The following is a 56,741-nucleotide window of genomic DNA, read 5'->3' as shown; positions in this document are numbered from 1 at the left end:
CGTCGATGCCGTGGCCCTCGCCGGGCCGCATGCACTGGCCAAGGCGCTCAACCTGGCGCTCGCCGAATGCGACGGGGCGATCCGGCCACTGATCCCCTACGCGCTGCAGGCCCATACCGGCGGTGCGCCAGGCTGCCCGCTCGCCGGTAGCCCGGCCTACCTGCACCGCTTCGTACTGGAGCGTGCGGTGAGCATCGATACCACCGCTTCGGGCGGCAACGCCTCGCTGTTCACCATGGAGTAGTCGCAGCGCCTGGCGCGTAGTCTGGAAGCAATCCGGCCGCGGTTGGTCAGGCGCCAGACCTCTCCAGACTGCATCCGGGCTACAAAAGCATGGCGCCCACGTGGGATCACGTGAGCGGCATTACCCCCCCCCCCAGGGGGCTGTTCTGCTCATGGGCGGCATGGGAGTCGGCGCCCACGCACGCCGGCAAACAAGGCTTACGCGGGGAGCGTAGGCCTTTCTGCTTTTGCCGTGGCTGCAGCGCCGCGGGCTACCAGTCGAGCGAGTAGGCGAGGCTGAGGGTGCGGCCCTCGGCACTGGGGAGGGGCGCGCGGGCATTGGCCTGGGTGAACAGGTTCTGGTAGTGGCGGTTGCTCAGGTTGTAGATGCCGCCCTGCAGGCGCCCGGTCGGCAGCTCGACCTCACCGAGCAGGTCGACCAGGCTATAGCCGTCGATCTGCCGGCCATTGGCGTCCTTGGCGGCGGCATCGTAGTCGGCCAGTTGCACGGCCTGCAGGCGCAGGTTGTAGCGCTCGCGCTGGTAGCCGAGGAACAGCAGGGTCTTGGCCGGCGCTACGCGGGTGGCCGGCAGGTCGATCCACTGGCCGTCCTGGCGGGTCTCGCCCTTGGTCCAGGCGTAGCTGCCGCCGACCGTCCAGCGTTCGCTCAGGTCGTAGCTCAGGCGGCTCTCCAGGCCGCGGACCCGCTCCTTCTGGTCGATCAGGCGCAATACCCGCGCGCTGGCGTCGTAGAACTGGGTCACGTCCGAGCGGTTCTCGTAGAGGGTGACGTCGGCCTGCCAGCGGCTCCAGTTGCCGCGCCAGCCCAGCTCGTAGCTGTCGACCTCGATGGCCTGGGCATTGAGGGTGTGGATGTCGAAGTGGCTGTCGACGTCGCGCAGGAAGCGCTGGATGTCCGGCAGGGAGAAGCCCTGGCTGAAGTTGACGAACAGGTCCTGGTTGTCGTCGAGGTGGTAGACCGCGCCCAGATTGTAGAGGGTGGCGGCGTATTTCAGGGTGCCGCCGGGCAGGGTGGCGCGGTTGCCGGTCTGCCAGATCTCGCCGTAGGCGATGCTGTCCTGCACCTCGCTGTCGATCCACTGGCGGCGCACGCCGCCGCGCAGGGTCCAGTCGGCGATATCCCAGGACATCTGGGCGAACAGCGCCCGGGTGGCGGTCTCGATATCCGGGCCCAGTTCAAAGGTTTCGCCCGTCTTGCGGTAGACCAGGCCGTTGATGGCGTAGCGGTCGCCGCGCTGGCGGGTGCGCTCGTGCTCGTAGTCGGCGCCCCAGACCAGGCTGCCGCGGGCCGCGCCGATCATCGGTAGGGCGCTTTCCACGGCGGCGCGCAGGCCATAGACGTCCTGCTGGCTGTTGTTGTCGGAGACGCCGGCCAGGCCGCGCGGGCGATCCGGGAAGAACAGCGCATCGGCGCGGCGCCAGTAGCTTTCCAGCAGCAGGCTCTGGCCCAGCAGGTCGCTGTCGCTGTAGTTGAGGTTGACCGCCTGGTTGTGGGTGTAGGGCTGGTCCTCGAGGTCCAGGCCCTGCACCGCCACCGCCTGGCCATCGATGGCGCGCTGGGTATAGCCGCTGTCCTGTTCGTCGCGGTAGTCCTGCAGGGCCAGGCTCAGGCGTTTGTCGGCGTCCAGGGCATAGCCGAAGCGGCCATGCAGGTCGTAGGTCTCGGTGTCCATGGCGCTGCCCTGGGAGGTGTCCTGGGGAATGCGCTTGCCATTGGCGTCGAACTGGTCGTTGCGCTGGGTCCAGTCGGCCGACAGGTACCAGTCCAGCGGCCCTTGGCGCGCGCCGGCGCTCTGGAACAGCTCGTAGGCGAAGCCCTTGGGGTTGAGGTTGTTGCCGCTGCTCAGGCCCACGCGGCTGCTCAGGGCCAGTGCTTCGCCTTGGTTGCGCTTGGTGATGATGTTGATGATGCCGCCCGAGGCGCCGGCGCCGTAGAGGCTGCTGGCACCGGAGATCACCTCGATGCGCTCGATGCTGGCCGGGGCGATGCTGTTGAGCTGGCGGTAGTTGTCGCGGCTGGCGTTCTGCGAGACGCCGTCGATCAGCACCAGCATGTTGCGCCCGCGCAGGCTCTGGCTGAAGTTGCTCATGCCGCCGGTGGCCGGGGCGAGGCCGGGCACCAGGGTGCCGAGGATGTCGGCGACCTTGCGCCCGGCACCACTCTGCTGGCGGATCTGCGCCGCGTCTATGACCTGCACCGAGCCGGGGATGGAGGCGATGCTGGCCTGGCTGCGGGTGGCCGTGACCACGCTGTTGGCCAGTTGCACGGCCGCGCTACTCGAGACGACTGCCTCGGCGGCCATGGCCAGGGGCGTGGCAGCGGCGCCGAGGGAGCCGAGCAGCGGGATCAGCAGGGAAAGTGGAGTTCTGTTCATTGCGTCATCTTCTGGGTATGGGCAGAAAGGACCGGGGCTGGCCGGCAGTGGCGAGGTGCTGCGAATCAGGCGGATGCCCAGGGCGGCGACGGCATAGGTCAGCGCCACCAGCCAGAAGCCGCTGGCCAGGCCGAGCAGGCCCATGCCGGCGGCGCCGAGCAGGGCGCCGAGCAGCGCGCCGGCCTTGGCCGCGCTGTTGCCCAGGCCGAGGGCGAAGCCCTGGCGACTGGTCGGCACTGTGTTGACGATCAAGGCGTAGGCCACCGGCAGTAGTGCCCCTTGCCAGATGCCCCAGAGCAGGCGGCTGGCAATGAAGCCGAGCCAGTCGCTGGCCAGGGCGGTCAGGGCCAGGGTCAGGGCGCAGAGCCAGGCCACGCCCTCGACCACGGCCAGGGTACGGGCCGGGTTCCAGCGATCGAACAGGCGCCCCCACAGCGGCGCGCTGAGGGCCAGGGTGGCGGCGCTGGCGGCATAGCTGGCGCCGATCAGCCAGCCGGGGGCCTGCAGAACCTGCGCGACATAGAGGGCGAAGAAGGGTTGCGGCATCATCTTCGCCGCCTGCACCAGGACGATGATCGCCAGCACACCGCCGAGCCAGGCACCGGGCAGCTGCGCTTCGGGCTGGGTCCTGCCTGGTCGCGGACTGGGCGAGTCGGCCGGCAGGGCCATCGCCGCCAGTGCACACAGCAGGCAGGTCAGCGCCGCCGCGTTGCACAATGCGGCGAAGCCTGCGACATCCATCAGCCAGCCGCCGAACACCGGCCCGGCCAGCGAACCGACCGCGGTCGCCGCCTGCAGGCGGGCCAGCACCTGACCGCGCTGGCCACTGGCGCAACGGGCGACGGCATAGGCCTGGGCCGCGGCGATGAAACCGGCCAGCGCCCCCTGCAGCACGCGGATCAGCACCAGCAGCCAGGGGTCGCTGGCCAGTGCCGCGAGGGCCTGGCACAGCGCCAGGGCCAGCAGGGCGCGCAGGATCATGGGCTTGTGTCCGCTGCGATCGCCCAGGCGGCCCCACAGCGGGGTCAGCAGCATCGCCGCGAGCATCGGCCCGGCGTAGACCAGGGCCGAGAGCGTGGCGAGGTAGGGCTGCTGGGCCGGGTCGAGCAGCGCCTGGAGGCGCAGCGGCCAGAAGGGTCCGCTCATCTCCATGGCGCCCATGGAGATGCACTGGATGGCGATCAGCAGGGTCAGCTGCGCCGGCTCAACGCGCATGCTGGTCTTGGCTCAGCGGGTTGCGCAGGCGACCGACTATGTCGCTCTGGCTGTTTTCCAGGCGCATGCGCATGAACGACTTGGCCGGCCAGTCCTGTTCCAGCAGGGCCCGGCGTTCGCCTTGCCAGCGCGCCTCGTCGACCCGGCCGCGCAGTGCGGCGAAGCACTGGCCGACCTGGTCGGCCAGCATCGCCCACAGTGGCCGTTCAGGCACCTGCCAGTGGCGCGCACAGAGCAGGACCAGTTCGCCCAGGTGGCACATGAAGCAGGTGTGCAGCAGCTTGTCGCGGACGATGTCGGGATCGTCGAACAGGGTCAGCTGCGGGTCGTGCAGCTCGAGGTCCAAACTCTGGGCGTGCAGGCTGGGGCGATGGATGCGGATGTCGCCGAAGTCGCGCAGCAACAGGCGTCGCGGCTGAGCGTCGCGGTCCATCAGCATGAAGCTGTTCTGCTGGTGCGCCTCGAAGGCGACGCCGTAGACCAGGTAGAGGCCGAGCAGGCCCGGCAGCGCCACCGCCAGGTAGTCGCGCAACCAGGCCTGCATCGCCTGGCTGTCGTCGCGGCCCTGGGCCAGGCGTACCCACTGGCGCAGCAGGGGCTGGCCGCGGTCATCCTCGGCGAACAGGCTGCCCACCGGCACGGCCAGCTCGCCAGGACCGATCAGGCTCAGGGGATTGTCGCGGTAGAGCACCGCCAGGTGGCGGGCGTGCTCGTCATCGGCCGGCTCGGGGTTGAAGTGCAGGCCGACGCGCTCGGGGATCACGCTCAGGTGCCGGGCCAGTTCAGGCTCCTGGCCGAGTATCGCCAGGAGCAGGCGACTGACCCGCGGGCCCATGCGCGCCGAGCGCGGCGACAGGGTGCGTTGCACGCTGGTCAGGCGCAAGCCCACCGGCAGCTTGACCATGGGCAGCGTGCGGCTGGCGCCGGGCAGCACCGTGCGGAAGGACATGCTCGGGTGGCCCTGGAAGGCCTCAATAGCGGTGAGAATCAGGCGCTGCTCGGCGATTTCCCGGGCGAACTCCCGGGGCAGCACCTGCTCGGCCTGCCAGGGGTGGACCGGCAGCGGCAGGTAGTCGTCGGGCTCCAGGCTCTGGCGACGCAGTTCCGCGTCCAGCTGGCGGCTCGCCTGGGGAAACTGCGAGTGCCACCAGTGCCGGTAGTCGAGGTCCGCGTCGAGGCTCTCGCTATGGGCGCAGCTGCGCCGGAGTGCCGCCAAACGAATCGGCAGGCGTGCCTCGAACTCCGGAGACAGCTCGATGACCTGGGCGGCGCTCAGGCCCAGCTTGGTCTTGTAGTTCGGGTGCCAGGGGTGGCCAAGGGTTCCCCATTGCTCCAGCAGCAGGGTCGGGTTGTCCGGGCAGGCGCTGGCCTGGAGCCAGGCCAGCAGGCCATCGACGCTGTCCTGCTCGTGTCGCAATTGGCGGTTCCAGCTCTGGTGATACGCCAGGCAGAGGCTGTCGTTGCGCAGGCTGTCATCCAGCTCTCGCGCCAGCCGCGTCAGGGTCGCCGATGTGACGCAGCAAGTGAGCCGGTCGCTCAGCAGCTGGAGCAGTTCCGAGGGGTATTGCAGCAGGTACGGCAACGCCTGGGCTCGGCACAGGGCGACGCTGCCGTGCAGTTGCCAACTGCCCATGCCGGCGGGTTGCAGGTGGTCGAAGCGCAGCCGCGTACCGGGATCGCCAAGGGCCAGCCAGCAGTGGTTGTGCTCGTCGCGGCCGAGTGTGGCCGGATCAAGCAGCCCCTCGCGCAGGAGGGCCTGGATCAGGCGCTGGAAGCTACGCTCGCGCGCCGCCGGCAGCGCCTCGATCAGCTGGTCGAGGGTCACATGGCGCGAACGAAACGCGGGACTGGCCAGGGCTTCGCTCCAGTGGCTGAGCAGGAGTTGCATGGTTTCGGGCAGGGCGACCGTCATCTGGAGGGTCCTTGGGCAAGAGAGGTGGAAACCAGGCATTCCATTGCTGCCTGTGAGGGTGCGCGCCGCAAGATGGTATTGCCTCTCTACAGCTAATGCAAATCATTTGCATTAAAGGCTCGTGAGATCCTGTTCGATGGTGGGTGGGGTGCGACGACAGGTCGGGTGAGAGGGGCAGGAGCAAGCGTGCGCTCGCGTCAGGCGCGGCGCTGGCGGGCGGTGATCGTCGGGTTGGAGGGGCTGGCCGCGACCTGTTCTGGCCGTCGGCAGGCGCACGGACAGGGACGTCCATGCAAAAAAGGCCTGCGCGGTGCGCAAGCCTCTTGGGTCAGCGAATGGCGCCGGGGATCAGTGCGCGGGGGCGGCCAGCGGGCTTGCCAGCCGATCCTCGGCCAGGCAGGCCGCCGCGGTGAACAGCGCATCGGTCGAGGAGTTCAGCGCGGTTTCCGCCGAATCCTGAACGATGCCGATGATGAAGCCGACGGCGACCACCTGCATGGCCACCTCGTTGGGGATGCCGAACAGGCTGCACGCCAGCGGAATCAGCAGCAGCGAGCCGCCGGCCACCCCGGAGGCGCCGCAGGCGCTGACCGAGGCCAGCAGGCTCAGCAGCAGGGCGGTCGGCAGGTCGACGGCGATGCCCAGGGTGTGCACCGCGGCCAGGGTCAGCACGCTGATGGTGATCGCCGCGCCGGCCATGTTGATGGTGGCGCCCAGCGGGATCGACACCGAATAGGTTTCTTCATGCAGGCCCAGGCGCTGGCACAGCTGCAGGTTGACCGGGATGTTGGCCGCCGAACTGCGGGTGAAGAAGGCGGTCAGGCCGCTTTCGCGCAGGCAGGTGAACACCAGCGGGTAGGGGTTGCGGCGAATCTTGCAAAAGACGATCAGCGGATTGACCAGCAGGGCGACGAACAGCATGCAGCCGACCAGTACCAGCAGCAGGTGCAGGTAGTCGAGCAGGGCGCCCATGCCCGACTCGGCCAGGGTGGCGGCGACCAGGCCGAAGATCCCCAGCGGCGCCAGGCGGATCACCAGCCGAACGATTGAGGTCACACCATCGGAGAGGTCGGCCAGCATCTGCTTGCTGCCCGGGGCGGCGTGGCGCAGGGCCAGGCCCAGGCCGACAGCCCAGGCCAGGATGCCGATGAAGTTGCCCTTGAGCAGGGCATTGACCGGGTTGTCGACCAGGTTCAGCAGCAGGGTGTTGAGCACCTCGCCGATCCCGCCAGGGGGGCTCAACTGCGCGGCGTTGCTGACCAGGGTCAGGCTGGAGGGAAAGGCGAAGCTGGCGAGCACGGCGATCAGCGCTGCACTGAAGGTGCCGAGCAGATAGAGCTGCAGGATCGGCCGGATGTGGGTCTGCTGGCCATGCCGGTGGTTGGCGATCGAAGCCGTGACCAGGACGAATACCAGTACTGGCGCCACTGCCTTCAGTGCCGAGACGAAGACCGTGCCCAGCAGGCTGACCGACAGCGCGGCTTGTGGCGCCAGCAGCGCCAGTGCGATTCCGGCAACCAGGCCGATGGCGATCTGCACCACCAGGCTGGTGCGGCTGTATAGATGGATGAGCGGGTGTGGAGCGTTGGTCATTGCGTGCGTCTCATGATCTGCCGGCCGCCCGCCGCTGCGCAACATGGTCAGCCCCGGGGCAAGTTGCCTTGCTCTGGCTGAGCAGATGAGCGAATGGGCGAGGCGGCGGCGGGCGAAATGTCAGGATCTGGCGATGGGCCGGATCCTGAGTGGAAAAAACAGCGCGCGACTCTAGCACAGCGCCCGGCACGTGGTCCCTGGCGATGCCGGGTCGCCGCTCAATGGCAGCTGCGTCAGGGAAAGGTGCCAAGTCAGCATCAGGCAGGCTAGGCTAGCGGCATATTGGAGTCTGAGAGAACCTGCCATGACCAGCGACAACCCGAGTGTCTTCAGCGACGCGCCCCTGAGCGCCATCGAGGCCCGTATTCTCGGCTGCCTGATCGAGAAGCAGGCCACCACGCCCGAGGCCTATCCGTTGACCCTGAATGCCGTGGTGCTGGCCTGTAACCAGAAGACCAGTCGCGAACCCTTGATGAACCTCACCTCCGGCCAGGTCGGCCAGAGTTTGCGCAGTCTGGAGGGGCGAGGCTTGGCGCGTCTGGTGATGGGCAGTCGCGCCGATCGCTGGGAGCATCGCACGGAGAAGGCATTGGAATTGGTGGCGGCCCAGGTCGTCTTGATCGGCCTGCTGCTGTTGCGTGGGCCGCAAACGGTCAACGAGTTGCTGACGCGCAGCAGCCGCATGTATGCCTTCGAGGATGCCGAGCAGTTACAGCACAATCTGGAGCGCTTGATTACCCGTGGTTTGCTCTGCCAATTGCCGCGCCAGACCGGGCAGCGCGAGGACCGTTATATGCACCTGCTGGGTGATCCCGGCGATCTCCAGGCCATCATGGACGCCCGTGCGAGCCACGCCGAACGCCCGGCTGTCAGTGCCTACGAGGAGAGTCGCCTGGATGCCCTGGAAGCACGAGTCGCAGAATTGGAACAACGTCTGGCGCGCCTGGAGTAGGCAGTCGGGGGAGACTATAAACAGCAAAGGCGCCAGGGTAGGGCGCCTTTGGTTTCTTGCTTGCGCGGGCGGAGATGGTCGGCCCGTTCAGCGTGTGGTCCTTAGCCTAAGCGGTTGACCCCGGTCCGGTCGAAGCCGTCTTCTGCGATGCGATTGCTGCCAGTCCGGTCGAAGCCGTCTTCTGCGATGCGATTGCTGCCAGTCCGGTCGAAGCCGTCTTCCGCGATGCGATTGCTGCCAGTCCGGTCGAAGCCGTCTTCCGCGATGCGATTGCTGCCAGTCCGGTCGAAGCCGTCTTCCGCGACGCGATTGCTGCCAGTCCGGTCGAAGCCGTCTTCCGCGATGCGATTGCTGCCAGTCCGGTCGAAGCCGTCTTCCGCGACGCGATTACTGCCAGTCCGCTCGAAGCCGTCTTCAGCGACGCGATTGCTGCCAGTCCGCTCGAAGCCGTCCTCGACGATAGTCATGTCAGCGTTGCTGCCGTCGATCTGGGAGTGCGGAGCGCTCTGTGGCAGGGCGAAGGCGCTAACGGACAAGCTGGCCAGGATCAGGCTGGTAAGGATTTGCTTTTTCATCTTCAGGCTCCTCGTGGGGGCGGTAAGTGGCTACGGGGCCCATATTACTGATGAAAAATAGATGAAGAAGTGCAGTTCAAGCATGGTAATAATCAGCGCTGTCGATAGTAGTCGCCAGGCTCTCTATTCAGGTCGTTCTATGGGTTTTGTCGGGTTCTTGTGCGGGCTTGTTTGGGTGATATTCTATTGATTTATATTATCGAAATATTAGATGTTTTGTCTGTGGGCGTGCTTTGTACGGAATGACAGGTGAGGGGCTGCTTGAAATTATGAACGGGCGATGCGTATTTTGTACGCCCCGCTGTTTCACGACGGTTCTGCACGCAAGGATAGGAACAGATGACCACCGCGAGTCGCACTGCACTGGAAGAACTATTGCGCGGCGTCGATGAAGTCGCATGCGTGACCCCGGACCTCAATGGCGTGCCGCGCGGCAAGGTGATGACCGCTGAAGGTTTCCTCGAAGGCCGGCGCTTGCAGATGGCTCGTGGGGTGCTCTTGCAATGCATCATGGGCGGCTACCCTGCGCCACGGTTTTACGGTGGCGATGATGGCGATCTGGCGCTGAATGCCGTTCCGACCCAGATCCATCGCCTGCCCTGGAGCGATACGCCCTGCGCCCTGGCCATCTGTGATGCGGATGAGCTGGATGGCCGCAGTTCAGGGCTGTCCACCCGCGGCTTGCTAAAGCGGGTGGTGGAGAACTATGCCGCTCATGGTTGGCAGCCGGTAGTGGCTACCGAGTTGGAGTTCTTCGTATTTGCGCCGAACCCCGACCCACAGCGAGCGTTTCAGCCGCCGGCAGGTCTGGATGGACGGCGCGAGCATGGTGGCAGTGCCTTCGGCGTCAGCTCGAACAATGGTCTGCGGCCGTTCTTCAGCGAGGTGTATCGGTGCATGGCCGCGCTAGGGTTGCCGCGCGATACCGTTATGCATGAGATGGGTGTCAGTCAGTTCGAGATCAATCTGCTGCATGGCGACCCTTTGTTGCTGGCCGACCAAACTTTCTTGTTCAAGCACCTGCTCAAGGAGGTCGCACTCAAGCATGGGCTGACCGTGGTGTGCATGGCCAAGCCATTGGCGCATACCCCCGGCAGTTCCATGCACATCCACCAGAGCGTGGTCGAGCAGGGGAGCGGCAGTAATATTTTCAGCGCTGAGGATGGCCAGGCGACGCCAGCCTTTTATCACTTCATCGCTGGTCAGCAAGCAGCTCTTGCGGACTTCACCCTGCTGTTCGCCCCCTACGTGAACTCCTATCAGCGGCTCTGTCATCCCTTTGCGTCGCCGAACAATGCCTGCTGGTCGCAAGACAATCGCGCCGCGGGCCTGCGCATTCCGGCCAGTACGCCGGAGGCACGGCGAGTGGAAAATCGCCTGCCAGGCGCTGATGCCAACCCCTATCTGGCGCTGGCGGCCAGTCTGGCTGCCGGCCTGTACGGTCTTGAACAGCAGTTGCAGCCGAGCGCGCCGATTCAGGGCGAATTCGAGGTGCCGAATAAATTAACCCTGCCCTGTACCCTGCATGCGGCCATCGAGCGTCTGAAAAACAGTCGATTGGCCGTAGAACTGTTCGGCACGGAATTCATCGAAGGCTACATCGCCAGCAAAACCATGGAGTTGAGCAGTTACCTCGACGAAATCACGCCCTGGGAGCGTCATATTCTCGCCGGCCCTGCATAACAGGTGGCAGTTTTTGGGCTCCGCCGCCACACGACTCAGGTTATGCGATCCGGCCCGGCCTATGGCTGATCCATTGATGCGGGCCAAGCGCATGCTAACGTGCAGTACGCTTCGGCTTCACCCCTGTGCTTTATGCTTCACTCATTTATCCATTTGTGCATTTGTTTATTGCGGCCATCGCGGCCGCGCCGCTTGTATTGAGCGGTTCAGTCGTCAATCAAGGAGTCATTCACAGAGTCATGCGCATTATCTTTAGGTCTTTCCGTTCACTGTATTTCGCCACCCTGCTGATGTTTCTGGGATCGGGTTTGTTGAGTACCTACCTGGCTCTGCGTCTGGCGGATACGGTGGATGGTCTATGGGTGGGTGCCCTGATGGCGGCCAACTATCTCGGGCTGGTACTGGGCGGCAAGCTGGGGCACCGGCTGATCGGCCGGGTCGGGCACATTCGCGCTTATGTCGCCTGTGCCGGGGTTGTCACTGCAGCGGTGCTGGGCCACGGCCTGACCGACTGGTTGCCGGCCTGGTTGCTACTGCGATTGCTGGTAGGCCTGGCCATGATGTGCCAATACATGGTGATCGAGAGCTGGCTCAACGAGCAGGCGGAAACCAGCCAACGCGGCCAAGTGTTCTCCGGGTATATGGCCGCCTCCTACCTGGGGTTGATTCTCGGTCAGTTGGCGTTGGTGACGCATCCGGCCCTTGGGCTCGAGTTGCTGATGCTGGTGGCGTTGTGCTTTGCCCTGTGCCTGGTGCCGGTGGCATTGACTCATCGGCTGCATCCGGCGCCCATGCATCCAGCGCCGCTGGAGCTGCACTTCTTCATCAAGCGGGTGCCCTTGTCGCTGATCACCATTGGCGTGGCTGGTCTCATTGTCGGCGCATTCTACGGTTTGGCTCCTCTGTATGCGGCTCGTATGGGCTTGTCGACCGAGCAGATCGGTATGTTCATGGGCAGCTGCATTTTTGCCGGCCTGCTGGTGCAGTGGCCGCTCGGCTGGTTGTCGGATCGTTATGATCGGGCCAAGTTGATCCGTAACTGTGCGGCATTGTTGATCTTGGCGGCGCTGCCATTGGCGTTGATGCCCGCGGCCGGTTTGTGGGTATTGCTCGGCGTCGGGTTCATCGTCGGCTTGTTGCAGTTCAGTCTCTACCCCCTGGCAGTGGCTTTTGCCAATGACCACGTCGAGGGCGAACGGCGCGTCTCATTGACCGCCATGCTGCTGGTCACCTTCGGTGTCGGAGCCAGTATCGGCCCGCTGCTGGCTGGTGTGCTGATGCGCTTTCTGGGCGCCAACATGCTCTATGCCTTCGTCTGTTGCTCGGCTTTGATCCTGGTCTGGCGGGTGCGTCCGGCCAATATCACTCACCTGCATCAGGTCGATGATGCTCCGCTGCATCACATCCCAATGCCGAGCAACATGAGCAGTTCCCCCTTGGTTGCGGCCCTCGACCCGCGAGTCGACGAGCAGGTCGTGCAGGATCAGATGCTCGATGGTAATGCCGCCGATATGGCTGCTGCCGGAGCGGTTGAGCCCGTCGATCCGCCTGAGCAGATGCCGCGGCCGTGACGCCTTTGCTCAGCGTGATCATCCCGGCTCGCAATGAGGCAGTGGCCCTACCCTTGCTGCTGGCGGATTTGGCACCGTTGCGCGCGGCTGGAGCGGAGCTGATTGTGGTGGATGGCGGCAGCAGTGACGCGACAAACACGTTGGCGGCTGCGCAGGCCGATAAGGTGCTCGAGACGAGCGCGGGGCGCGCCCTGCAACTGAATGCCGGCGCCGCGGCCGCGGGGGGGGATTATCTGTGGTTCGTGCATGCCGATACCCGGGTCGGTGCTGCGTCCATCCAGCGCTTGCTTGCCGTGTTGGCCGAGCGGCCGATCTGGGGGCGGTTCGATGTGCGTTTGTCGGGCAGTGGTCTGGCTCTGCGTTTGATCGGTACGATGATCAATCTACGCTCGCGGTTGACCGGTGTGGCAACGGGCGACCAGGGAATCTTCGTCGCCCGCGAATCGTTTGAGGCGCTCGGTGGCTACGCAGATATCCCCTTGATGGAAGACATCGAGCTCTGTGGACGCCTGAAAAAACGCGCACGACCGCGTTGCCTGCGTCCTCCGCTGACAACTTCAAGCAGACGCTGGGAGCGCGATGGCATTTGGCGTACTGTGTTGTTCATGTGGCGTTTGCGGCTGGCCTACTATTGTGGCGCCAGCCCGGATCAGTTGGCGCGGCAGTATCACCGAGGGCCACCGCTATGAATCTGTCTATCTCTTTGCACATGCTGGCGCGTGCGCCTGTGCCTGGGCGGGTGAAAACCCGGCTGATCCCTGTTCTGGGTGAAGAGGGCGCGTGTGACCTGCAGCGGTTATTGCTCGAGCGAGCCTTGCGGCTTCCGTCGGAAGGTTTCAGTCAGCGTTTCTTGTGGCTTGACGACAGCCCGGATGCACAGCTGCAGGTGCTCGCCGATCAGTTGAACTGGACGCTGGTTGAGCAGCCCGCTGGCGACCTGGGTGAGCGCATGCGACGCATTGCGACCTTGGGGCTGGCGGGAAGCGATGCCGTGGTCTTGATCGGCAACGATTGCCCGGCGCTGGATGGCGAATACCTCAGCGGTGCTTGTGAGGCATTGCACGGACAGCCAGTAGTGCTGGGGCCGGCCGAGGATGGAGGTTATGTCCTGCTCGGCTTGCGCCGCGTCGATCCCTTGCTGTTCCAAGCCATGCCCTGGGGAACTGACCAGGTCTTGAGTATGACCTGCGAGCGCCTGCAGCAGTTGGACTGGCACCATCAGTTATTGCCGGCGTTGTGGGATGTCGATCGCCCGGAAGACCTGCCGCGCCTGGCAACGCTGGGCATTCGGGTCGACCTCTGATCGCTTGCCGACGACTTTCTGCTCAGCTTGGTCATTGGTAGCAGTGGTTTTGAGCGCGAACCCGGCGACCTGGGGTTTGTCGCGTGACGAGGCGTCGGCAAAGATGGTGGGTAATTCCCGATAAGATCTTGGCAACCTTTCCGGGCTTAGCGGATTTTTTGCTTGGTCCGAGCCTCACCGGCCGGGCCGCGCAGATCGAGTTCCGCTAAGCCTGGCAGTTCGTTTCTCGGCACAACCTGCGGCTCAGTTGCGCTTGCCCTGCAGGCTGTTAGAACAAACCATCGCTGTCGAAACGACGTGCCTCGCGCTGCACTTGGTAGACGAAACGTTCAACCTGGCGTTGCTCAAGACCGCTCATGCGATGAAAGCGCACACCGGCAAAAGTCGTGTCGAGTTTCTCTTCATACTGCACATGGCGCAGTTCCACGGCAGTGGTCATGGCGCCGAAGGGCAGTTGCGCGGTAAAGCGTTCATAGACCTGGCCGGAGTGCAGGCTGCTGGCGACATTGCCCGGCAAGCGTACTTTGCAACCTGTGGCGGAAATATCCAGCAGTAGTCCCGTTAGAGGGGTGCGCAACTTGGCCCCGGCCAGTTCGATCTTGATCTGTTCGGTTTGCTTGAGCGGCGCTCTGTATGCATTGCGTCGCTGGTGGTAATGCACTTCTTCAGGCATCGGGCTGATGTAGCAGCGTGCCCCCTGGTGCTGGTCTATCTGTACCGGCTGCAGGCACTCCCAGGCTACGCGCACGCCTTCATGGAAGGCTTCGATGCGAAAAGGCTCGCCATTCTGCAGAAAGCGCTCGGCATCATTGGGGATCATTTCATCGAGAATCAGGCGATTATTGTCGCGATCGACTTCGATCAGGTAGCTCTGGAAGCGTTGGTTGCGCTCGTGGAAGGTGATAACCAGCGGGTCGTGGTGCTGTTGCAGTTGACGCAGATTGGCCACGATTTCCACGGGGGCTTTGAGAACCATCGGTGGTTGTGGGCCATCGTCCTCGATAAAGGGATTGGACACGGTCCAGAACTCTCCAGGCAGATACAGTGACACTAGAATGCTGTCATTATGCCAGCATTTTTCCTGTGTCTTATAATAGTTGGTCAGGCCTGACTGAGCGGGCGCTGCTGGCCGATTCTAGCGGTACTGCCGCGGCTGTCATAGAGGCTGGGGGGTTCGCCGCCCCGGAGAATGCCGAGGATGCTGCTTGTCGATACCTGGCTGGAGCGAATCAAGCGGCCGTTGCGTAGATTGGCGGCTTGGCAGCGTTCGAGCAGTGCGTGCAGTTGGTCGCCGCGCTCAAGTAGTTCAGCGCCTTGGCTAGAGCGTTCAGCAAGGGCTTGCAGTCCCGCGTTGTCGGCGCTCAACTGCAGGCTGAGCAGCAGCTGGCTGCGCGCCTGACCGTGCTGATCGAGCAGCGCCAGCAGTGGTTGCTTATTTTCCAGAATGCTTTGCAAACGAACCAGGTCGCGCTCGCCGAGGGCCTGGAATTCGTTATCGATCAGTTCGAGCAGTTGCTCGGCGCAGTCGATATCGTCGTTGAACAGCTTAAGCAGGGTCGTATCGTGCATCGCAGGCTCTCAGATGTTTACGGGCCGTAGCAGCGTCACTGCGCTGTAAGCCTAACATCCCGGCGCTGCCCTGGGACTAGCGCTGGGATTCGAAGTCAAGCAGTTTGCTGGCAACGCGCTGGCTGTCGACTTGGTAACTGCCGTCAAGGATCGCTTGTTTGAGCTGGGCAACGCGCTCTTTATTGACGGTGGGCTGTTCAGCCAGTTTTTCGCTGATCTTTTGCAGCTGTTGTGCTTCGCGACTGAATTGCACCGACTCGCCACTCTTGCTGGCGTCCGCCGGCTGGGTCTGAGCTGCTGAGGGGGTGGTCGATTTGTCGCTGATGGCTTCATTCCGGCCACCAGACTGAGCACCGCCCACGCGCCCTGAATTGGCAGGAGTGGCGGCATTGTTTAGCCGGTTGAAGTCGATGACCATGATGAAAAACCTCGAACAGTATTGGGACGCTTGCCTAGTTTCTCGGCCGTCCCGGGCATAACTTTAGAGAAAAAAGCGGTGTTTCAAGCAACAGTTTAAACGCTGTGTGAAAAATCGTCAGCACAACCCCTGTGACTAGAGCCGTTCTGGAAGACGCGAGAATCGTGCCTACATGGCTACTTCAACTTGACCGGGTCCTATTACCCGCGCCTTGACTATACGTTTCGAGCGTTGGTTGCGCACATTGATCTGTTTGCCGATGACCCCGTCGGATAGGGCTTCTCCTGGCGTGCGCACGCTCATGCTGCCGCTGCGTGCGCTGATCACCACCTGGTCGCCTTTGCGAATGGCCTCGGCTTGCTCGACATTCACCGGCGCCACTACCTGATCGGTTTGCATTGGGCGCGTCAGTTTTTTGCCGACAGCTTGCCTGAGGCTGGTCAGATAACCTTGGTTGAGTAGACCGACTTCGCGCTCCGCCAGGCTCACGTCCATATCTGTCAGGACGGCCTCGCGCTTGAGTGGGCGGATGGCGGTCACCACGTCGCGGTAGAGCCTGACCTCGCCGGGAACGAAAACCGTCCAGGGTGAACTGCCATCACAGCGTACCCGCAGGGTGACGCGTCCGATGGGCTGGGCAGGGCTTTCCAGGCTAATCGCCAATTCCTTGTCACACAGGGGCAGGCGTAAGCGTGGGTCTATACGGTTGATTTCAACCTCATGTCGCCCTTGAATGTCGCTGCGCTGCAGGTAGTCGACCACTGTCAGCTCAAGAAAATCCTGGGTTGCGCCGATAAGCTGTTCAGGCAAGGTTGTCGCGGCGGGTGCCACGGAGCTGTAGCCGAGCGCGAGCAAAGCAGGTAAAACTGCCAGCCAATGGCGGCCTTTTGCCGGCAGGTATCGATACCTGCTCCGGTAGAAGTGTCGAAAAGTTGTCGTTTCTGCGTTCATGCAGAGTGATTAGCAAGGCGCGTGCCGCCTGCTACGCTAAGCACAATGTGCGCTACTCAAATACAGGGGTTGGGGCATGGCCGGTGTAATGGATTCGGTTAACCAGCGCACGCAGTTGGTTGGGCAGAATCGTTTGGAACTGCTGCTGTTTCGTCTCGATGGCGGCCAGCTTTATGGCATCAACGTATTCAAGGTGAAGGAGGTGCTGCAATGCCCCAAGCTCACCATCATGCCTAAGTCCAGCCCGGTCGTGCGGGGGGTGGCGAGTATTCGGGGGGGCACCATCCCTATTCTCGATCTGTCCATGGCTACCGGGCGGCCGCCGCTGGAGGATCTGAAGAACAGCTTCGTCATCATCACCGAATACAACACCAAGGTTCAGGGCTTTCTGGTGCATTCGGTCGAGCGCATTGTCAACATGAACTGGGAGGAGATCCATCCACCACCCAAGGGGGCAGGGCGTGATCACTACCTCACTGCGGTGACCCGCCTGGACAAGGAGTTGGTGGAGATCCTCGACGTGGAGAAAATCCTCGCCGAAGTGGCCCCAACCTCCGAGGTGATTTCTGTCGGCGTTGTTGATGCCCAAACCCAAAGCAAGGCGCTCAGCAAGCGTGTACTGATCGTCGATGACTCATCGGTGGCTCGCAAGCAGGTGACTCGCTGTCTGCAAACCGTTGGGGTGGAGGTCACGGCGCTGAACGATGGCCGGCAAGCTCTGGAGTATCTGCGCAACATGGCGGAGGAGGGCAGGCATGTCGATGAAGAACTGCTGATGCTGATTTCCGACATCGAGATGCCGGAAATGGACGGCTATACCCTGACCGCAGAGATCCGCAGCGATGTGCGTATGCAGAAGTTGCACATCCTCCTGCATACTTCACTTTCCGGGGTGTTCAATCAGGCCATGGTAAAGAAGGTTGGTGCCAATGACTTTCTTGCCAAGTTTCGTCCTGATGACCTGGCATCGCGGGTGGTTGCACGCATCAATGAGGTCGATCGGACCGAGTGAACGCTGGGCGAACGCCTGCAGGGGGGTGTCTCGCGCACGCAGAACCGCAGGCTGTTCCCGCTGCCGGGCTTGGCTTTTTCACGCGTAAATGAGTTGTTGAGCCTGTTTTAATCGCCATATCTCCGAATGCAGCAGTTCTGCTTAGGTCTGAAGATAGGGCAGCGGGTGCATCTTTCAGTGCAATACTTTGATTGGCGAGGCCTGGCTAGTGTCTTCAGGTAATTTGGATTTTGAGCAGTTCCGGACGTTCCTGGAAAAGGCCTGTGGCATTTTGCTGGGTAGCAATAAGCAGTATCTGGTATCCAGCCGATTGAACAAGTTGCAGGAGCAACACGGGATCAAGACCCTGGGGGAGTTGGTGCAGCGTATGCAAAGCCAGCCGCGTAGCGGTTTGCGTGAGCAGGTAGTGGATGCCATGACCACCAATGAAACGCTGTGGTTTCGTGACACCTATCCCTTCGAGGTACTGAAGAAGCGGGTCTTGCCCGAAATGATCAAGGCGGCTCCAGGCCAGCGTCTGCGCATTTGGTCTGCGGCCTGTTCTTCGGGGCAGGAGCCTTACTCCCTGTCGATGAGCATCGACGAGTTTGAGAAAACCAATATCGGCCAGCTCAAGGCAGGCGTGCAGATTGTTGCCACCGATCTGTCGCCGTCGATGTTGGCTAATTGCAAATCCGGTGAATACGACAGCCTGGCAATGGGGCGTGGCCTGTCGCAAGAGCGCTTGCAGCGCTATTTCGATCCGAAAACGCCTGGGCGGTGGGTGGTCAAACCGGCGATCAAGAGTCGCGTCGAGTTTCGTCCGCTCAATCTGATGGACAGTTATGCCAGCCTGGGCAAGTTCGACATCGTGTTTTGCCGCAACGTGCTGATCTATTTTTCCGCCGACATGAAGAAAGACATCCTCACGCGTATTCATGCCATGTTGAAGCCGGGTGGCTACTTGTTCCTGGGCGCGTCTGAGGCGCTCAACGGACTGCCGGATCGTTATCAGATGGTGCAATGCAGTCCGGGGATCATCTACAAGGTGAAGTGAGCCGGTTGCACAGGCGTGCACTGATATAGAAGCGGGAGGCCAGTGGCCTCCCGTTTTTGTTTACTGCTTGGGTGTCAATTTCGCCGATTGTCCTCGCCGCAGGCGTCCCCCCCCCCCCCCGCCGGTCTAAATTGCGCCCTGGCTTATCCGTATATGGCGCCGCTTCCGTTGGTGACTCATGGTTCGTGGTTGAACGAAGCACACGATCGGCTGTGACCATGCGCAGCGGCAAAACCTTGACCGGCCTGTCGAATTGTTTGCCATGAGGCGGAAAAGTCTTGCCGCTTGACCGATCAAGGCAGCTTAAATATTTAATAAGTTGTTGAAATATAAGGGGTAAATTAAATGGCACGACCTTTGCTAAATGTCTTGTACGCAAAACAGGCAAGCCCAACGGCAAAGGTTCCTGACCATGAGCATCAGCTTCGACAGCGCACTAGGCATCCACGAGCGGGCACTCAGCTTTCGCGCCGATCGTGCCGAGGTGTTGGCCAATAACATCGCCAACGCCGATACGCCCAACTACAAGGCGCGTGATCTGGATTTCGCTACGGTGCTGGCCGAGCAGAGTGCCAGTGCCCCGCGTGGTTCGGCCGGTCTGGCCCGCACCAACAGTCGGCACATTGCCGCCGAGGGCATGGCCATGGGCAGTGCCAACTTGGCCTACCGCATCCCCTCGCATCCATCGATCGATCAGAACACCGTTGATGTGCAGGTCGAGCAGACCACTTACGCGGAAAATGCGGTGAACTTCCAAGCCAGTTTCACCTTTCTAAACAGCAAATTCAAAGGGCTGGTCAGCGCCCTGCGCGGCGATTAAAGGAGCCTGATGCCATGTCACTCGCCAGTGTTTTCAATATCGCCGGAACCGGCATGAGTGCCCAGAGCACTCGTCTGAATACCATTTCCAGCAACATCGCCAACGCCGAGTCGGTGTCGTCGAGCGTCGATCAGACCTATCGCGCACGCCATCCGGTATTTGCCACCATGTTCCAGCAGTCCATGGGCGATGGCAGTGGCAGTGGCTCGTTGTTCGCCGAGCAGGACCAGGCCGGCAGCGGCGTGCAGGTGCTGGGTATCGTCGAGGATCAGAGCAGTCTGAAACCTCGCTACGAGCCGAACCATCCGGCGGCGGATGAGGGCGGCTATGTGTACTACCCCAATGTCAATGTGGTCGAGGAAATGGCCGACATGATTTCCGCCAGCCGGGCGTTCCAGACCAACGTCGAGATGATGAACACGGCCAAACAAATGTTGCAGCGCGTACTGACCCTGGGTCAGTAAACCGCAGGAAGGGGATAAGGCATGAGCACTGTAAATGGCGTCAGTTCGGCACTCGACCAATACCAGATCAAGAGTGACACCTCGGCCAATAAAGAACTGGGCAAGAACGAATTTCTCAACTTGCTGGTGGCGCAACTGAACAACCAGAATCCCCTGGAGCCCCAGGGCAACGGCGAGTTCATCGCCCAGTTGGCGCAGTTCAGCCAGGTCGAAGGTATCGAGAAACTCAACACCAGCATGGGTTCGCTGCTCTCGGGCTACCAGTCGTCCCAGGCGCTGCAGGCCTCATCCCTGGTCGGCAGCAAGGTGATCATCCCGACCGACAAGGCGCTGGTGGACACCAGTGAGAGCTTCAAGGCCAGCATGGTCCTGCCGACCAGCAGCAGCAATGTCTACGTCAACGTCTACGACAACGCGGGCACGGTGGTGAGCCGGATCAACATGGGCGAACAGGCCGCCGGCAACGTCAGCTTCATCTGGGACGGCAAAGATGCCAGCGGCAAGGTATTGCCGCCCGGCACCTACAAGTTCGAGGCGCAGGCCACCTATGAAGGCGAGACCAAGGGGCTTTACACCATGCTCCCGGCCAACGTCGACAGTGTGGTGCTGGGCGGCAGCGAGTTGATGCTCAACCTGGCGGGGCTTGGCAGTGTGCCGCTCTCCCAGGTGCAGGTCATCGGTGAGTAATTTCAGGATTTTAACCGCCGGCCAAACCGGCAAAGGAGACTTCCATGGCGTTCAATATCGGTCTTAGCGGCCTGCGCGCTGCGACCAGCGATCTCAACGTGACCGGCAACAACATCGCCAACGCCGGTACGGCTGGCTTCAAGCAGTCGCGTGCGGAGTTTTCCGATGTCTATGCGGCTTCGGTGAACGGCTCCGGCAAGAATGCGGTGGGTAGCGGTGTGCTCCTGAGCAACGTCTCGCAGCTGTTCAACCAGGGCAATGTCAACTACACGCAAAATGCCCTGGACCTGGCGATCAACGGCAACGGTTTCTTTCAGACCAGCAACAACGGCGAGGTCAGCTACACCCGTGCCGGCTATTTTGGGACCGATCGCGATGGCTTCATGGTCAATAACTTCGGCTTCAAGCTGCAGGGCTATGCCGTCGATGGCAACGGCAACCTGCAGAATGGCGTGATCAGCGATCTGCGCATCGAAACCGCGAGCCAGGCGCCGAAAGCGACCACGACGCTGGATCAGGCATTCAACCTGAACTCGACCAATACCGTGCCGACATCCTGGCAGAGCACTTACGACGCATCGATCGCCAGTGCCGTAGATCCGCTGAACCCGACTGCCGCGGAAGTCACCGCTGCCGAGGCGGCGGGCAACGCCACCTTCGATCCGGCCGATCCAACCACCTACAACTCCTCCACTTCGACCAACGTCTACGACACCCAGGGCAATGCCCATGTACTCAGTCAGTACTTCGTCAAGACCGGTGCCAACGAGTGGCAGATGAATGTGTTGGTCGATGGGCGCAATCCGGCTACGCCGACATCCACCACGCCCTACTCGATGGCCGTCGGCTTTACTGCCAGTGGCCAACTGGATACCAGTAGCCTGACCTCCAGTGCAGCCTTCACCGTCGATGCCACCGGGCGCTTTACCATGAATGGCTGGGTACCCGCAGCGTCGGATGGCGGCGTACCGCCGGTATGGTCGAGCAATGGCGCGAATGCCAGCCCCACCGGCATTCTGGTCGATATGCGCAATTCCACCCAGTTCTCCAGTTCCTTTGCAGTCAACAGCGTCAGTCAGGACGGCTACACCACCGGGCAACTGGCGGGTCTTGAGATCGACGACACCGGAGTGATCTTCGCCCGCTACACCAACGGTCAATCCAATGTGCAAGGACAGGTGATCCTGGCCAGCTTCGCCAATGTGCAGGGCCTGACTCCGGTAGGCAAGACCGCCTGGGTGCAGTCCTTTGCCTCGGGTGAGCCGGTGGTCGGTACGCCGCGCAGCGGTACCCTGGGCGCCTTGCAGTCCGGTGCCCTGGAAGACTCCAACGTCGAACTGTCCGATCAACTTGTCAACCTGATCGTCGCCCAGCGCAACTACCAGGCCAACGCCAAGACCATCGAGACCGAAAGCTCGATTACCCAGACCATCATCAACCTGCGCTGATAAGGCGCGGTAGTAGGGTGCCATCGATTGACGCCACCGATTGATGGGTATCGCTGCGCTCAACGCCATCCTACGGTTCACCGCTCCATCAGCGTGATCAGGGCTTTTGTAGGATGTGGCGGGCCGCGTAGGCTTGAGCGCAGCGATAGCCATCGGCGTTCATGCGGATCGCTGCTTAATCCACCTGATTGGGTCGACGGCAGCGTCTCTTCACGGCAGGCAACGGCTTTGCCGCTGGCGGCAATAATCCGCCGACTCAATCACGAAAGGCTCCTCGCGGAGCCTTTCTGTATTTTAAATGCTCATATATTTCAATATCTTGCAGGTTATTCCAGGAGGGTGGCACGACGTTTGCTCAATTACCTTGTATAGAGCAGCGGGCGTCACGCCCAACTCGGAGGATAACCATGGACAAGATGCTGTACGTCTCCATGACTGGAGCCCACAACAACAGCCTGGCCCAGAGTGCCCACGCCAACAACCTGGCGAATATCTCGACCAACGGCTTTCGCCGCGACTTCGAGCAGGCGCGCTCGATGCAGGTCTTTGGCGACACGCTGCCGGCGCGGGTCTATGCCATGACCGAGCGCCCCGGTACCGATTTCACCCCAGGCTCAATGCAGGAAACCGGTCGCGACCTGGATGTGGCGATTGGCGGGCGCGGTTGGCTGGCCGTGCAGGCCGCCGACGGCAGCGAGGCTTATGTGCGCACTGCCAGCCTGAATATTGACGCTCTGGGGGTGTTGCGTACCGGCAACGGTTTGCCGGTGATGGGCAACAGTGGGCCGATTGCCGTGCCGCCGGAGCAGAAAATCGAGATCGGCCAGGACGGCACCATCAGCATTCGCGCCCTCGGCGAAGGCCCCAGCGTGCTGGCCGAGGTCGACCGGCTGAAGCTGGTCAATCCCGATCTCAAGCAGATGGAGAAGGGCAGCGACGGCCTGATTCGCTTCAAGGGGACCGGGCCGGTGCAGGCGGATGCCGCGGTGCAGGTGACCTCCGGCTTTCTCGAGTCGAGCAACGTCAATGCGGTGGAAGAGATGACGGCCATCCTCTCGCTGTCCCGCCAGTTCGAACTGCAAGTCAAGATGATGCGCACCGCCGAAGACAATGCGGCCGCTGTGGCGCGGGTTTTGCAAATTAGCTAATTACCAGCACGCAGCGCCTTGATAATGGCGCTCGAGGAGAATGTATATGCTTCCGGCACTGTGGGTCAGCAAGACCGGTCTGTCCGCTCAGGACATGAACCTGACCACCATTTCCAACAACCTGGCCAACGTCTCGACCACGGGCTTCAAGCGCGACCGGGCCGAGTTCGAGGATCTGCTGTATCAGATCCGTCGCCAGCCAGGTGGCCAGTCCAGCCAGGACAGCCAGCTGCCGTCCGGTTTGCAGCTGGGTACCGGTGTGCGGGTGGTCGGCACGCAGAAGATCTTCACCGCCGGCAGCCTGCAAACCACCGAGCAGCCGCTGGACATGGCGGTCAACGGTCGCGGTTTCTTCCAGGTGTTGATGCCCGATGGCACGGTGTCCTATACCCGTGACGGCAGCTTTCACCTCAATTCGGACGGCCAGGTTGTCACCTCCAACGGTTATGCCCTGGAGCCGGCGATCGTTCTGCCCAACGAAGTGCGCACCTTCACCGTTGGCGAAGACGGTACGGTTTCGGTGACCACCGACGGCAGTCCGCAGCCGCAGATCGTCGGCAATTTGCAGACCGCCGACTTCATCAATCCGGCCGGCCTGGAAGCGATCGGCAACAACCTGTTCCTGGAAACCGCCGCCAGCGGGGCACCGCAGGTCGGCACGCCGGGCCTCAATGGCCTGGGCACCACCCTGCAGAACACCCTGGAAAACTCCAACGTCAGCGTGGTCGAGGAGTTGGTGAACATGATCACCACCCAGCGCGCCTACGAGATGAACTCGAAAGTCATCTCCACCGCTGATCAGATGCTGGCCTTCGTTTCGCAGAATCTTTAACGCCTGATGCTGGGCGACAGCCCGGTCCTGGCTCGATATAAAACGCGGTGAGGTAGTGGTTATGAACCGGCTGGTAATAGTGCTCTCGATGCTGGGTCTTGCGCTTCTGGGTGGCTGCGTCTCACCGCCAGCGAAGCCCAACGACCCGTACTACGCGCCGGTCCTGCCGCGCACGCCGTTACCGGCGGAGCAGAACAATGGCTCGATCTATCAGGCCGGCTTCGAGAACAACCTGTTCGGTGACCGCAAGGCCTATCGCGTCGGCGACATCATCACCATCACCCTCAACGAGCGCACCCAGGCCAGCAAGAATGCCGGCTCGCAGATCCAGAAGGACAGCAGTGCCGACATCGGCCTGACCTCGCTGTTCGGTGGCGCGGTATCGGCGGCCAATCCGTTCTCCGACAATAAGTTGTCGCTCGGTGCCGAATACAACGCTAGCCGCGACACCCAGGGCAGCAGCAAGGCGGCACAGAGCAACAGCCTGAGTGGTTCGATCACGGTCACCGTGGCCGAGGTGCTGCCTAATGGGATTCTGGCCGTACGTGGCGAGAAGTGGATGACCCTCAACACCGGCGATGAGCTGGTGCGCATTGCCGGCCTGGTTCGCGCCGACGATATCTCCACGGACAACACGGTGGCCTCGACCCGTATCGCCGACGCCCGCATCACGTATTCCGGTACCGGCTCCTTCGCCGAAGCCAGTCAGCCGGGTTGGCTCGATCGGTTCTTCATCAGCCCGCTGTGGCCGTTTTGAGGCTGGAAAACATGAGTATGTCGAAGTGGATGATTATCTTGGCCGCCTTGCTGCTGACACCTGTCGCGCAAGCTGAGCGGCTCAAGGACCTGGCCAGCATCCAGGGCGTGCGCAGTAACCAGCTGATCGGTTACGGCCTGGTGGTCGGCCTCAATGGCAGTGGCGACCAGACCACCCAGACGCCCTTCACCGTGCAGACCTTCAACAACATGATGGCGCAGTTCGGCATCAAGGTGCCGCAAGGTGGCAACGTCCAGCTGAAGAACGTCGCGGCGGTGTCCATCCATGCCGACTTGCCCGCGTTCGCCAGGCCGGGGCAGACCATCGATATCACCGTTTCCTCTATCGGCAACGCCAAGAGCCTGCGCGGTGGCAGCTTGTTGATGGCGCCGCTCAAGGGTATCGACGGTAATGTCTACGCCATTGCCCAGGGCAATTTGGTCGTCGGCGGTTTCGATGCCGAAGGCGGCGACGGTTCGCGGATTACCGTCAATGTACCCTCGGCGGGGCGTATTCCAGGCGGCGCATCGGTCGAGCGCTCGGTGCCCAGCGGTTTCAATCAGGGCAATACCCTGACGCTCAACCTCAATCGCCCGGACTACACCACCGCAAAGAATATCGTCGACCAGATCAACGACCTGCTGGGCCCCGGCGTCGCCCAGGCGCTCGACGGCGGTTCGATCCGCGTCAGTGCGCCGCTGGATGCGAATCAGCGCGTGGATTACCTGTCGATCCTGGAAAACCTCGAAGTGGAAGTCGGCCAGGCAGTGGCCAAGATCATCATCAATTCACGCACCGGCACCATCGTCATTGGCCAGAACGTGCGCGTGCAGCCGGCCGCCGTCACCCACGGCAGCCTTACGGTAACCATTACCGAAGACCCTATCGTCAGTCAGCCGGAAGCCTTATCCGGTGGGCAGACCGCGGTAGTGCCACGCTCGCGGGTGGGTGCCCAGCAGGAAGCCAAGCCGATGTTCAAATTCGGCCCCGGAACCACCCTGGATGAAATCGTCCGGGCGGTTAACCAGGTGGGCGCATCGCCCTCCGACCTGATGGCCATCCTGGAGGCGCTCAAGCAAGCCGGCGCCTTGCAGGCCGACCTGATTGTCATTTGAGGTATAGGTTATGGATTCTCGACTCTCGGCCGGTTTGCTCGGCAGCGTCAACACCAACAGCCCGCTGGACAGCGGCGCTTTCACCGACCTGAACCGCCTCAACCAGTTCAAGCTCGGTGGTGACAGCGAAAAGAACATTCGCAAGGTGGCGCAAGAGTTCGAATCGCTGTTTCTCAATGAAATGCTCAAAGCCATGCGTTCGGCCAACGAAGTGTTCGCCGAAGGCAATTTCATGAACAGCAACGAGAGCAAGACCTACCAAGACATGCACGACCAGCAATTGTCGGTGACCCTGTCGAACAACCAGAACGGCATCGGCCTGGCCGACGTGCTGGTGCGGCAGATGTCGCAGCTCAAGGACGCCGGCAGTCGGCCCAATCCTTTCGCCCAGGTCGATCAGCCGGTGCCGAGTGCGCCGAGCAAGCCATTGGCCAGGGTCGACAGCAGCCGCGACGATTCATCCTTGCTCAACCAGCGGCGTCTGTCGCTGCCGGGCAGGCTGAGCGACCGGATGATGGCGGGCATCGTGCCAACGGCTGGCGCGGTAGCTGCACAACCGCTGGCGCAGAACGACTGGATTCCGGCCAAGGCGTTTGCCGCTCCCGCCGACAAGGCCCTAAGCCTGAACGGCGCGGATGCCATCAGCGGTCGTCGTCTGGCCCTGGCGCCGGGCAAGACAGCCTTCGCCTCGAAGGACGAGTTCATCGCCGCGATGCTGCCGATGGCCGAGCAGGCCGCCGAGAAAATCGGCGTCGATGCGCGCTATCTGGTGGCCCAGGCTGCTCTGGAAACCGGTTGGGGCAAGTCGATCATTCGCCAGCAGGACGGCAGCAGCAGCCACAACCTGTTCGGTATCAAGAGCCACAACAGCTGGGATGGCGAGTCGGCGCGGGTGCTGACCACCGAATACAAGGGCGGTAAGGCCGTCAAAGAGGCTGCGTCCTTCCGCTCCTATGAGTCCTACGCCCACAGCTTTGATGATTATGTGAGCTTTCTGCAAAGTAACGGCCGCTACGAGAAAGCCCTCGATGCCACGCAGAACCCTGAGCAATTCGCCCGCGAGCTGCAGAAGGCCGGTTACGCCACCGACCCGCAGTACGCACGCAAGGTGGCGCAGATCGCCCGGCAGATGTCGACCTACCAAACGATCGCGTCCAGCGACACCGCGCTGACCCAGGGGTGAATTGAGCCATGGCTGACTTACTGAGTATTGGCCTGTCCGGGTTGTCGGCGAACAAGACGTCGCTGTCAGTCACGGGCCACAACATCACCAACGTCAACACCCCAGGCTTTTCTCGCCAGGATGCGGTGCAGGCCACGCGTAACCCGCAGTTCAGCGGCGCCGGCTATATAGGCTCGGGCACCACCCTGGTGGATATCCGTCGTACTTACAGTGAATTTCTGACCACCCAGGTGCGCAGCAGTACCGCGCTCAGCTCCGATGTCGAGGCGTATAGAAGCCAGATCGAACAGCTCGACTCGCTGTTGGCTGGCACCACCACCGGCATCACGCCCTCGCTGCAGAAATTTTTCTCGTCCCTGCAGACGGCCGCCGAAGACCCGGCCAATATCCCGGCGCGGCAACTGGTGCTGTCCGAGGCGGAAGGCCTGGCCAGGCGCTTCAACACGGTGTCCGACCGGATCACCGAGCAGAACGAGTTCATCAACAAGCAGATGGTGGCCGTCAGCGATCAGGTCAATCGCCTGGCCACCTCGATCGCCAGCTACAACGATGCCATCGCCAAGGCTGCGGCCAACGGCCAGCAGCCCAACGACCTGCTCGATGCGCGCGAAGAGGCGATCCGCCAGCTCTCCACTTACGTCGGCGTGACCGTGGTGGCGCAGGACGACAACACGCTCAACCTGTTCGTCGGCTCCGGCCAGCCGCTGGTAGTGGGCAGCACCACCAGCCGCCTGGAAGTCGGGCCAGGGCAGGGCGATCCGACCCGTTTCGAGGTGAGCTTCGTCAGCGGCGGCTCGCGTCAAGGCATCACGTCGTTGATCACCGGTGGCGAGCTGGGCGGGCTGATCCGCTACCGCGCCGAGACCCTGGACCCAACCCTCAATTCGCTGGGGCGACTGGCCCTGGCGGTCAGTGACCAGGTCAACACCCAGCTCGGTCAGGGCCTGGACCTGAAGGGCCAGGTGGGCACGGCGCTGTTCGGTGATTACAACGATACGGCGCTGGCCCAGTTGCGGGTGCGGGCGTTCTCAAGCAATACCAGTAACGTCCAGCCGGCGCTGAATATCACCGACACCAGCGTGCTCACCACCAGCGACTATCGCCTGGAACTCAAAGACACAACAGTGCCGCCAACCTTCCAGGCGCGGCGCCTGAGCGATGGCGCGGCGATGACCGTGAGTCCGAACCCGCCTGGCGCTTATCCGGCGACTCTGACCTTTACCGATGCGGCTGGTCGCGACCAGGGCTTCGAGCTGGCTCTCGATTCCGCTCCGGCGGCGGCGGACAAGTTCCTCCTGCAACCGACCCGGCGGGGCGCCACGACCATCAGTGCCCAGTTGGATCAGCCCGATCAGTTGGCGTTTGCTGCGCCCTTGCGCTCGGAGGCCAATTTACAGAACCGCGGTAATGCGGTGATCGGTCAGCCAGAGATAACCAACTCTTTCGACCCAATGGAGTTAGCCAATCTCAAGGCGATCAATTCGATTGGGCTGACGTTCGATGCGGCCAATAATCGCCTGCAATTCAGCAGCCCATTGCCGGCTGGGGTGACCATTACTTCGCCTGCGCTGCCCGCGTTGCCCGCGCCTCAAGTGCAGGCTATGGGCATCACGCCTGGGCAAAGCAATCAGCTCAGTTATGTCGTCGAGGTCGATGTCGGGGGCGTTGTGCAGTCCTACACGATCAGCCAGAGTTTCAGCGGTCGCCCGGAAAATGGCGATAGTTTCAGTATGGGATTCAATGCCAATGGCGTATCGGACAACCGCAACGCCCTGAAATTGGTCGATCTGCAGAACAAGCAGACCGTAGGCGTGGATCGCTCAGTGGGCATCAGTACCGGCGTCAGCTTCACCGATGGCTATGGTGATCTGGTCGAGCGAGTCGGCACCCTGACCGCGCAAGCCCGACAGGACAGCGAAGCCACCGGCGCCATCCTCAAGCAAGCGACCAACAACCGCGACTCGCTGTCGGCGGTCAACCTCGACGAAGAGGCCGCCAACCTGATCAAATTCGAGCAGTACTACAATGCATCGGCGCAAGTCATTCAAGTTGCGCGCTCTTTGTTCGATACCCTGCTCAATACCTTTAGATAAATGTGCGCCGATCTCAGGCGCCTGCAGGACAATCCCTTCTCCCTCCGGGAGCGGGTTCGGGTGAGGGGCTGCTAGCGGCGGCCAGACTCCAGATTGCACCAAGAGGCTCAAGCATGCGCATCTCCACCATCCAGGCGTTCAATAACGGAGTCGCCGGCATCCAGCGCAACTACGCCAATGCCACCCGCACCCAGGAGCAGATCAGCACCGGTAACCGCATCCTCACCCCGGCGGACGACCCTGTCGCCTCGGTGCGCCTGCTGCAACTGGAGCAGCAGCAGAACGTGCTGACCCAGTACAAGGACAACCTCACCGCGGCGAACAACAGCCTGAGTCAGGAGGAAGTCACTCTCAACTCGGTCAACACCGTGCTCCAGCGCGTGCGCGAACTGGCGGTGCAGGCCGGTAATGGTGCGCTCAGTCAGGCGGATCGCAGTTCCATCGGTGCCGAGTTGCGTGAGCGTGAGAATGAATTGCTGACACTCATGAACACCCGTAATGCCCGGGGTGAGTATCTGTTTTCAGGCTACCAGGGTAAAAGCCCGCCGTTTGTTCGCGCCGCCGATGGCAGCTACAGCTATCAAGGCGATGAAGGTCAGCGAAAACTACAGGTGGCGAGTTCACTAAATTTGGCCATCAGCGATAACGGCAAGAAGATATTTGAAAACGTTCGCAACGCGGGGCGCATTGGTACCACCCAGATCAATAGTCCTGTGGGTTCAACCTTGCGAGCCTCTGCCCCGGTTGTGACCGATGAGGTTGCGTTTGCCGGCACCCCGGGTTTTCCGGCAGCAGGCATTGAGGTCGTCTTCCGTGATGCGCCCGACCAGCTTAGCTTTGATGCGTATGAATACCCGTGGGATGGTGTTTCGGCGGCTTTGCCCGGGGCTAGTGGTAAGCTCGATGACAAGCCCGAACAAAGCGACAGCTATCAGTTTCGCGGTGTCAGCTTCAAGTTCGATGGTGTGCCGGTCGGTGGGGAGCGGGTTGCTGTGGTACCGCAATCGGCTGGTGTTGCAGTCAGCTCCGGGTCTGCCAGTGCAGCCGACCTGCGCACGGCGATCACCGATCCGGTTGCCTTTGCCACTGCTTTCCCCACAGGCAGCGCCAACCTCACTATCGGTAATGGCGCGGCAGCCCCCAATCTGAACTTCACCCTGGACACCACGCCACCCACCAGCCTGGATTTTTCAAGCGCCCCCGCGGACTACCCGCTGCTGTTGACCACGGCCAATGGCTTGTCCATCCGTTTCGATAGCCCGCCAGCCGCTGGCGATAGCTTCGCCCTGAGTCCGGCGGCTGCTGAGGAAAAGCAGGGCATCCTCAATACGATTGCGGCTTTGCGCACGTCCTTGGAAAACCAGCCGGATACCCCAGCCGGTAACCTCAATACCCGAGACGCGGTGGCGGTGGCGCTAACCAATCTTGATAACGGCATGGAGTCCGTCTCCAGCGTTCAGGGGGAAATCGGCGCCCGCTTGAATATCATCGAATCCAGTCAGACCGATAACGAAGACGTCAGCCTGCTCAACAAGGCCGTGCAGGCCGACCTGCGCGAGCTGGATTACGCCGAGGCGCTGTCGCGGCTGTCGTTCCAGACCATCATTCTCGAGGCCGCGCAGCAGAGCTACGTCAAGATCAGTAGCCTAAATCTGTTCAATCAGCTGCGCTAACGGTTCGGCGGCCTCTGCCCTTGTAGGAGGGCCGCCCCGGCGCGAAGGGCTACATTCGATGGTTCCCATGCTCTGCGTGGTAACCCCGCTCGGGACGCTCCGCGTCCGCAGTACCGAGACGTGGAGCGTCTCTGGCTGCATGCCCACGCGGAGCGTGGGAACGATCAACGTCATCGGTTTTTTGTAGGAGCGGATTTATCCGCGAGCATCGGCGACACGTTGTCATCTCTAGTGTCGCGTCAACCCTGAAATGTCGTAACTCACCAAACGATACCCCGCGTTGCGCCGATGGTGGGTTACGGCGCAACGGATCTCGCTGGATCATCGCTATCGGCAGCGTGCGCCTAACCCACCCGAGAGGCCATTTAGCTGCAGGTTGATCGGTGACGCGACGCTGGCGCAAATCAATTCGCCCCCATAGATCAAGGCTTCTGGGCTGTGGGTGGATTAGTTACCTCTTCCTCGCTGGTATCGATGGCTCGGCGCACCCTTCAGCAGGGCTACAAAAGCCAAAAGCCGCGCCGGAAACCCGGCCAATCGTGGCGATTTACTGGCTTCTGTTCGTAATCGTCTGTTTTAAAACAATAAAAAAAATAGCAGGAGAATCTCGAAAAAAGCTAAAGCTCCCTCGGTAAGCGCCGATATAAATCTTGAATGCGAACTTTATGGGTGCCTGGGCAAAGCCGGCCCAAGGTCGCACGCTCAGGCAAACACGCTAGTCCTTGGAGGACACCATCATGGCCTTGACAGTCAATACCAACATCCCGTCGCTCAATACCCAGCGCAACCTGACCAGCACGTCCAACGCGCTGAACACCTCGCTGGAGCGTCTGTCTACTGGTTCGCGCATCAACAGCGCCAAGGACGATGCCGCCGGTCTGCAGATTTCCAACCGTCTGACCAGCCAGATCAGTGGTCTCAACGTGGCGGTGCGCAACGCCAATGATGGAATCTCCCTGGCGCAGACCGCTGAAGGTGCCTTGCAGCAGTCCACCAACCTGCTGCAGCGTATGCGCGACCTGTCCATCCAGTCCGCCAACGGTTCCAACAGCGACGCTGACCGCACCTCCCTGCAGAAAGAGGTTTCGGCGCTGCAAAGTGAGTTGACCCGCATCGCCGACACCACCACCTTTGGTGGGCGCAAACTGATGGATGGTACCTTTGGTACTTCCAGCTTTCAGGTGGGTTCCAATGCTTACGAAACCATCGACGTAAGCCTTAAGAGCGCCAAGGCCACCGATATCGGTGCCTATCAGATCGGTAATACCGGCACTACTCCTGCAACTGGTGCTGGCGTATTGGGCACGGCTGCAGCTTTCGGTGCTGTTACTGTTACTGGTGCGGGTAAGACGGAAGCTCTGACCCTTACTTCAACTAGTGCAAAAGGCGCAGCGGCAGAGCTGGACAGTGCCATTCCGGGGCTAAGTGCCACTGCGCGTACGGTCTTCAAGGCTGACGTCAGTGGCGTGGCAGCCGGCGAAGGCTTGTCGTTCACACTTACCGTGGGTACTCAATCGGTCGATTTCGTCGGAGTTAACTCCACCAAAGACCTGGCCGACCAGATGGGTTCCAATGCTGCAAAGCTGGGGATTAGTGCCAGTGTGGACAAGACAGGTGCTTTGACCGTCACCTCGGCAACCGGGGAGAACGTGACTTTTGGTGCAATCACAGAAAGTGGCGGCGGCACTGGCGTAATCAATGTGGGTATTCAGGGCGCTGATGGGGCCTTTGCGGCGCCTGCTGCCGTCGATGCTGGTGGTGAAAGTGTCATCGGTTACGTGCAGCTGAGTTCGGCGACTGCTTACACCGTAGGTGGTGCAGGGGCAGCTGCGTTGTTTGGCGAGGCGACCGCAAAACAGTCCACTGTCGCGGATATTGATATCTCCACAGCGGACGGTGCGCAGCGTGCTCTGGCGGTACTGGACAATGCGTTGTCTGGCATCGACGCTCAGCGCGCCGACCTCGGTGCGGTGCAGAACCGTTTCGACAACACCATCAACAATTTGCAGAATATCTCGGAAAATGCCTCGGCTGCCCGCAGCCGGATCAAGGACACCGACTACGCTGCAGAAACCGCTAACCTGGCGAAGAACCAAGTGCTTCAGCAGGCTGGCACAGCCATCCTGGCTCAGGCCAAGCAGTTGCCGCAGGCTGTACTCTCCCTGCTGCAGTAAGGGTACTGGTGCAGTAATAGGTGGGAGGAAGGGCTTGCTCTTCCTCCCTTTCCTCCATGGGAGGTCTAGAAATGGATATTGCCAAGCTTTCATCCTTATCGTTGCCGGCTCTGGGGCTGCGCGAGGCAGCGCGTGGGGATAGCCGCGACGCCAGTGACAAGCCTGAGGCCGTCATGGCTAAACAGGCCGACAGTGAACCGCTTGCCCGGGAGAGTCTCGACTCTGCTGTCGCGAGCATTTCCTCGTTTGTGCAGGGTGTGCAGCGCAATCTCGACTTCAGTATCGATGAGTCGAGCGGGGAAGTGGTGGTCAAGGTGACGGATCGCGATTCGGGCGAGGTGATAAGGCAGTTGCCTTCCGAGGAGGCATTGCGTCTGTCCGAGCAGCTTGAGTCTCTGCGCAGCCTGATGTTCGAGACGCGGGCGTGATGGCATGTTTATTGGTTGTTTTGTCTGTATTCGGATAAATCATCCGCTACAGACACTTTTTTTGACGGAGGTGCAACATGGCAGGCATTACAGGTATCGGTTCCGGCATGGACATCGACGCTATTGTCAAAGCCATGGTTGGCGCCGAGCAGGCTCCCAAGCAGAGCCAGCTAAGCAAGCTGGAAAGCAGAACCACCACGCAACTGACGAATCTGGGCCAGTTGAAAGGTGCTATCAGCAGTTTTCAGACGGCTCTGGCCGCGCTCAACAGCCCCTCATCCTTTCTGGCGCGCACAGCGGGCTCTTCCGACGCCAAGGTGTTGACTGCTAGCGCCAGCCAGAGCGCCGCAGCGGGTACCTTCCAAATCGAAGTCACCCAACTGGCTGCCAGCAGCAAGGTCGCGTTGGCCGCGGTGCCGGCCGCTGAGGGTACAACCTTGTCCAGTGGCACCCTGTCGATCAGGGTCGGTAGCGAAAGCATGCTGGATGTCGTGGTCGACTCCAGCAACAACACCCTCGCGGGTATTCGCGATGCCATCAACACAGCTACCGCGGGTGTGAGTGCCAGCATAGTGACGGATGACCAGGGCTCACGTCTGGTGCTAACCAGCGACAAGCAGGGCGACGGCAATGACATCACAGTTGCTGTCGCCAACGATGGCGCCGAGCCTGGCACCACGTCGTTGAGCAAGTTGACCTTTTCCGGCAACGCCGTGGCGCCTGACTCGACAGACGCGGCTATGTATCCAGGTGGCGTCAACGATGCGGCTTATCAGTCTGACCTTCAGGCATACAATGAAGCCGGCAAGGGCATCGGCACTGCGCAAAGCGCTAAGCTTACGGTCGATGGCTTGAGTGTTACCCGTGACTCCAACAGCATCAGCCAGGTCATCGACGGCGTCAGTATCGATCTCAAGACCCTGGGCTCCAGCACCCTGACGATTGCCCGGGATCAGGCCGGCGTAAAAACCAATGTGCAGAAGTTTGCCGATGCCTACAACACCATGATCAATTTCATCAATTCGGCGACCAAGGTCACCGTGGTCAACGATACCAGTGCTCCCGTAACCGGGGCTCTGCTGGGTGACAGCTCGGTTCGTTCATTGGTGAACATGGTGCGCAACGAGATGGTTGCTGTGCAGGGCGACGGGGCGGTGAGGGTGCTGGCCGATCTCGGGGTGACCACGCAGAAGGACGGTACACTCAAAGTCGACTCGGACGGGCTGGATAAAGCCATCACCAATGACTTCGACGCGATCGCTGCGTACTTCACTGGCGATAACGGCCTGGCTGCGCGCTTGACCGGCAAGCTGACCGCCTATACCGAAGGTAATGGCATCCTGGAGCAGCGTACGGACTCTCTGCAAGCCACCCTGAATAAGGTCGATAAGCAGAAGGGCGACCTGACAGCGCGCATGGCCGCGCTCAGTGAGCGCCTGTACAAGCAATTCAACGCCATGGATGCCCTTGTCGGTCAGCTGAAAAGCACCAGTGACAATCTTACCTCTCTGTTCGACAGCATGCCGGGCGTGGTCAGTAGCACTAAAAAATAGAAACGAGTTTTTTCAACGCTTAAGCCCTTTTTCCATAAAGCTCTGCGCCTCGTTGCCGATACATCTATTAGTAGCGATTAACGAGGAGAACTTTCCATGAATGCGATGTTAGCCATGAAGCAATACCAGCGCGTCAGCGTACAAAGTGAAGTATTCGAGGCTAGCCCCCATCGCTTGATTCAGATGTTGATGGAGGGTTGCCTGGAGCGTATCGCTCAAGCGCGTGGCGCTATCGGGCGCAATCTGCAAGCTGAAAAAGGCGAGTTGATCGGCAAGGCCATCTCGATCATTGGTGGCTTGCGCGAGCCGCTCGATCATCAAGTGGGTGGCGAGCTTGCACAAAACCTCGACAGTTTGTACGACTACATGATCAATCGTCTGCTTGAGGCAAATCGTGCAAACGATATGGCCCTTCTCGATGAGGTGTCTGGCCTTCTGCGTGAAGTAAAGTCGGGCTGGGATGGCATCGCAGCGTAAGGGGAGTATTCATGGCCAGTGCATTACAGCAGTTGGAAATTACCCGTCTTGCAATGGTTGAAGCGGTTGCCGGCGAGCAATGGTCGCGCATTGCCGAGCTCGACGGTCTGTGTCGTGAGCATGTCACTCATGCAATGCAGGCGAGCGACACCGATCAGCAGTCATTACGAGCAACCTTCGAGCAGCTGTTAGAGCTGTATGCCGTGATGCTTGAACGCTGCAAGCAACAGCGTGATGAGCTTGGCAGCGAGTTGATGCAACTGAACCAGGCCCAGCAAGGGGCCAAGGTCTACCAGCTATTCGGTTGATGGGTCAGACGGTTAGCCAGTCTGCAGCAATCCACCATCCGTAGGGTGCCACTCGCCGCAGGCAGTGCACCATGGATAGTTGGCGCGGCACAAAAGCTGGCGGGTTGTCGCTTCGCTCCGAAGCCGCCCTACGAGACCATCGCCCTACTGGTCCTGTTTATCCCTTCTTGCAAACAATCGCTTAGGCTATTGGTCGTGAAATTCAAAAAAGGCACGCCATAAAATTGACTGCGCTCGATAAATTGACTTTACTAGCGGCCAATTGCCAGCGTATTTGTCGTGTTCGATAAAATGCGCTTCCGTTCGCTCCCAGGATCAGATCAAAAATATGTGGCGTGAAACGAAAATTCTGCTGATTGACGATGACCACGAGCGACGTCGTGATTTGACGGTGATCCTGAATTTCCTGGGTGAAGATCATCTCGCGTGTGGCAGCCATGACTGGCAGGACGCAGTCGCTGAATTGGCCTCCAGTCGGGAGGTGCTCAGCGTCTTGCTCGGTGATGTGCAGGCCAAGGGTGGGATGCTTGAAATACTCAAGCAGTCTGCTGACTGGGATGAGTTCCTGCCGATCCTGCTGATCGAGGAGCAAGCTGCTGCGGAATGGCCGGAAGAGTTTCGCCGCCGTGTGCTGGCAACCCTGGAGATGCCGCTTAGCTACAACAAATTGCTCGACTCCTTGCACCGCGCCCAGGTTTACCGCGAGATGTACGACCAGGCGCGTGAGCGCGGTCGTCAGCGTGAGCCGAACCTGTTTCGCAGCCTGGTCGGCACCAGTCGCGCCATTCAGCAGGTGCGGCAGATGATGCAGCAGGTGGCCGATACCGAGGCCAGTGTGCTGATCCTCGGTGAGTCGGGCACAGGTAAAGAGGTGGTGGCGCGCAATCTGCACTATCACTCCAGACGTCGAGAGGCACCTTTCGTGCCGATCAACTGTGGTGCGATTCCCGCTGAATTGCTGGAAAGCGAACTGTTCGGCCATGAGAAGGGTGCCTTTACCGGCGCCATCACCAGCCGCGCAGGGCGTTTCGAGTTGGCCAACGGCGGCACCCTGTTCCTCGATGAAATTGGCGACATGCCGCTGTCGATGCAGGTCAAGCTGCTGCGTGTGCTGCAGGAGCGCACCTATGAGCGGGTTGGCAGCAACAAGACGCAAAGTGCCGATGTGCGCATCATCGCGGCCACCCACAAGAATCTGGAAGAGATGATCGAAGCGGGCAGCTTTCGCGAGGATCTCTACTACCGGCTCAATGTATTCCCCATCGAAATGGCGCCGTTGCGCGAGCGCATCGAAGATATTCCGCTGCTGATGAACGAGCTGATCTCGCGCATGGAGCACGAGAAGCGCGGCTCGATTCGTTTCAACTCGGCGGCGATCATGTCGCTGTGCCGGCATGACTGGGCGGGCAATGTGCGGGAGCTGGCCAATCTGGTCGAGCGCATGGCGATCATGCATCCCTATGGGGTGATTGGGGTGGCTGAGCTGCCGAAGAAATTCCGCCATGTCGACGACGAAGATGAGGATTTGACCGCCAGCCTGCGCGAAGACCTGGAGGAGCGCGCAGCCATCATCGCCGGGCTGCCGGGCGTCAATACGCCAGCCATGCTGCCGGCCGAAGGCCTCGATCTGAAAGACTATCTTGGCAACCTCGAGCAGGGCCTGATCCAGCAGGCGCTCGATGACGCCAGCGGTGTGGTGGCCCGGGCGGCAGAACGCCTGCGCATTCGTCGCACCACCCTGGTCGAGAAGATGCGCAAGTACGGCATGAGCCGGCGCGAGGACGAGGTTCAGGAAGATTGATACCGGGCGGCGTTCCGTTCGAAGGCGGGGCGGCTCGGGCGGCGATCCGTTCGGAGCGCAGCGACAGCTCGCCAACTTTGCGCCGCATCGATTAACCACGGTGCACTGCCTGCGGCGAGTGGCACCCTACGGATTACGTATTGTTCCAAATTCTGCGGTTTGTCCGTAGGGCGGCCTCGGAGCGCAGCGACAGCCCGCCAACTTTGCGCCGCGTCGATTAACCACGGTGCACTGCCTGCGGCGAGTGGCACCCTACGGATTGCGGATTGTCCCAAATTCTGCGGTTTGTCCGTAGGGCGGCTTCGGAGCGCAGCGACAGCCCACCAGCTTTGTGCCACGTCGATTAACCACGGTGCACTGCCTGCGGCGAGTTCACCCTACGGATCGCGGATTGTTCCAAATTCTGTGGTATGTCCGTAGGGCGGCGTCGGAGCGTAGCGACAACCCGCCAGGATGTGTGCCGCGCCGATCAATCACGGTGCCCTGCCTGCGATGTGTGGCAGCTGACGGCGTGCGGGTTGCTCCAGACCCGCGCGCCGCCATCCCGGATTGCGCTTGGGCTGATCCGGCCAGGGGACAGTCAAATCCCCCGTTCCAACCCATCCGAGTGTTGCCTGAGCAATGACGTTCGCCAGTCCGCTGTCGCGTTGGCGCCGAGTCAGGGTCTTGGCGCTGCCGTGCCCCATTCAGTCGGTGCCTTGACGTAATTGGCTATTCTGTTTTTCAAGTCATTGAAAAATAAGAATATATTATTTAGGCACGGGTATTGCTAACTCTCTCCTAACTGACTGTCTTATGACGGCTCGCCAGGCGAGAGAGAACAATGAAGCCCAACGCCCAACCTTCCCCGAATGCCGAACTCGAACCTGCGGCTCCTCAGGAGCTGACCGATCGCGCGAGCCTGGAGCAGGCCTTCGCCCGCTTCAGCCAGATGTCGACTCAGTTCAGTGAGTCCTACAGCATGCTGGAGGATCGGGTCGCCGAGTTGAAGGGGCAGCTTGCCTTGATCAGCGCCCAGCGCATGCAGGAGCTGGCTGAGAAGGAGCGCCTGGCCCAGCGCCTGCAAAGCCTGCTGGATCTGCTGCCCGGCGGGGTTATCGTCATCGACGGGCAGGGCGTGGTGCGTGAAGCCAATCCGGTGGCGTGCAATCTGCTCGGTCTGCCGCTGCTCGGGATGCTCTGGCGGCAGATTATTGCGCGCAACTTCGCCCCGCGTGAGGACGATGGTCACGAAATCTCCCTCAAAGATGGTCGGCGCCTGTCGATTGCCACTCGCTCATTGCAGGGCGAGCCGGGGCAGTTGGTGCTGCTCACCGACCTGACGGAAACCCGGCGCCTGCAGGATCAGCTGGCGCGGCATGAGCGCCTGTCCGCGCTAGGGCGGATGGTCGCCTCCCTGGCTCATCAGATCCGTACGCCGCTGTCGGCGGCGTTGCTCTATGCCAGTCATTTGACCGAGCAAGTGTTGCCGGTCGAGCAGCAGCAGCGCTTCGCCGGACGCTTGAAAGAGCGCCTGCATGAGCTGGAGCACCAGGTGCGCGACATGCTGATCTTCGCTCGTGGCGACTTGCCACTGCCGGATCGTCTGACGCCCAAGGCCGTATTCGAGGCCCTGCAGGCGGCGGCGGAGCCCCATGTGCGCGGCATGACGGTGCGTTGGCAATGCGACAGTCGAGACGGCGAATTGCTGTGTAACCGCGACACCCTGGTCGGTAGCGTGCTCAACCTGATCGAGAATTCGATCCAGGCCGCCGGGCGCGAGGCGCGCTTGAAGATTCATCTGTATCAGCGTGGCAACAGCTTGCGCCTGTGCATCAGCGACAGCGGTCCGGGCATTGACCGCGTCACCCTGGCTCGTCTGGGCGAGCCCTTCTTTACCACCAAGACCACCGGTACCGGCCTCGGCCTGGCCGTGGTCAAGGCAGTGGCGCGCGCTCATCAGGGCGAATTGCAGATGCGCTCGCGCATCGCCCGCGGCACTTGCGCCCTATTGATTTTGCCGTTGATTCCCGCGGCACACCCCTTGATTCAGGAGTAACCCCATGGCTGCCAAAGTTCTGCTGGTCGAAGATGACCGCTCCCTGCGCGAAGCCCTGGCCGATACCCTGGCGCTGGGTGGTCACGACTACCGGGCGGTGGATTGTGCCGAGGCGGCGTTGCTGGCCCTGGCGCAAGAACCCTTCGGTCTGGTGATCAGCGATGTGAACATGCCGGGCATGGACGGTCACCAGCTCTTGGCCCTGATTCGCCAGCGCCAGCCGCAACTGCCGGTGTTGCTGATGACGGCTTTCGCCGCGGTCGAGCGCGCGGTGGATGCGATGCGTCGGGGTGCGGCGGATTATCTGGTCAAGCCGTTTGAACCGAAGGCCTTGCTGACGCTGGTCGATCGCCATGCCCTCGGGCGCGTGCCGGCGGCCGAGCAGGACGGCCCGGTGGCGCTGGAGCCGGCCAGCGTGCAATTGCTCGAGCTGGCTACGCGGGTGGCGCAGAGCGACTCGACGGTGTTGATCACCGGCGAGTCCGGCACCGGCAAGGAGGTGCTGGCGCGTTTCATTCACCAGCAGTCGCCGCGGGCGGCGAAGCCCTTCATTGCGATCAACTGTGCGGCGATTCCCGACAACATGCTCGAAGCCACGCTGTTCGGCCATGAGAAGGGCTCTTTCACCGGCGCCATTGCCAGTGCACCGGGCAAGTTCGAGCTGGCCGAAGGCGGCACCATCCTGCTCGATGAGATTTCCGAAATGCCGCAAGGCTTGCAGGCCAAGTTGTTGCGAGTGCTGCAGGAGCGTGAAGTGGAGCGGGTGGGAGGGCGCAAGCCGATCAGCCTGGACATACGCGTGCTGGCCACCAGTAACCGCGACCTGGCCGGCGAAGTGGCGGCGGGGCGCTTCCGTGAAGACCTCTACTATCGCCTATCGGTCTTCCCGCTGGCCTGGCAGCCGTTGCGTCAGCGGCCGGCCGACATCCTGCCGTTGGCCGAGCGGCTGCTGGCCAAATACGTCAAAAAAATGAATCACGCGCCTATTCGTCTTTCGCCACAGGCGCAGGCGAGCCTGGTGAGTCATGCCTGGCCGGGTAACGTGCGTGAACTGGATAATGCCATTCAGCGCGCGCTGATCCTGCAGCAGGGTGGCTTGATTCAGCCGCAGGACCTGTGCCTGACAGCTGCTGTGAGTAGTCTTGCGTCTGCGCCCGCGCCGTTGCTGGCGGTGGTGCCGGCGAGCGACCCGGTGACCCCGGAACTTGTGCCGGCCGAGGTTGGCGCCTTGGGCGAAGACCTGCGCCGCCATGAGTTCCAGATGATCATCGATATCCTGCGCTCTGAGCGCGGGCGGCGCAAAGAAGCCGCCGAGCGCCTGGGGATCAGCCCGCGCACCCTGCGCTACAAGCTGGCGCAGATGCGCGATGCCGGCATGGATGTAGAGGCCTATCTGTTTGCCAGCTAGTGCTGGCAGCTGACGTTGACCGTCCGTGGCGGGGATGAGTTTAGGTATCCCCGTTTGCGCCGTATTGGCTTACGTGGCGGTATCTTCGAGTTGCGGCGAGTGACACCCAGGTATCGCCGGGTATTCAAAACTCCCCGATACCCACGGAAACCACCGGGCTGCCTCGGGGCGCAGCTTGCCTGCCAGCTTTTGTCTCGCCGCTGAACCTATGGCGCACTGCCTGCGGCGAGTGACGCCCTGCAAGTTACGGATGGCTTGAGGTCGCAGGGCGGTCCGGGCGGCGATCCGTTCGCAGCGCAGCGAAAGCCCGCCAGATTTCACGCCGCGCCATAGCCATTCTCTTTGCCCACCTTACCTGGCACCCTTGTTGCTACTACCTCTGGTAAGAGCCGCGTAGTGTCAAAAAACCGCGGCCAGTGGAGGAAGGTCATGAGCCAGGGTATTGAATTCAATCGCTTGATGCTGGAAATGCGTTCCATGCAGACCGAGGCGATGGCGCGGCAGAAGCCTGTCGCCAGCGCAGCGGAAGCCGGCGCTCCGAGTTTCTCGGATATGCTGGGTCAGGCGGTGAACAAGGTCAACGATACCCAACAGGCCTCCAATCAACTGGCCACGGCCTTTGAGATGGGCAAGAGTGGTGTGGACTTGAGCGATGTGATGATTGCCTCGCAGAAAGCCAGCGTGTCTTTCCAGGCCATGACCCAGGTTCGCAACAAACTGGTTCAGGCGTATCAAGACATCATGCAGATGCCGGTTTAAGGGTAGGTTCTAGATCATGGCCGACGCACTCGCCACCAACGTTCCTGCCACCACCGCTGGCAATGATTCGAACAAGCCGCTGTTCGGCCTGGCGTTTCTGGAAAATCTCTCGGATATGTCGATGCTGCGCCAACTCGGCCTGCTGGTCGGTTTGGCTGCCAGCGTCGCGATTGGCTTTGCCGTGGTGCTCTGGTCGCAACAGCCGGATTACCGCCCGCTGTATGGCAGCCTGGACGGGATGGACGCCTCCCAGGTCATGCAAACCCTGGGCGCCGCCGACATCAGCTATACCGTCGAGCCAAATTCAGGCGCGCTGTTGGTCAAGGCCGATGATCTGGCGCGGGCGCGCATGCGTCTGGCCGCTGCCGGCGTGGCGCCGAGCGATAACAACATAGGTTTCGAGATTCTCGACAAGGAACAGGGGCTCGGCACCAGCCAGTTCATGGAAGCCACCCGCTACCGGCGCGGCCTAGAAGGCGAGCTGGCGCGCACCGTGTCCAGTCTCACCAACGTCAAGGGCGCGCGGGTGCACCTGGCAATTCCGAAAAGCTCGGTGTTCGTGCGTGACGAGCGCAAGCCCAGTGCCTCCGTATTGGTCGAGTTGTATTCCGGGCGCAATCTGGAACCGAGCCAGGTAATGGCCATCATCAACCTGGTTGCCAGTAGTGTGCCGGAGATGGACAAGGCGCAAGTCACCGTGGTCGATCAGCGGGGCCACCTGTTGTCCGACCAGCAGGAAATGTCCGAGCTGAGCATGGCCGGCAAGCAGTTCGACTACAGTCGGCGCATGGAGAGCATGCTCACCCAGCGCGTGCACAATATTCTGCAGCCGGTGCTGGGCGCCGGGCGCTACAAGGCCGAAGTGTCGGCCGATGTAGATTTCAGTGCGGTCGAGTCCACCTCGGAAATGTTCAACCCGGATCAGCCGGCGTTGCGCAGTGAGCAGCAGGTCAATGAGCAGCGCAGTACGGGTAGTCTGTCGCCGCAAGGCATTCCAGGCGCGCTGAGCAATCAGCCGCCGGGCGCGGCAGCCGCCCCTCAGCAGGCCGGTGGCGCGGCTGCCGTGGCCGGGGCGGTTGCCGCGGGTCAGCCGCTGGTGGACGTCAATGGGCAGCAGGTCATGGATCCTGTGACCGGTCAGCCGATGCTGGCGCCTTTCCCGGCGGACAAGCGCGAACAGTCGACGCGCAATTTCGAACTGGATCGCTCGATCAGCCACACCAAGCAGCAGCAGGGGCGCTTGCGGCGTTTGTCGGTGGCGGTGGTGGTCGATGATCAGTTCAAGGTCGATGCCGCCACTGGCGAAACCAGCCGCATGCCCTGGAGCGTCGACGAATTGGCACGCTTTACCCGGCTGGTACAGGATTCGGTCGGCTTCGACGCCAGTCGCGGCGACAGCGTGAGCGTGATCAATACCCAGTTCTCTGCCGTCCAGGGCGAAGAAATCATCGATATTCCGTTCTACACCCAGCCCTGGTTCTGGGACATCGTCAAGCAGGTGCTCGGCGTGCTGTTCATTCTGGTCCTGGTCTTCGGCGTCTTGCGCCCGGTGCTGAACAACATCACCGGCAACGGCAAGGGCCGGGAGCTGATGGCGGGTGGCCGCAATGGCGATGTCGAGCTGGGTGAGATGGGTGGTCTTGATGGCGAGCTGGCGGCCGACAGAGTCAGCCTCGGCGGCCCGCAAAGCATCCTCCTGCCTAGCCCGAGCGAGGGGTATGATGCCCAGCTCAATGCAATCAAGAGCCTGGTGGCGGAAGATCCGGGTCGGGTCGCCCAAGTGGTGAAAGAGTGGATCAACGCCGATGAATGAGAATCGTACAGCCGCCAAGTTGAGCAAGGTCGAGAAGGCCGCGATCCTCTTGCTTTCGCTCGGTGAAACCGATGCCGCGCAGGTACTGCGCCACCTCGGGCCCAAGGAAGTGCAACGGGTAGGCGTGGCCATGGCCGGCATGCGCAACGTGCACCGTGAGAAGGTCGAGCAGGTGATGGGTGAATTCGTCGACATTGTCGGCGACCAGACCAGCCTGGGCGTAGGTGCGGACGGCTATATCCGCAAGATGCTGACCCAGGCGCTGGGCGAAGACAAAGCCGGCAACCTGATCGACCGCATCCTGCTCGGCGGCAGCACCAGCGGCCTGGACAGCCTGAAATGGATGGAGCCGCGTGCGGTGGCCGATGTGATCCGCTACGAGCATCCGCAGATTCAGGCGATTGTGGTGGCGTACCTCGATCCCGACCAGGCCGGTGAAGTACTTGGCCATTTCGACCACAAGGTGCGGCTGGATATCGTTCTACGCGTGTCCTCGCTGAATACCGTGCAACCAGCGGCACTCAAGGAACTCAACCAGATTCTCGAGAAGCAATTCTCCGGCAGCACCAACAGCACCCGCGCCGCCCTGGGTGGGATCAAGCGGGCGGCCGACATCATGAACTTCCTCGACAGCTCGACCGAAGGTCAGTTGATGGACTCGATCCGCGAAGTCGACGAAGATCTGTCGTCGCAGATCGAAGACCTGATGTTTGTCTTCGACAACCTCGCCGAGGTCGACGACCGCGGGATCCAGGCGCTGCTGCGCGAGGTCTCCTCCGATGTGCTGGTGCTGGCGCTCAAGGGCGCGGACGAGGCGATCAAGGAGAAGGTGTTCAAGAACATGTCCAAGCGCGCGGCCGAGTTGCTGCGCGACGACCTGGAAGCCAAGGGCCCGGTGCGGGTCAGCGACGTGGAAACGGCGCAGAAGGAAATTCTCACCATTGCCCGGCGCATGGCCGAAGCCGGGGAAATCGTCCTCGGTGGCAAGGGTGGCGAAGAGATGGTTTAACCGGAGAAGATCGGCATGGCCCCCAAGGAAGCGCCCAGCGAGTTGATTCGCGCCCAGGACATCAGCGCTATCGATCGCTGGGCTTTGCCCAGCTTCGATCCGCATGTCGAGGAAGCCGCCGTTGATCCTGCGAGCGAGGCGGCCGCGACCGAGGCCGACCAAGTGGCTGCGGCCGAGTCCGAGGATGTGGCTCTGGAGGACGTCAAGCCCTTGACGCTGGATGAACTGGAGGCGATACGCCAGGACGCCTACAACGAAGGTTTCAGCGCCGGCGAGAAGGACGGCTACCACAGCGGTCAGCTGAAGGCCAAGCAGGAGGCCGATACCGCGCTGGCCAGCAAAATGCTCGCCGTGGAGCAGTTGATGCAGCAGCTGTTCGAGCCCATCGCCGAGCAGGATCAGCAGCTCGAAGTGGCGCTGGTCAACCTGGTCAGCCATATCGCCCGTGAGGTGATCCAGCGCGAGCTGAATATCGATTCCAGCCAGATTCGCCAGGTCTTGCGTGAAGCCCTCAAGTTGTTGCCAATGGGGGCCGGCAATGTGCGTATTCATCTCAACCCGCAAGACTTCGAGGTGGTCAAAGCCCTGCGCGAGCGACACGATGAAAGCTGGCGCATAGTCGAAGACGACGCCTTGTTGCCAGGTGGTTGCAGAGTCGAGAGCGAGCATAGTCGCATCGATGCGAGCGTCGAAACCCGCCTCAGCCAAGCGCTCAAGCAGCTGTTCGAACAACAGCGCGAACAAGCCACGCATCCGCTGGAGGCCGATATGCATATCGACCTGGACGTGGCCAAGGAACCACCCCATGCGTCTTGAGCGCATCAGTTTTGCCAAGCGTCTGGCCGGCTACAGCGAGGTGGTCAAGCTTCCCAGCCAGCCCGTGGTCGAAGGGCGTCTGCAACGCATGGTTGGTCTGACCCTGGAGGCCGAGGGGCTGCGCGCGGCTCTCGGCAGCCGCTGCCTGGTGATCAACGATGACAGCTATCACCCGGTGCAAGTCGAAGCCGAGGTGATGGGGTTTGCCAACGACAAGAGCTTTCTGATGCCGGTTGGCAGCCTGGCCGGCATTGCGCCTGGGGCACGCGTAGTGCCGATACCGGACAGCGGACGTTTGCCAATGGGCAAGTCGATGCTCGGCCGGGTGCTCGATGGCACCGGGCGGGCGCTGGATGGCAAGGGCGGGATGAAGGCCGAAGACTGGGTGCCGATGGATGGGCCGACGATCAACCCGCTGAAGCGCCACCCGATCAGCCAGCCGCTGGATGTCGGCATCCGCAGCATCAATGGCCTGCTCACGGTCGGGCGCGGCCAGCGTATCGGCCTGTTCGCCGGCACCGGGGTCGGCAAGAGCGTGCTGCTGGGCATGATGACGCGCTTTACCGAGGCCGACATCATCGTGGTCGGCCTGATCGGCGAGCGTGGCCGCGAGGTCAAGGAATTCATCGACGAGATCCTCGGCACCGAAGGCATCAAGCGTTCGGTGGTGGTCGCCTCGCCAGCGGACGATGCGCCGCTGATGCGTCTGCGCGCGGCCATGTATTGCACGCGCATCGCCGAATACTTTCGCGACAAGGGCAAGAATGTCCTGTTGCTGATGGACTCGCTGACCCGCTTCGCCCAGGCCCAGCGTGAAATCGCCCTGGCCATTGGCGAACCCCCGGCGACCAAGGGCTACCCGCCGTCGGTATTTGCCAAGCTGCCCAAACTAGTCGAGCGTGCCGGTAATGCCGAGGAGGGTGGCGGCTCGATCACCGCGTTCTATACGGTATTGAGTGAAGGCGACGATCAACAGGATCCGATTGCCGACGCCGCACGCGGCGTGCTCGACGGTCACATCGTGTTGTCGCGGCGTCTGGCCGAGGAGGGCCATTACCCGGCCATCGACATCGAAGCCTCGATCAGCCGGGTCATGCCGCAAGTGGTGACGAGCGAACACCAGCGCAGTGCGCAACGCTTCAAGCAGCTGTGGGCACGCTATCAGCAGAGCCGCGACCTGATCAGCGTCGGTGCCTACGTGCCCGGAGGCGATGCCGATACCGACCTGGCCATCGCGCGCCAGCCGGCGATGGTCCGATACCTGCGCCAGAGCCTGGGCGAAAGTGAAGGCCTGGAACGCAGCAGTGCGCTGCTGGCGGCGACCTTCAACCCCAATGCCGCGCCGGGGGGCTAAGTGTCGACAAGTCGCGCCGCGCGTCTGGCGCCGGTTATCGTCATGGCCGAGCGCGCCGAACGCGAGGCTGCCATGCAGGTGGGGCACTGCCAGGGGCTGTTGAGCCAGGCCCAGGTCAAGCTGGGCGAGTTGGAGCAGTACCGCGGCGATTATCAGCAGCAGTGGATCAGCGAAGGTCAGCGCGGCGTTTCCGGGCAATGGCTGATGAACTATCAGCGTTTTCTTTCCCAGTTGGAAACCGCCATCGGCCAGCAGCGTCAGACCATGGCCTGGCATGGCAACAATCTGGACAAGGTGCGAGTGGTCTGGCAACAGCGTTATGCGCGCCTGGAAGGTTTGCGCAAGTTGGTGCAGCGCTATCAGGATGAGGCTCGCTTGAGTGCGGACAAGCGCGAGCAAAAACTCCTCGATGAGTTGGCCCAACGCCTACGCCGGGACGATTTCGCTTGATTGCCTGTTGCCGCTAGCGCTTGCGAGTGCTACATCTTGATCACACGGATCGTGCATTCAGACTCGATCAGTCGCGATAACCATCGCGCAGTTTTGTCTGGGGCGATCGACTGTTCTGCTCGAGTAAGGAGTTCTGTATGGCTATCACCTCGCTGCCCTCGCCTGATGGGCAAGAGTTGACCATTGTGATTCAAGGACGTTTCGATTTCGGCGCGCATCAGGAATTTCGTGATGCCTACGAGCGCGTCAACCTCAGTCCCAAGCGCTATGTGGTGGATCTCAAGGGCACGACCTACCTCGACAGTTCGGCGCTCGGCATGTTGCTGTTGTTGCGTGATCACGCCGGTGGCGATCACGCGCAAATCCGCTTGCTCAACTGCAACCCGGATGTGCGCAAGATCCTCGCCATTTCCAACTTCGAACAACTGTTCCAGATCACCTAGCTCGAGTTCCTCGGCCATGCCAGCGCGCCTGTCGATTCTGATTGCCGAGGACAATGCGGCCGACCGTATGTTGTTGTCGACCATCATCAGTCGTCAGGGCCATCGCAGCCTGACCGCCAGCAATGGCCTGGAGGCGGTCGCCTTGTTCGAGCAGGAGCGTCCACAGCTGGTATTGATGGACGCCCTGATGCCGGTCATGGATGGCTTCGAGGCGGCACGCCGGATCAAGCAGATGGCCGGCGAGGAGCTGGTGCCGATCATCTTCCTGACCTCGCTGACCGAAGGTGAAGCGCTGGTGCGCTGCCTGGAAGCGGGCGGCGATGACTTTCTCGCCAAACCCTACAACCGGGTAATCCTCGAGGCCAAGATCAATGCCATGGATCGCTTGCGCCGTCTGCAGGACACCGTACTGCAGCAGCGCGACCTGATCGCCCAGCACAATGAGTACCTGCTCAACGAGCAGCGCGTGGCCAAGGCGGTATTCGACAAGGTGGCGCATTCCGGATGCCTGGCTGCGCCGAATATCCGCTATCTGCAATCGCCTTATGCCTTGTTCAATGGCGACCTGCTGCTCGCCGCGTTCAAGCCTTCGGGTGGCATGCATGTGCTGCTCGGCGACTTTACCGGCCATGGCCTGCCGGCGGCGATTGGCGCCATGCCGCTGGCCGAGGTGTTCTATGGCATGACCGCCAAGGGCTATTCCCTGACGGAGATCCTGCGCGAGATCAACGCCAAGCTCAAACGCATTCTGCCGCTGGGTGTGTTCTGTTGTGCCACCTTGCTCAATATCAGCTTTCAGCGTCGGGTCGTGGAGGTGTGGAACGGCGGTTTGCCGGATGGCTATCTGCTACGCGCCAGCGGTGGCGAGCGGGTGCCCCTGGTGTCACGGCACCTGCCGTTGGGTATCCTGGATGCGGCTGCGTTCAATGACCACTATGAGGTTTTCCCCCTGGAGTTGGGCGACCGGATTTTCCTGTTGTCCGATGGCGTACTGGAAGCCTGCAACCAGCAGGGCGAACTGTTTGGCGAGAAACGCCTGCACAGGGTGTTTACCGCCAATCGGCAGCCGGCGCTGCTATTCGCGGAAATTCAGCAGGCGCTGCTGAGTTTTCGTGGCGAGTTGCAGGACGATGTCAGTCTGGTTGAAGTCAGCATGGTCGAGGAGGGTAGCCTGAGTCGTGGGCCATTGACCTTCACTGGCAGTGGCCAGCACAGCCCGCTGGATTGGTCGGCGAGCTTCGAGTTCCGTGGCGAAACCCTGCGCCATTTCAATCCGCTGCCGTTTTTGTTGCAGTTGCTGATCGAGGTCGAGGGCTTGCGGCCCCAGGGTGGCGCCATCTATAGCGTGCTCGCCGAACTCTATTCGAATGCCCTGGAGCATGGGGTGCTGGGCCTGGACTCGAGCTTGAAATGCAATGCCGAAGGCTTTGCCGAGTATTACCAGCAGCGCAGCGCCCGCCTGGCTCAGTTGCGCGAGGGTTATGTGCGTTTCCATCTGCAGCTGCTGTCCGAGTCCGGCGGTGGACGTTTGATCATCCGGGTCGAAGACAGTGGCTCGGGTTTCGATGGGCAGGCGATCCTGGAGCAACAGCTGCGCATTGATCGCTTGTGTGGTCGCGGCCTGGCTCTGATTCGTCAATTGAGCGAGCGCTGCACCTGGCCCGTGGATGGGCAAGGAGTCAGCGTGGAGTTTTCCTGGTTGGCTGGGGCATAATCCCGCGCCTGATGATCAGGGAGTGAGTCGATGTCAGATATTCATCTCGATAGCGCGGTATTGGCCGCGTTGCAGGATGTCATGGAGGATGAGTATCCGGTGTTGCTGGATACCTATCTGGCGGATTCCGAAGAGCGCCTGCGCTTGTTGCGTCAGGCCATGCGTGAGGCTGACGCGCAGGGCTTGCGCCTGGCGGCGCACAGCTTCAAGGGCAGTTGCAGCAACATGGGCGCGCCCATGCTTGCCGACCTGTGCAAGCAGCTGGAGGAAGTTGGGCGGCGCGATTCACTGGCCGAAGCCCCTGGGCTGATCGAGCAGATCGAGCGTGAATTTGCCATCGTGCGTATCTTGTTCAAGTCCGAGCGCCAGCGTTATCGAACATGAAAGGGCGGACCGCTCAGCGGTTGTGAAAAAATAGAGCGCAGCAGCGGGCAGCTGGGGGCGGCCGCAGTAGGTGGTTTTTTTTCACAGCCTCTCAGGGCAGCAGGCAGTTGATCCAGCCTGAATGGCGCTTCACGATCCCAATTCCCCAGCGTGCTGCCAACTTGGCCCGGCCCTTGCTAACCCTATGGCACGACCCCATTTGAATGGAGAATGCCCATGGCCGTCGCCCCCGATCCGCTCCTCCGGTCGGCCCCGCAGCTAAAGCCGAAAGCCTCTGCGGGCAAAGCCCCGGAGAAGCCGGCCGAGCCCCGCAAGAACGAGGCTTCCAGCTTTGCCCAGGTGTATGCCAAGGAGCGTCAGGCGAAAGCAGCAGAGCGCAGCGATGCGTCTGCCAAGCCCCATCGCCCAGGCAAAGCCGAGACGCAGGATGCACGGGACCCGCAAGTTCAGGAGGCTGCGGCTGTCGCTCAGCAGCCGGAGTTTGCCGATAGCGGCAAGCTTTTGCCGAGCGATGCAGGTGTGGAAGAGCCTGCCCTCGATCCATTGCTGGCGTTGGGCTCCGTCGTTCAGCAGTCGCCCGATGGCGAAGCGCCAGACCTGGACCTCGACCTCGCCGGTGAGCCGCAGCCGATGATGACGGCCGCGCTGCCGGATGCCTGGCCGAGCCAGTTGCCGGCGGCGAACGCCGATCCTGAACTGGATGCGCTGGATCAACTGCCGGCCGTGCGCATGGCGCTTGAGTTGGGTGCTAAAGCCAAGGCCGCAGTGGCCGAGCAGAGCGCGCCGGGCAGTGTGGCTACGCAAACGGCGCAGAGCGCCGGGCAAAGCTTTGCCAGCGCCCTCGCGGCCATGGGCTCCGAGTCAGCAGAAGCAGAGGCCGATGTGCCGGTACTCGAGCTGACCGCCGAGGGTTTGCAGGCTCTCAAGGAGAGCGCCGCCGACACCCGCCCGGAAAACTTCGTCGCCAGGCTCAGCGCGCTGAGTCAGGCCGTGGCTCAGCAGACCGCGCAAGCACCCCGCGCCGGGCTGATGGCCGGTCAGCCGGTGCCGATGCAGCAGGCTGGGTGGAGCGAGGCGGTGGTGGATCGGGTGATGTTGCTCTCCAGCCAGAACCTCAAGTCTGCCGAGATTCAGCTCGATCCGGCCGAGTTGGGACGCCTGGAAGTGCGCATCAGTGTCAATCAGGAGCAGACTCAGGTGACCTTCGCCAGCGCCCACGCCGGGGTGCGTGACGCCCTGGAAGGGCAAATGCACCGGCTGCGCGAGATGTTCACCCAGCAAGGCATGAACCTGCTCGATGTCAACGTTTCCGATCAGTCGCTCGGCCGTGGTTGGCAGGGGCAGGAGCAGGGGCAGGGGCGCGATGCTGAGGGCCGTGGCGCGGCGGGTAATGAGCAGCTGGGTGGCGTTGAGGACACGCATGCGCCCCTTGGCGTGGAACTCAACAACAACCTGCCCGGCAGTGGGCGTGGCATGGTCGATTACTACGCCTAACCGATGGTTGATACACACCGCGTCCTGATCAGTCGCGGCACTCCGTTCCATGGGGCGGCGGCACAGGCTGGCATCTCGGCAGTGCGCGCAACTCACTCACGCCCGGCCCCGTAATGGGGTCGGGCGTGGTCGTTTTCGGGTGACAGCAAGAGGCGGGACTGGTATACCCGCTGGCCATCGTTGAGTCGAACCTCGATCATGCTAGCTGCTGCGCTATTTGTCCGGGTGTTGCGCGCAATCGGATTCCGGCGAGCGGCAGATGTTTGTAAGCTGGCATAACACTTGCTCACACCCTTTGAATACGGATTGAACTCCGATTAGTGACGGATAATTGGCATGGCTAAGAAAGACGCGGCGCAAGACTCGGTCAGCGCCGAGGCGAAACCGGCCGGTAAGTTGAAACTCATCATCGTGATTGTCCTGGCCTTGCTCCTGGCCGTGGGATTGTCGGTGGGCGGCACCTGGTACTTCCTGCACAAGGGTGCGGCCAAGAGTGAGGTCGAGACGGCATCCGCAGAGCCTGCGGTGCCCGTCAAGCAAGCGGCGATATACGAAGAGCTTACGCCAGCGTTCGTGGTCAATTTCACCCATAACGGGCGGGCACGCTACATGCAGGTCAGTATTGCCTTGCTGGTGCGTGATCAGGCGGCGCTGGATGCACTCAAGGTGCATATGCCGGTCTTGCGCAATCGCCTGGTGATGTTGTTTTCCAGCCAGGAATTCGAGTCGTTGATCACTCCGATAGGCAAGGAAATGCTCCGCCAGCAGGCTACGGCCAGCGTGCAGGAGCTGGCCCAGAAGGAGACGGGCAAGCTGACCGTCGAGCAAGTGCTGTTCACCAATCTAGTGCTGCAATAGCCGGGGGCTTCGTATGGCTGTGCAAGACCTGCTTTCCCAGGATGAAATCGATGCGCTCCTGCACGGCGTCGATGACGGGCTGGTCGATGCCGAGGACGAAGTCGAGCCGGGCAGCGTCAAGCAATATGACCTGACCAGCCAGGACCGCATCGTCCGTGGGCGCATGCCGACCCTGGAAATGATCAACGAGCGCTTTGCCCGCTACACCCGCATCAGCATGTTCAATCTGCTGCGTCGTTCGGCGGATGTGGCGGTAGGCGGCGTGCAGGTGATGAAGTTCGGCGAGTACGTGCATTCGCTGTATGTGCCGACCAGCCTCAATCTGGTGAAGATGAAGCCGTTGCGCGGCACCGGCCTGTTCATCCTGGATGCCAAGCTGGTGTTCAAGCTGGTCGACAATTTCTTCGGCGGCGATGGCCGGCATGCCAAGATCGAGGGTCGCGAGTTCACCCCGACCGAATTGCGCGTGGTGCGCATGGTCTTGGATCAGGCGTTCGTCGACCTGAAAGAAGCCTGGCACGCGGTCATGGACATCAACTTCGAGTACGTCAATTCGGAGGTCAATCCGGCCCTGGCCAACATCGTCAGCCCCAGCGAAGTCATTGTGGTGTCGACCTTCCACATCGAACTGGACGGCGGTGGCGGCGACCTGCACGTCACCATGCCCTATTCGATGATCGAACCGATCCGCGAGATGCTCGATGCCGGTTTCCAGTCCGACGTCGACGATCAGGACGAGCGCTGGGTCAAGTCGCTGCGCGAAGACATTCTCGACGTCAGCGTGCCACTCGGCGCCACTGTGGCGAAGCGCCAGCTGAAGCTGCGTGACATCCTGCACATGCAGCCGGGCGATGTGATTCCGGTGGATATTCCCGACAACATAATCATGTGCGCCAATGGTGTGCCGACCTTCAAGGTCAAGCTGGGCGCGCACAAAGGCAACCTGGCGCTGCAAGTGTTAGAACCTATCGACCGCCAGCGCTGACAGGGTGTTATTGCCCAGCACTGCGCTCGCCCAATCCGCTACCAGCCAGCCGAGGACACACGATGGCAGACGAAAATGAACACACCTCCCCCGAGGAGCAGGCGCTGGCCGACGAGTGGGCAGCCGCCTTGTCCGAGTCCGGTGACGATGCCAATCAGGATGATATCGATGCCATGCTTGCCGTCGGTGGGATGGCTGCACCGGCTGCGCCCCGTGCCCCCATGGAAGAATTCGGCAGCGCGCCCAAGGGTAATCTGCCCGTCAGCCTGGATGGGCCGAATCTCGATGTGATTCTCGATATTCCGGTGTCGATCTCCATGGAAGTCGGCAACACCGATATCACCATTCGCAATCTGTTGCAGCTCAACCAGGGGTCGGTGATCGAGCTCGATCGTCTCGCTGGCGAGCCGCTGGACGTGCTGGTCAACGGCACCCTGATTGCCCATGGCGAAGTGGTGGTGGTCAACGAGAAGTTCGGCATCCGCCTGACTGACGTGATCAGCCCCAGCGAACGGATCAAGAAACTGCGCTAATGCACCGACAGAGCCCGCTCATGTACAGACTTTCCGGCGTTGCCTTGCTCCTGCCGTTCACCGCCCTGGCCGCCGAGCCGGCAGCGCAAGCGGCCGTGCCCATGGCCGGCAGCGGCATCACCGGGCAGCTGCTGCAGTTGCTGCTTGGCCTGTTGCTGGTGGTCGGCCTGATTTTTCTGCTCGCCTGGTTGATGCGCCGGATCCAGCAGCTAGGTCCGCGCGGCGGCCAGGTGATCAAGATAGTCGCCAGTCAGGCCCTGGGCCCTCGTGATCGGTTGGTGCTGGTGCAGGTCGGCGGCGAACAGCTGCTTCTCGGTCTGACGCCGGGACGCATCGCGCCCTTGCATGTGCTGAAAGAGCCGGTGCACTTGCCTGATGGCGAGCCGGCCTCGACCGAGTTCGCCCAGCGCCTGATGGAGTTGTTGGGCAAGGACCAGAAGGACAAGTCTTGATGAGCGCGTTGCGCCTGCTGTTGGTTCTGCTGTTCACCCTGGTCGCGCCCGCGGTGTTTGCCGCCGACAATCCGCTGTCGATTTCGGCGATCACCCTGAGTACCGACGCTGAAGGTCAGCAGGAGTACTCGGTCAGCCTGCAGATCCTGTTGATCATGACGGCGCTGAGTTTCATTCCAGCGTTCCTGATGCTGATGACCAGTTTCACTCGCATCATTATCGTCTTCTCGATCCTGCGTCAGGCCCTGGGCCTGCAGCAGACGCCGTCCAACCAGATTCTCATCGGCCTGGCGCTGTTTCTGACCCTGTTCATCATGGCGCCGGTGTTCGAGCAGATTAATAACGATGCCCTGCAGCCTTATCTAAACGAGCAATTGCCCGCCCAGGAGGCGATTGCCAAGGCTGAGGGGCCAATCAAGAACTTCATGCTGGCGCAGACCCGCGAAAGCGATCTGGAGCTGTTCATGCGCCTGTCCAAGCGTACCGATATCGCCAGCCCGGAAGCTGCACCGCTGGTTATCCTGGTGCCGGCGTTCGTGACCTCCGAGCTGAAAACGGCGTTCCAGATCGGTTTCATGATCTTCATCCCGTTTCTGGTGATCGATCTGGTGGTGGCCAGTATCCTCATGGCCATGGGCATGATGATGCTCTCGCCGCTGATCATTTCCCTGCCATTCAAGATCATGCTGTTCGTTCTGATCGATGGCTGGGCATTGATCATGGGCACCCTTGCCGCCAGCTTCGGAGGGACCTAGCCGTGACGCCCGAGGTAGCCGTCGACCTGTTTCGCGAGGCGCTGTGGCTGACCGCCACCATCGTCGCGATCATCGTCGTGCCCAGCCTGCTGGTTGGCTTGATGGTCGCCATGTTCCAGGCCGCCACTCAGATCAACGAACAGACCCTGAGCTTTCTGCCGCGCCTGCTGGTGATTTTGATCACCCTGATCGTTGCCGGGCCCTGGCTGGCTCAGCGGATGATCGAGTACATGCAGAACTTGATCATGAATATTCCGCTGTTGATCGGCTGAGCGCCCATGCATAAATCAACTGCGTGTCAGTTCGCCACGAGCTCTTTGCGGGTGCTGACATGCTGGAACTGAGCGATGCGCAGATCGGCGGCTGGGTGAGTTCTTTCTTGTTGCCGCTGTTTCGTATCGCGGCGCTGTTGATGGTGATGCCGATCATTGGCACGCAACTGGTGCCGATGCGCGTGCGCCTGTATCTGGCGTTGGCGATTTGCCTGGTGTTGATGCCCAGCCTGCCGCCAATGCCGCAGGTCGATGCACTGAGCCTGCCGACATTCATCCTGATCGCCCAGGAGGTGCTGATCGGGGTGATGCTGGGGTTTGTCCTGCAGCTGTTCTTCCATGCATTCGTCATCGCCGGGCAGATCGTGGCGACGCAGATGGGCCTGGGTTTTGCCTCCATGGTCGATCCGGCCAACGGCATCTCGGTGGCGGTGATCGGTCAGTTCCTGCTCATGCTGGTGACCTTGCTGTTTCTCGCCATGAACGGCCATCTGGTGGTGTTCGAGGTGTTGGCCGAGAGTTTCGTCACCCTGCCGGTTGGCGGCGGCTTTCTGGTCGAACACTACTGGGAACTGGCCAATAAGCTGGGCTGGGTCATAGGCGCGGCGCTGATCCTGGTGTTGCCGGCGATCACCGCGCTGCTGGTGGTCAACCTGGCTTTCGGCGTGATGACCCGCGCCGCGCCGCAGCTGAATATTTTCTCCATCGGTTTTCCGCTGACCCTGGTCATGGGGTTGGTGATTCTCTGGATAGGCATGGCCGATATTCTCGCGCAGTACCAGGTCTTCGCCAGCGAAGCCCTGCAGCTGTTGCGCGAAATGGCGCGAGCGAGTTAGGCCATGGCCGAATCGGAAAGCGGTGCCGATAAAAGCGAGGAACCCACGGAGAAACGCCTTCGTGAATCCCGTGAGAAAGGTCAGATCGCGCGCTCCCGCGAGCTCAATACCCTGGCGATCATGCTGGCCGGCACTGGCGGCTTACTGGCTTTTGGCGGCAGCCTGGGCAGCGCCTTGATCTCCATCATGAGCAGTAATTTTTCCCTGCCGCGCGAGGTGATCATGGATGAGCGCGCCATGGCGATCGGGCTGCTGGCCTCGGGCAAAGTTGCCGTGGACGCAATGCTGCCCTTGTTTCTGGCCTTGCTGATTGCCTCGATCGTCGGCCCGATCGCCTTGGGCGGCTGGCTGTTCTCGGCCAAGGCCATGGCGCCCAAGATCAGCCGGATGGATCCGCTGGCGGGGCTCAAGCGGATGTTCTCGGCCAAGGCGCTGGTCGAGCTGCTCAAGGCACTGGCCAAGTTCACCCTAGTGCTTACCGTGGCCCTGGCCGTGCTGGCGGCCAACGTCGACGACCTGCTGGCGATGGCTCATGAACCGCTGGAGTCGGCCATTCTGCATGCGGCTCAGGTGGTTGGCTGGAGCGCGTTGTGGATGGCCTGCGGCCTGGTGTTGATTGCGGCGGTGGATGTGCCGTTTCAGCTCTGGGACAACAAGCAGAAGATGATGATGACCAAGCAGGAAGTCCGCGACGAATACAAGGACAGTGAGGGCAAGCCCGAGGTCAAACAGCGGATCCGCCAGTTGCAGCGCGAGATGACCGAGCGGCGCATGATGCAGGCAGTGCCGCAGGCCGATGTGGTGATCACCAACCCGACCCACTTCGCCGTGGCCTTGAAATACGATCCGGCCAAAGGCAGTGCGCCGGTTTTGTTGGCCAAGGGCGGCGATTTTACCGCCTTGAAGATTCGCGAGATCGCTCAGGAGCACCAGGTCATGCTGCTGGAGTCACCGGCTTTGGCGCGTGCAGTGTTCTATTCCACCGAGCTGGACCAGGAA

Annotated in this window: 53 protein-coding genes and 1 pseudogene (2 of these 54 running past the window's edge); 45 read left to right on the top strand and 9 right to left on the bottom strand. The window is 61.6% G+C overall.

Features of this window, described 5'->3' with window-relative positions:
- Nucleotides 1-244: the end of a bifunctional proline dehydrogenase/L-glutamate gamma-semialdehyde dehydrogenase PutA gene (putA, locus tag PH586_RS06265; RefSeq protein ID WP_271346901.1), read on the top strand. 3,650 nt of this gene lie to the left of the window's left edge; 244 of the gene's 3,894 nt are visible here — the last part of the coding sequence; its start codon lies off the left edge, out of view; it ends in the stop codon at nt 242-244.
- A 250-nt stretch (nt 245-494) separates the two neighbouring features.
- Here the strand turns inward: putA and PH586_RS06260 are convergent, their stop codons facing one another.
- From PH586_RS06260 to sstT, 4 genes and pseudogenes are all read right to left on the bottom strand, one after another.
- Complete coding sequence (locus tag PH586_RS06260; RefSeq protein ID WP_271347062.1) at nt 495-2,618, bottom strand: TonB-dependent receptor; 2,124 nt, start codon at nt 2,616-2,618, stop codon at nt 495-497.
- A gap of 33 nt (nt 2,619-2,651) precedes the next feature.
- Nucleotides 2,652-3,833, bottom strand: a pseudogene (locus tag PH586_RS06255) (MFS transporter); the annotation flags it as partial.
- Complete coding sequence (locus PH586_RS06250; RefSeq protein ID WP_271346900.1) at nt 3,823-5,745, bottom strand: IucA/IucC family protein; 1,923 nt, start codon at nt 5,743-5,745, stop codon at nt 3,823-3,825. The gene PH586_RS06250 and the pseudogene PH586_RS06255, both read right to left, overlap by 11 nt.
- Before the next feature lie 348 nt (nt 5,746-6,093).
- Entirely contained in the window at nt 6,094-7,338 is a 1,245-nt protein-coding gene (gene sstT / locus PH586_RS06245) for a serine/threonine transporter SstT (protein ID WP_271346899.1), read from the bottom strand.
- A gap of 304 nt (nt 7,339-7,642) precedes the next feature.
- Here sstT and PH586_RS06240 point away from each other — a divergent pair, with 304 nt between their 5' ends.
- Nucleotides 7,643-8,290, top strand: coding sequence for a YceH family protein (locus PH586_RS06240; RefSeq protein ID WP_271346898.1), 648 nt, complete (start codon nt 7,643-7,645; stop codon nt 8,288-8,290).
- 101 nt (nt 8,291-8,391) lie between these two features.
- Here PH586_RS06240 and PH586_RS06235 read toward each other — a convergent pair whose 3' ends face one another.
- On the bottom strand, nt 8,392-8,865 hold the full coding sequence (locus PH586_RS06235; protein ID WP_271346897.1) for a phage infection protein: 474 nt from the start codon (nt 8,863-8,865) through the stop codon (nt 8,392-8,394).
- A gap of 441 nt (nt 8,866-9,306) precedes the next feature.
- Between PH586_RS06235 and PH586_RS06230 the strand changes: the two genes are divergently transcribed.
- The 4 genes from PH586_RS06230 (at nt 9,307) to PH586_RS06215 (ending at nt 13,422) form a co-directional block, all read left to right on the top strand.
- Entirely contained in the window at nt 9,307-10,548 is a 1,242-nt protein-coding gene (locus PH586_RS06230) for a glutamine synthetase family protein (protein WP_271347061.1), read from the top strand.
- A 239-nt stretch (nt 10,549-10,787) separates the two neighbouring features.
- Entirely contained in the window at nt 10,788-12,119 is a 1,332-nt protein-coding gene (locus tag PH586_RS06225) for an MFS transporter (RefSeq protein WP_271346896.1), read from the top strand.
- A complete protein-coding gene (locus PH586_RS06220; RefSeq protein WP_271346895.1) occupies nt 12,116-12,808 on the top strand; it encodes a TIGR04283 family arsenosugar biosynthesis glycosyltransferase in 693 nt (230 codons plus the stop codon). The genes PH586_RS06225 and PH586_RS06220 overlap by 4 nt, the downstream gene beginning before the upstream one ends.
- Nucleotides 12,805-13,422, top strand: a complete 618-nt coding sequence (locus tag PH586_RS06215) for a TIGR04282 family arsenosugar biosynthesis glycosyltransferase (protein WP_271346894.1) — start codon at nt 12,805-12,807, stop codon at nt 13,420-13,422. Before PH586_RS06220 ends, PH586_RS06215 begins: the two co-directional genes overlap by 4 nt.
- 268 nt (nt 13,423-13,690) lie before the next feature.
- On the opposite strand, the gene PH586_RS06210 is transcribed toward PH586_RS06215, so the two are convergent.
- From PH586_RS06210 to flgA, 4 genes are all read right to left on the bottom strand, one after another.
- A complete protein-coding gene (locus PH586_RS06210) occupies nt 13,691-14,398 on the bottom strand; it encodes a flagellar brake protein (RefSeq protein WP_271347060.1) in 708 nt (235 codons plus the stop codon).
- A gap of 125 nt (nt 14,399-14,523) precedes the next feature.
- Complete coding sequence (locus PH586_RS06205) at nt 14,524-14,991, bottom strand: flagella synthesis protein FlgN (RefSeq protein ID WP_271346893.1); 468 nt, start codon at nt 14,989-14,991, stop codon at nt 14,524-14,526.
- Between the two features lie 76 nt (nt 14,992-15,067).
- Nucleotides 15,068-15,409, bottom strand: coding sequence for a flagellar biosynthesis anti-sigma factor FlgM (gene flgM / locus PH586_RS06200; RefSeq protein ID WP_271346892.1), 342 nt, complete (start codon nt 15,407-15,409; stop codon nt 15,068-15,070).
- A gap of 168 nt (nt 15,410-15,577) precedes the next feature.
- Nucleotides 15,578-16,360, bottom strand: coding sequence for a flagellar basal body P-ring formation chaperone FlgA (gene flgA, locus PH586_RS06195; RefSeq protein ID WP_271346891.1), 783 nt, complete (start codon nt 16,358-16,360; stop codon nt 15,578-15,580).
- A 76-nt stretch (nt 16,361-16,436) separates the two neighbouring features.
- On the opposite strand from flgA, the gene PH586_RS06190 reads away from it, so the two are divergent.
- The 39 genes from PH586_RS06190 to flhB form a co-directional block, all read left to right on the top strand.
- Complete coding sequence (locus PH586_RS06190) at nt 16,437-17,372, top strand: chemotaxis protein CheV (protein WP_271346890.1); 936 nt, start codon at nt 16,437-16,439, stop codon at nt 17,370-17,372.
- A 208-nt stretch (nt 17,373-17,580) separates the two neighbouring features.
- Nucleotides 17,581-18,408: a protein-glutamate O-methyltransferase CheR gene (gene cheR / locus PH586_RS06185; protein ID WP_271347059.1), complete on the top strand. Its 828-nt coding sequence runs from the start codon at nt 17,581-17,583 to the stop codon at nt 18,406-18,408.
- Between the two features lie 412 nt (nt 18,409-18,820).
- Nucleotides 18,821-19,228 (top strand): flagellar basal body rod protein FlgB, encoded by a 408-nt coding sequence (gene flgB, locus PH586_RS06180; protein WP_271346889.1) that lies wholly within the window; start codon nt 18,821-18,823, stop codon nt 19,226-19,228.
- Nucleotides 19,229-19,242: 14 nt separating this feature from the next.
- Nucleotides 19,243-19,692: a flagellar basal body rod protein FlgC gene (flgC, locus tag PH586_RS06175; RefSeq protein WP_271346888.1), complete on the top strand. Its 450-nt coding sequence runs from the start codon at nt 19,243-19,245 to the stop codon at nt 19,690-19,692.
- 21 nt (nt 19,693-19,713) lie between these two features.
- A complete protein-coding gene (flgD, locus tag PH586_RS06170; RefSeq protein ID WP_271346887.1) occupies nt 19,714-20,379 on the top strand; it encodes a flagellar hook assembly protein FlgD in 666 nt (221 codons plus the stop codon).
- Between the two features lie 44 nt (nt 20,380-20,423).
- A complete protein-coding gene (locus PH586_RS06165; protein ID WP_271346886.1) occupies nt 20,424-21,827 on the top strand; it encodes a flagellar hook protein FlgE in 1,404 nt (467 codons plus the stop codon).
- 407 nt (nt 21,828-22,234) lie between these two features.
- Complete coding sequence (locus PH586_RS06160) at nt 22,235-22,975, top strand: flagellar basal body rod protein FlgF (RefSeq protein WP_271346885.1); 741 nt, start codon at nt 22,235-22,237, stop codon at nt 22,973-22,975.
- A gap of 46 nt (nt 22,976-23,021) precedes the next feature.
- On the top strand, nt 23,022-23,807 hold the full coding sequence (flgG, locus tag PH586_RS06155) for a flagellar basal-body rod protein FlgG (RefSeq protein WP_079201391.1): 786 nt from the start codon (nt 23,022-23,024) through the stop codon (nt 23,805-23,807).
- 61 nt (nt 23,808-23,868) lie between these two features.
- Nucleotides 23,869-24,564, top strand: a complete 696-nt coding sequence (gene flgH, locus PH586_RS06150) for a flagellar basal body L-ring protein FlgH (protein WP_238041730.1) — start codon at nt 23,869-23,871, stop codon at nt 24,562-24,564.
- An 11-nt stretch (nt 24,565-24,575) separates the two neighbouring features.
- The gene (locus tag PH586_RS06145; protein WP_271346884.1) at nt 24,576-25,679 is read left to right on the top strand and encodes a flagellar basal body P-ring protein FlgI; all 1,104 of its coding nucleotides are present in this window, start codon (nt 24,576-24,578) and stop codon (nt 25,677-25,679) included.
- A 10-nt stretch (nt 25,680-25,689) separates the two neighbouring features.
- A complete protein-coding gene (gene flgJ, locus PH586_RS06140) occupies nt 25,690-26,862 on the top strand; it encodes a flagellar assembly peptidoglycan hydrolase FlgJ (RefSeq protein ID WP_271346883.1) in 1,173 nt (390 codons plus the stop codon).
- An 8-nt stretch (nt 26,863-26,870) separates the two neighbouring features.
- Nucleotides 26,871-28,955: a flagellar hook-associated protein FlgK gene (gene flgK / locus PH586_RS06135; protein WP_271346882.1), complete on the top strand. Its 2,085-nt coding sequence runs from the start codon at nt 26,871-26,873 to the stop codon at nt 28,953-28,955.
- 113 nt (nt 28,956-29,068) lie between these two features.
- On the top strand, nt 29,069-30,628 hold the full coding sequence (locus PH586_RS06130; RefSeq protein ID WP_271346881.1) for a flagellar hook-associated protein 3: 1,560 nt from the start codon (nt 29,069-29,071) through the stop codon (nt 30,626-30,628).
- 737 nt (nt 30,629-31,365) lie between these two features.
- Complete coding sequence (locus PH586_RS06125) at nt 31,366-32,802, top strand: flagellin (RefSeq protein WP_271346880.1); 1,437 nt, start codon at nt 31,366-31,368, stop codon at nt 32,800-32,802.
- Between the two features lie 71 nt (nt 32,803-32,873).
- Nucleotides 32,874-33,230 (top strand): flagellar protein FlaG, encoded by a 357-nt coding sequence (locus PH586_RS06120; protein WP_271346879.1) that lies wholly within the window; start codon nt 32,874-32,876, stop codon nt 33,228-33,230.
- Between the two features lie 77 nt (nt 33,231-33,307).
- Nucleotides 33,308-34,783: a flagellar filament capping protein FliD gene (gene fliD, locus PH586_RS06115; RefSeq protein WP_271346878.1), complete on the top strand. Its 1,476-nt coding sequence runs from the start codon at nt 33,308-33,310 to the stop codon at nt 34,781-34,783.
- A 96-nt stretch (nt 34,784-34,879) separates the two neighbouring features.
- The gene (gene fliS, locus PH586_RS06110; RefSeq protein WP_271346877.1) at nt 34,880-35,260 is read left to right on the top strand and encodes a flagellar export chaperone FliS; all 381 of its coding nucleotides are present in this window, start codon (nt 34,880-34,882) and stop codon (nt 35,258-35,260) included.
- An 11-nt stretch (nt 35,261-35,271) separates the two neighbouring features.
- Entirely contained in the window at nt 35,272-35,568 is a 297-nt protein-coding gene (locus tag PH586_RS06105; RefSeq protein WP_271346876.1) for a flagellar protein FliT, read from the top strand.
- Between the two features lie 328 nt (nt 35,569-35,896).
- Entirely contained in the window at nt 35,897-37,369 is a 1,473-nt protein-coding gene (locus PH586_RS06100) for a sigma-54 dependent transcriptional regulator (protein WP_271346875.1), read from the top strand.
- Nucleotides 37,370-38,192: 823 nt separating this feature from the next.
- Nucleotides 38,193-39,407 carry a sensor histidine kinase gene (locus tag PH586_RS06095; RefSeq protein WP_271346874.1) on the top strand — a complete coding sequence of 405 codons (1,215 nt, stop codon included), beginning with the start codon at nt 38,193-38,195 and terminating at the stop codon, nt 39,405-39,407.
- 4 nt (nt 39,408-39,411) lie between these two features.
- A complete protein-coding gene (locus PH586_RS06090; RefSeq protein ID WP_271346873.1) occupies nt 39,412-40,815 on the top strand; it encodes a sigma-54-dependent transcriptional regulator in 1,404 nt (467 codons plus the stop codon).
- Between the two features lie 429 nt (nt 40,816-41,244).
- Nucleotides 41,245-41,574 carry a flagellar hook-basal body complex protein FliE gene (fliE, locus tag PH586_RS06085; RefSeq protein ID WP_271346872.1) on the top strand — a complete coding sequence of 110 codons (330 nt, stop codon included), beginning with the start codon at nt 41,245-41,247 and terminating at the stop codon, nt 41,572-41,574.
- A 16-nt stretch (nt 41,575-41,590) separates the two neighbouring features.
- A complete protein-coding gene (gene fliF / locus PH586_RS06080; RefSeq protein WP_271346871.1) occupies nt 41,591-43,387 on the top strand; it encodes a flagellar basal-body MS-ring/collar protein FliF in 1,797 nt (598 codons plus the stop codon).
- Nucleotides 43,380-44,396, top strand: a complete 1,017-nt coding sequence (gene fliG, locus PH586_RS06075) for a flagellar motor switch protein FliG (protein WP_238041711.1) — start codon at nt 43,380-43,382, stop codon at nt 44,394-44,396. The genes fliF and fliG overlap by 8 nt, the downstream gene beginning before the upstream one ends.
- A gap of 15 nt (nt 44,397-44,411) precedes the next feature.
- Nucleotides 44,412-45,212: a flagellar assembly protein FliH gene (gene fliH, locus PH586_RS06070; protein ID WP_271346870.1), complete on the top strand. Its 801-nt coding sequence runs from the start codon at nt 44,412-44,414 to the stop codon at nt 45,210-45,212.
- Nucleotides 45,202-46,566 (top strand): flagellar protein export ATPase FliI, encoded by a 1,365-nt coding sequence (gene fliI, locus PH586_RS06065; protein WP_271346869.1) that lies wholly within the window; start codon nt 45,202-45,204, stop codon nt 46,564-46,566. Before fliH ends, fliI begins: the two co-directional genes overlap by 11 nt.
- Nucleotides 46,567-47,016: a flagellar export protein FliJ gene (gene fliJ / locus PH586_RS06060; RefSeq protein ID WP_271346868.1), complete on the top strand. Its 450-nt coding sequence runs from the start codon at nt 46,567-46,569 to the stop codon at nt 47,014-47,016. It begins immediately after the preceding gene.
- A gap of 137 nt (nt 47,017-47,153) precedes the next feature.
- Nucleotides 47,154-47,459 carry an STAS domain-containing protein gene (locus tag PH586_RS06055; protein ID WP_172147002.1) on the top strand — a complete coding sequence of 102 codons (306 nt, stop codon included), beginning with the start codon at nt 47,154-47,156 and terminating at the stop codon, nt 47,457-47,459.
- A gap of 16 nt (nt 47,460-47,475) precedes the next feature.
- Nucleotides 47,476-49,173 carry a fused response regulator/phosphatase gene (locus tag PH586_RS06050; RefSeq protein WP_271346867.1) on the top strand — a complete coding sequence of 566 codons (1,698 nt, stop codon included), beginning with the start codon at nt 47,476-47,478 and terminating at the stop codon, nt 49,171-49,173.
- 30 nt (nt 49,174-49,203) lie between these two features.
- The gene (locus PH586_RS06045) at nt 49,204-49,557 is read left to right on the top strand and encodes an Hpt domain-containing protein (protein WP_271346866.1); all 354 of its coding nucleotides are present in this window, start codon (nt 49,204-49,206) and stop codon (nt 49,555-49,557) included.
- Nucleotides 49,558-49,773: 216 nt separating this feature from the next.
- Complete coding sequence (locus PH586_RS06040) at nt 49,774-51,051, top strand: flagellar hook-length control protein FliK (RefSeq protein ID WP_271346865.1); 1,278 nt, start codon at nt 49,774-49,776, stop codon at nt 51,049-51,051.
- A gap of 336 nt (nt 51,052-51,387) precedes the next feature.
- Complete coding sequence (gene fliL, locus PH586_RS06035; RefSeq protein WP_271346864.1) at nt 51,388-51,909, top strand: flagellar basal body-associated protein FliL; 522 nt, start codon at nt 51,388-51,390, stop codon at nt 51,907-51,909.
- A 13-nt stretch (nt 51,910-51,922) separates the two neighbouring features.
- Entirely contained in the window at nt 51,923-52,894 is a 972-nt protein-coding gene (gene fliM / locus PH586_RS06030) for a flagellar motor switch protein FliM (RefSeq protein ID WP_271346863.1), read from the top strand.
- A gap of 62 nt (nt 52,895-52,956) precedes the next feature.
- The gene (fliN, locus tag PH586_RS06025; RefSeq protein ID WP_271346862.1) at nt 52,957-53,427 is read left to right on the top strand and encodes a flagellar motor switch protein FliN; all 471 of its coding nucleotides are present in this window, start codon (nt 52,957-52,959) and stop codon (nt 53,425-53,427) included.
- Between the two features lie 20 nt (nt 53,428-53,447).
- Nucleotides 53,448-53,879 (top strand): flagellar biosynthetic protein FliO, encoded by a 432-nt coding sequence (gene fliO, locus PH586_RS06020; RefSeq protein WP_271346861.1) that lies wholly within the window; start codon nt 53,448-53,450, stop codon nt 53,877-53,879.
- A complete protein-coding gene (fliP, locus tag PH586_RS06015) occupies nt 53,879-54,634 on the top strand; it encodes a flagellar type III secretion system pore protein FliP (protein WP_271346860.1) in 756 nt (251 codons plus the stop codon). Before fliO ends, fliP begins: the two co-directional genes overlap by 1 nt.
- Before the next feature lie 2 nt (nt 54,635-54,636).
- Entirely contained in the window at nt 54,637-54,906 is a 270-nt protein-coding gene (fliQ, locus tag PH586_RS06010) for a flagellar biosynthesis protein FliQ (RefSeq protein WP_238041698.1), read from the top strand.
- 59 nt (nt 54,907-54,965) lie between these two features.
- Nucleotides 54,966-55,742 (top strand): flagellar biosynthetic protein FliR, encoded by a 777-nt coding sequence (fliR, locus tag PH586_RS06005; RefSeq protein ID WP_271346859.1) that lies wholly within the window; start codon nt 54,966-54,968, stop codon nt 55,740-55,742.
- A gap of 3 nt (nt 55,743-55,745) precedes the next feature.
- Nucleotides 55,746-56,741 carry the 5' portion of a flagellar biosynthesis protein FlhB gene (gene flhB / locus PH586_RS06000; RefSeq protein ID WP_271346858.1) on the top strand. 141 nt of this gene lie beyond the right edge of the window, so only the first 996 of its 1,137 coding nucleotides appear in the window; its start codon is at nt 55,746-55,748; the stop codon falls past the right edge of the window.

The sequence above is a fragment of the Pseudomonas aestuarii genome (assembly GCF_027988105.1).
Lineage (GTDB): Bacteria > Pseudomonadota > Gammaproteobacteria > Pseudomonadales > Pseudomonadaceae > Aquipseudomonas > Aquipseudomonas aestuarii.
This window is presented reverse-complemented; position numbering and strand designations above follow the sequence as displayed.

What these genes read in the sequence shown, in the direction of transcription:
- PH586_RS06260 (WP_271347062.1), bottom strand. Translation starts at nt 2,618, where the DNA reads ATGAACAGAACTCCACTTTCCCTGCTGATCCCGCTGCTCGGCTCCCTC.
- PH586_RS06250 (WP_271346900.1), bottom strand. Translation starts at nt 5,745, where the DNA reads ATGACGGTCGCCCTGCCCGAAACCATGCAACTCCTGCTCAGCCACTGG.
- sstT (WP_271346899.1), bottom strand. Translation starts at nt 7,338, where the DNA reads ATGACCAACGCTCCACACCCGCTCATCCATCTATACAGCCGCACCAGC.
- PH586_RS06240 (WP_271346898.1), top strand. Translation starts at nt 7,643, where the DNA reads ATGACCAGCGACAACCCGAGTGTCTTCAGCGACGCGCCCCTGAGCGCC.
- PH586_RS06235 (WP_271346897.1), bottom strand. Translation starts at nt 8,865, where the DNA reads ATGAAAAAGCAAATCCTTACCAGCCTGATCCTGGCCAGCTTGTCCGTT.
- PH586_RS06230 (WP_271347061.1), top strand. Translation starts at nt 9,307, where the DNA reads ATGACCGCTGAAGGTTTCCTCGAAGGCCGGCGCTTGCAGATGGCTCGT.
- PH586_RS06225 (WP_271346896.1), top strand. Translation starts at nt 10,788, where the DNA reads ATGCGCATTATCTTTAGGTCTTTCCGTTCACTGTATTTCGCCACCCTG.
- PH586_RS06215 (WP_271346894.1), top strand. Translation starts at nt 12,805, where the DNA reads ATGAATCTGTCTATCTCTTTGCACATGCTGGCGCGTGCGCCTGTGCCT.
- PH586_RS06210 (WP_271347060.1), bottom strand. Translation starts at nt 14,398, where the DNA reads ATGGTTCTCAAAGCCCCCGTGGAAATCGTGGCCAATCTGCGTCAACTG.
- PH586_RS06205 (WP_271346893.1), bottom strand. Translation starts at nt 14,991, where the DNA reads ATGCACGATACGACCCTGCTTAAGCTGTTCAACGACGATATCGACTGC.
- flgM (WP_271346892.1), bottom strand. Translation starts at nt 15,409, where the DNA reads ATGGTCATCGACTTCAACCGGCTAAACAATGCCGCCACTCCTGCCAAT.
- flgA (WP_271346891.1), bottom strand. Translation starts at nt 16,360, where the DNA reads ATGAACGCAGAAACGACAACTTTTCGACACTTCTACCGGAGCAGGTAT.
- PH586_RS06190 (WP_271346890.1), top strand. Translation starts at nt 16,437, where the DNA reads ATGGCCGGTGTAATGGATTCGGTTAACCAGCGCACGCAGTTGGTTGGG.
- flgB (WP_271346889.1), top strand. Translation starts at nt 18,821, where the DNA reads ATGAGCATCAGCTTCGACAGCGCACTAGGCATCCACGAGCGGGCACTC.
- flgC (WP_271346888.1), top strand. Translation starts at nt 19,243, where the DNA reads ATGTCACTCGCCAGTGTTTTCAATATCGCCGGAACCGGCATGAGTGCC.
- flgD (WP_271346887.1), top strand. Translation starts at nt 19,714, where the DNA reads ATGAGCACTGTAAATGGCGTCAGTTCGGCACTCGACCAATACCAGATC.
- PH586_RS06165 (WP_271346886.1), top strand. Translation starts at nt 20,424, where the DNA reads ATGGCGTTCAATATCGGTCTTAGCGGCCTGCGCGCTGCGACCAGCGAT.
- PH586_RS06160 (WP_271346885.1), top strand. Translation starts at nt 22,235, where the DNA reads ATGGACAAGATGCTGTACGTCTCCATGACTGGAGCCCACAACAACAGC.
- flgG (WP_079201391.1), top strand. Translation starts at nt 23,022, where the DNA reads ATGCTTCCGGCACTGTGGGTCAGCAAGACCGGTCTGTCCGCTCAGGAC.
- flgH (WP_238041730.1), top strand. Translation starts at nt 23,869, where the DNA reads ATGAACCGGCTGGTAATAGTGCTCTCGATGCTGGGTCTTGCGCTTCTG.
- PH586_RS06145 (WP_271346884.1), top strand. Translation starts at nt 24,576, where the DNA reads ATGAGTATGTCGAAGTGGATGATTATCTTGGCCGCCTTGCTGCTGACA.
- flgJ (WP_271346883.1), top strand. Translation starts at nt 25,690, where the DNA reads ATGGATTCTCGACTCTCGGCCGGTTTGCTCGGCAGCGTCAACACCAAC.
- flgK (WP_271346882.1), top strand. Translation starts at nt 26,871, where the DNA reads ATGGCTGACTTACTGAGTATTGGCCTGTCCGGGTTGTCGGCGAACAAG.
- PH586_RS06130 (WP_271346881.1), top strand. Translation starts at nt 29,069, where the DNA reads ATGCGCATCTCCACCATCCAGGCGTTCAATAACGGAGTCGCCGGCATC.
- PH586_RS06125 (WP_271346880.1), top strand. Translation starts at nt 31,366, where the DNA reads ATGGCCTTGACAGTCAATACCAACATCCCGTCGCTCAATACCCAGCGC.
- PH586_RS06120 (WP_271346879.1), top strand. Translation starts at nt 32,874, where the DNA reads ATGGATATTGCCAAGCTTTCATCCTTATCGTTGCCGGCTCTGGGGCTG.
- fliD (WP_271346878.1), top strand. Translation starts at nt 33,308, where the DNA reads ATGGCAGGCATTACAGGTATCGGTTCCGGCATGGACATCGACGCTATT.
- fliS (WP_271346877.1), top strand. Translation starts at nt 34,880, where the DNA reads ATGAATGCGATGTTAGCCATGAAGCAATACCAGCGCGTCAGCGTACAA.
- PH586_RS06105 (WP_271346876.1), top strand. Translation starts at nt 35,272, where the DNA reads ATGGCCAGTGCATTACAGCAGTTGGAAATTACCCGTCTTGCAATGGTT.
- PH586_RS06100 (WP_271346875.1), top strand. Translation starts at nt 35,897, where the DNA reads ATGTGGCGTGAAACGAAAATTCTGCTGATTGACGATGACCACGAGCGA.
- PH586_RS06095 (WP_271346874.1), top strand. Translation starts at nt 38,193, where the DNA reads ATGAAGCCCAACGCCCAACCTTCCCCGAATGCCGAACTCGAACCTGCG.
- PH586_RS06090 (WP_271346873.1), top strand. Translation starts at nt 39,412, where the DNA reads ATGGCTGCCAAAGTTCTGCTGGTCGAAGATGACCGCTCCCTGCGCGAA.
- fliE (WP_271346872.1), top strand. Translation starts at nt 41,245, where the DNA reads ATGAGCCAGGGTATTGAATTCAATCGCTTGATGCTGGAAATGCGTTCC.
- fliF (WP_271346871.1), top strand. Translation starts at nt 41,591, where the DNA reads ATGGCCGACGCACTCGCCACCAACGTTCCTGCCACCACCGCTGGCAAT.
- fliG (WP_238041711.1), top strand. Translation starts at nt 43,380, where the DNA reads ATGAATGAGAATCGTACAGCCGCCAAGTTGAGCAAGGTCGAGAAGGCC.
- fliH (WP_271346870.1), top strand. Translation starts at nt 44,412, where the DNA reads ATGGCCCCCAAGGAAGCGCCCAGCGAGTTGATTCGCGCCCAGGACATC.
- fliI (WP_271346869.1), top strand. Translation starts at nt 45,202, where the DNA reads ATGCGTCTTGAGCGCATCAGTTTTGCCAAGCGTCTGGCCGGCTACAGC.
- PH586_RS06055 (WP_172147002.1), top strand. Translation starts at nt 47,154, where the DNA reads ATGGCTATCACCTCGCTGCCCTCGCCTGATGGGCAAGAGTTGACCATT.
- PH586_RS06050 (WP_271346867.1), top strand. Translation starts at nt 47,476, where the DNA reads ATGCCAGCGCGCCTGTCGATTCTGATTGCCGAGGACAATGCGGCCGAC.
- PH586_RS06045 (WP_271346866.1), top strand. Translation starts at nt 49,204, where the DNA reads ATGTCAGATATTCATCTCGATAGCGCGGTATTGGCCGCGTTGCAGGAT.
- PH586_RS06040 (WP_271346865.1), top strand. Translation starts at nt 49,774, where the DNA reads ATGGCCGTCGCCCCCGATCCGCTCCTCCGGTCGGCCCCGCAGCTAAAG.
- fliL (WP_271346864.1), top strand. Translation starts at nt 51,388, where the DNA reads ATGGCTAAGAAAGACGCGGCGCAAGACTCGGTCAGCGCCGAGGCGAAA.
- fliM (WP_271346863.1), top strand. Translation starts at nt 51,923, where the DNA reads ATGGCTGTGCAAGACCTGCTTTCCCAGGATGAAATCGATGCGCTCCTG.
- fliN (WP_271346862.1), top strand. Translation starts at nt 52,957, where the DNA reads ATGGCAGACGAAAATGAACACACCTCCCCCGAGGAGCAGGCGCTGGCC.
- fliO (WP_271346861.1), top strand. Translation starts at nt 53,448, where the DNA reads ATGTACAGACTTTCCGGCGTTGCCTTGCTCCTGCCGTTCACCGCCCTG.
- fliP (WP_271346860.1), top strand. Translation starts at nt 53,879, where the DNA reads ATGAGCGCGTTGCGCCTGCTGTTGGTTCTGCTGTTCACCCTGGTCGCG.
- fliR (WP_271346859.1), top strand. Translation starts at nt 54,966, where the DNA reads ATGCTGGAACTGAGCGATGCGCAGATCGGCGGCTGGGTGAGTTCTTTC.